The organism is Paenibacillus sp. J5, assembly GCF_054955055.1.
This window is the reverse complement of the sequence record NZ_JBUEDD010000010.1, coordinates 173,015-230,685: the sequence shown is the minus strand read 5'-3', so window position 1 is coordinate 230,685 and position 57,671 is coordinate 173,015. Positions and strand designations below refer to the sequence as shown.

47 protein-coding genes (2 of these 47 running past the window's edge) are annotated in these 57,671 nt (G+C 57.0%); 41 read left to right on the top strand and 6 right to left on the bottom strand.

All coding sequences use genetic code 11. The annotated features are described in order from the left end of the window. On the bottom strand, positions 1–282 hold the 5' end (the start) of the coding sequence (rpsD, locus tag ACY1JZ_RS19210; protein WP_270172063.1) for a 30S ribosomal protein S4. It extends 318 nt beyond the left edge of the window; only the first 282 of its 600 coding nucleotides appear in the window; it begins with the start codon at positions 280–282; its stop codon lies beyond the left edge, outside the window. 447 nt (positions 283–729) lie between these two features. On the opposite strand from rpsD, the gene ACY1JZ_RS19205 reads away from it, so the two are divergent. The 4 genes from ACY1JZ_RS19205 (at position 730) to ACY1JZ_RS19190 (ending at position 4,679) form a co-directional block, all read left to right on the top strand. Beyond that, entirely contained in the window at positions 730–2,676 is a 1,947-nt protein-coding gene (locus tag ACY1JZ_RS19205) for a sensor domain-containing diguanylate cyclase (protein WP_462630521.1), read from the top strand. Between the two features lie 114 nt (positions 2,677–2,790). Continuing rightward, positions 2,791–3,906, top strand: a complete 1,116-nt coding sequence (locus ACY1JZ_RS19200) for an aminopeptidase (RefSeq protein WP_270172061.1) — start codon at positions 2,791–2,793, stop codon at positions 3,904–3,906. Positions 3,907–4,003: 97 nt separating this feature from the next. After that, the gene (locus ACY1JZ_RS19195; protein ID WP_270172060.1) at positions 4,004–4,246 is read left to right on the top strand and encodes an HPr family phosphocarrier protein; all 243 of its coding nucleotides are present in this window, start codon (positions 4,004–4,006) and stop codon (positions 4,244–4,246) included. A gap of 139 nt (positions 4,247–4,385) precedes the next feature. After that, positions 4,386–4,679: an Fpa/YlaN family protein gene (locus tag ACY1JZ_RS19190; RefSeq protein ID WP_270172059.1), complete on the top strand. Its 294-nt coding sequence runs from the start codon at positions 4,386–4,388 to the stop codon at positions 4,677–4,679. A 152-nt stretch (positions 4,680–4,831) separates the two neighbouring features. On the opposite strand, the gene cax is transcribed toward ACY1JZ_RS19190, so the two are convergent. Continuing rightward, positions 4,832–5,890: a calcium/proton exchanger gene (gene cax / locus ACY1JZ_RS19185; protein WP_462630519.1), complete on the bottom strand. Its 1,059-nt coding sequence runs from the start codon at positions 5,888–5,890 to the stop codon at positions 4,832–4,834. A 143-nt stretch (positions 5,891–6,033) separates the two neighbouring features. Between cax and ACY1JZ_RS19180 the strand changes: the two genes are divergently transcribed. Then, positions 6,034–6,420 carry an Asp23/Gls24 family envelope stress response protein gene (locus ACY1JZ_RS19180; protein ID WP_270172055.1) on the top strand — a complete coding sequence of 129 codons (387 nt, stop codon included), beginning with the start codon at positions 6,034–6,036 and terminating at the stop codon, positions 6,418–6,420. 110 nt (positions 6,421–6,530) lie between these two features. Here the strand turns inward: ACY1JZ_RS19180 and ftsW are convergent, their stop codons facing one another. Both ftsW and ACY1JZ_RS19170 read right to left on the bottom strand, forming a co-directional pair. Continuing rightward, positions 6,531–7,697 carry a putative lipid II flippase FtsW gene (ftsW, locus tag ACY1JZ_RS19175; protein ID WP_462630518.1) on the bottom strand — a complete coding sequence of 389 codons (1,167 nt, stop codon included), beginning with the start codon at positions 7,695–7,697 and terminating at the stop codon, positions 6,531–6,533. A gap of 16 nt (positions 7,698–7,713) precedes the next feature. Then, positions 7,714–8,058 (bottom strand): YugN family protein, encoded by a 345-nt coding sequence (locus ACY1JZ_RS19170; protein WP_270172051.1) that lies wholly within the window; start codon positions 8,056–8,058, stop codon positions 7,714–7,716. 244 nt (positions 8,059–8,302) lie between these two features. On the opposite strand from ACY1JZ_RS19170, the gene ACY1JZ_RS19165 reads away from it, so the two are divergent. The 13 genes from ACY1JZ_RS19165 to ACY1JZ_RS19105 all read left to right on the top strand — a co-directional run bounded on the left by ACY1JZ_RS19165 (position 8,303) and on the right by ACY1JZ_RS19105 (position 22,542). Continuing rightward, positions 8,303–9,493 (top strand): amidohydrolase, encoded by a 1,191-nt coding sequence (locus ACY1JZ_RS19165; RefSeq protein WP_462630517.1) that lies wholly within the window; start codon positions 8,303–8,305, stop codon positions 9,491–9,493. 137 nt (positions 9,494–9,630) lie between these two features. After that, complete coding sequence (locus ACY1JZ_RS19160; RefSeq protein ID WP_462630516.1) at positions 9,631–10,065, top strand: CBS domain-containing protein; 435 nt, start codon at positions 9,631–9,633, stop codon at positions 10,063–10,065. A gap of 236 nt (positions 10,066–10,301) precedes the next feature. Next, positions 10,302–11,972: a DNA repair helicase XPB gene (locus ACY1JZ_RS19155; RefSeq protein ID WP_462630515.1), complete on the top strand. Its 1,671-nt coding sequence runs from the start codon at positions 10,302–10,304 to the stop codon at positions 11,970–11,972. Next, positions 11,969–13,972: a helicase-associated domain-containing protein gene (locus ACY1JZ_RS19150; protein ID WP_462630513.1), complete on the top strand. Its 2,004-nt coding sequence runs from the start codon at positions 11,969–11,971 to the stop codon at positions 13,970–13,972. Before ACY1JZ_RS19155 ends, ACY1JZ_RS19150 begins: the two co-directional genes overlap by 4 nt. Before the next feature lie 79 nt (positions 13,973–14,051). Then, positions 14,052–14,546: a YlbF/YmcA family competence regulator gene (locus ACY1JZ_RS19145; RefSeq protein WP_462630512.1), complete on the top strand. Its 495-nt coding sequence runs from the start codon at positions 14,052–14,054 to the stop codon at positions 14,544–14,546. Between the two features lie 108 nt (positions 14,547–14,654). After that, entirely contained in the window at positions 14,655–14,918 is a 264-nt protein-coding gene (locus tag ACY1JZ_RS19140) for a YlbG family protein (protein WP_462630511.1), read from the top strand. A gap of 270 nt (positions 14,919–15,188) precedes the next feature. Continuing rightward, entirely contained in the window at positions 15,189–15,626 is a 438-nt protein-coding gene (locus ACY1JZ_RS19135) for a hypothetical protein (protein WP_270172036.1), read from the top strand. A 264-nt stretch (positions 15,627–15,890) separates the two neighbouring features. Continuing rightward, positions 15,891–16,802 (top strand): selenium metabolism-associated LysR family transcriptional regulator, encoded by a 912-nt coding sequence (locus ACY1JZ_RS19130; RefSeq protein ID WP_462630510.1) that lies wholly within the window; start codon positions 15,891–15,893, stop codon positions 16,800–16,802. Next, entirely contained in the window at positions 16,793–17,731 is a 939-nt protein-coding gene (locus ACY1JZ_RS19125; protein WP_462630508.1) for a PHP domain-containing protein, read from the top strand. The genes ACY1JZ_RS19130 and ACY1JZ_RS19125 overlap by 10 nt, the downstream gene beginning before the upstream one ends. 59 nt (positions 17,732–17,790) lie before the next feature. Next, entirely contained in the window at positions 17,791–18,834 is a 1,044-nt protein-coding gene (locus ACY1JZ_RS19120; RefSeq protein WP_462630507.1) for a LacI family DNA-binding transcriptional regulator, read from the top strand. A gap of 262 nt (positions 18,835–19,096) precedes the next feature. Continuing rightward, on the top strand, positions 19,097–19,954 hold the full coding sequence (locus ACY1JZ_RS19115; RefSeq protein WP_462630506.1) for a sugar phosphate isomerase/epimerase family protein: 858 nt from the start codon (positions 19,097–19,099) through the stop codon (positions 19,952–19,954). A gap of 28 nt (positions 19,955–19,982) precedes the next feature. Further along, positions 19,983–21,083, top strand: coding sequence for a Gfo/Idh/MocA family protein (locus ACY1JZ_RS19110; RefSeq protein WP_462630505.1), 1,101 nt, complete (start codon positions 19,983–19,985; stop codon positions 21,081–21,083). An 85-nt stretch (positions 21,084–21,168) separates the two neighbouring features. Beyond that, positions 21,169–22,542, top strand: coding sequence for a glycoside-pentoside-hexuronide (GPH):cation symporter (locus ACY1JZ_RS19105; RefSeq protein ID WP_270172024.1), 1,374 nt, complete (start codon positions 21,169–21,171; stop codon positions 22,540–22,542). Between the two features lie 91 nt (positions 22,543–22,633). Here ACY1JZ_RS19105 and ACY1JZ_RS19100 read toward each other — a convergent pair whose 3' ends face one another. Then, on the bottom strand, positions 22,634–24,469 hold the full coding sequence (locus tag ACY1JZ_RS19100) for an Rqc2 family fibronectin-binding protein (protein WP_462630545.1): 1,836 nt from the start codon (positions 24,467–24,469) through the stop codon (positions 22,634–22,636). Between the two features lie 314 nt (positions 24,470–24,783). Here ACY1JZ_RS19100 and ACY1JZ_RS19095 point away from each other — a divergent pair, with 314 nt between their 5' ends. The 19 genes from ACY1JZ_RS19095 (at position 24,784) to spoVM (ending at position 46,666) form a co-directional block, all read left to right on the top strand. Further along, positions 24,784–27,564, top strand: coding sequence for a calcium-translocating P-type ATPase, SERCA-type (locus tag ACY1JZ_RS19095; protein WP_462630503.1), 2,781 nt, complete (start codon positions 24,784–24,786; stop codon positions 27,562–27,564). A 340-nt stretch (positions 27,565–27,904) separates the two neighbouring features. Next, positions 27,905–28,735, top strand: a complete 831-nt coding sequence (gene dapF / locus ACY1JZ_RS19090) for a diaminopimelate epimerase (RefSeq protein ID WP_270172020.1) — start codon at positions 27,905–27,907, stop codon at positions 28,733–28,735. Positions 28,736–28,995: 260 nt separating this feature from the next. Continuing rightward, positions 28,996–30,882, top strand: a complete 1,887-nt coding sequence (locus ACY1JZ_RS19085; RefSeq protein ID WP_462630502.1) for a bifunctional homocysteine S-methyltransferase/methylenetetrahydrofolate reductase — start codon at positions 28,996–28,998, stop codon at positions 30,880–30,882. A 322-nt stretch (positions 30,883–31,204) separates the two neighbouring features. Next, positions 31,205–31,465 (top strand): extracellular matrix/biofilm regulator RemA, encoded by a 261-nt coding sequence (remA, locus tag ACY1JZ_RS19080; protein ID WP_005548256.1) that lies wholly within the window; start codon positions 31,205–31,207, stop codon positions 31,463–31,465. Between the two features lie 12 nt (positions 31,466–31,477). After that, on the top strand, positions 31,478–32,095 hold the full coding sequence (gmk, locus tag ACY1JZ_RS19075) for a guanylate kinase (protein ID WP_270172001.1): 618 nt from the start codon (positions 31,478–31,480) through the stop codon (positions 32,093–32,095). A gap of 15 nt (positions 32,096–32,110) precedes the next feature. Then, positions 32,111–32,320 carry a DNA-directed RNA polymerase subunit omega gene (rpoZ, locus tag ACY1JZ_RS19070; protein ID WP_270171999.1) on the top strand — a complete coding sequence of 70 codons (210 nt, stop codon included), beginning with the start codon at positions 32,111–32,113 and terminating at the stop codon, positions 32,318–32,320. 418 nt (positions 32,321–32,738) lie between these two features. After that, positions 32,739–33,041 (top strand): hypothetical protein, encoded by a 303-nt coding sequence (locus ACY1JZ_RS19065; RefSeq protein WP_462630501.1) that lies wholly within the window; start codon positions 32,739–32,741, stop codon positions 33,039–33,041. Between the two features lie 153 nt (positions 33,042–33,194). Continuing rightward, on the top strand, positions 33,195–34,412 hold the full coding sequence (gene coaBC / locus ACY1JZ_RS19060) for a bifunctional phosphopantothenoylcysteine decarboxylase/phosphopantothenate--cysteine ligase CoaBC (protein ID WP_462630499.1): 1,218 nt from the start codon (positions 33,195–33,197) through the stop codon (positions 34,410–34,412). Beyond that, positions 34,409–37,201 (top strand): replication restart helicase PriA, encoded by a 2,793-nt coding sequence (gene priA / locus ACY1JZ_RS19055; protein ID WP_462630498.1) that lies wholly within the window; start codon positions 34,409–34,411, stop codon positions 37,199–37,201. Before coaBC ends, priA begins: the two co-directional genes overlap by 4 nt. A gap of 331 nt (positions 37,202–37,532) precedes the next feature. Beyond that, positions 37,533–38,018 (top strand): peptide deformylase, encoded by a 486-nt coding sequence (def, locus tag ACY1JZ_RS19050; protein WP_270171991.1) that lies wholly within the window; start codon positions 37,533–37,535, stop codon positions 38,016–38,018. Between the two features lie 4 nt (positions 38,019–38,022). Continuing rightward, a complete protein-coding gene (gene fmt, locus ACY1JZ_RS19045; protein WP_462630497.1) occupies positions 38,023–38,985 on the top strand; it encodes a methionyl-tRNA formyltransferase in 963 nt (320 codons plus the stop codon). Next, positions 38,982–40,388, top strand: coding sequence for a 16S rRNA (cytosine(967)-C(5))-methyltransferase RsmB (rsmB, locus tag ACY1JZ_RS19040; RefSeq protein ID WP_270171988.1), 1,407 nt, complete (start codon positions 38,982–38,984; stop codon positions 40,386–40,388). The genes fmt and rsmB overlap by 4 nt, the downstream gene beginning before the upstream one ends. Positions 40,389–40,631: 243 nt before the next feature. Next, positions 40,632–41,678, top strand: a complete 1,047-nt coding sequence (gene rlmN / locus ACY1JZ_RS19035; RefSeq protein WP_270171986.1) for a dual-specificity RNA methyltransferase RlmN — start codon at positions 40,632–40,634, stop codon at positions 41,676–41,678. A gap of 7 nt (positions 41,679–41,685) precedes the next feature. Next, positions 41,686–42,447 carry a Stp1/IreP family PP2C-type Ser/Thr phosphatase gene (locus ACY1JZ_RS19030; RefSeq protein ID WP_462630495.1) on the top strand — a complete coding sequence of 254 codons (762 nt, stop codon included), beginning with the start codon at positions 41,686–41,688 and terminating at the stop codon, positions 42,445–42,447. A gap of 7 nt (positions 42,448–42,454) precedes the next feature. Continuing rightward, complete coding sequence (pknB, locus tag ACY1JZ_RS19025; RefSeq protein WP_462630494.1) at positions 42,455–44,587, top strand: Stk1 family PASTA domain-containing Ser/Thr kinase; 2,133 nt, start codon at positions 42,455–42,457, stop codon at positions 44,585–44,587. Further along, a complete protein-coding gene (gene rsgA, locus ACY1JZ_RS19020) occupies positions 44,571–45,512 on the top strand; it encodes a ribosome small subunit-dependent GTPase A (RefSeq protein ID WP_462630493.1) in 942 nt (313 codons plus the stop codon). The genes pknB and rsgA overlap by 17 nt, the downstream gene beginning before the upstream one ends. A 3-nt stretch (positions 45,513–45,515) precedes the next feature. Next, on the top strand, positions 45,516–46,172 hold the full coding sequence (rpe, locus tag ACY1JZ_RS19015; RefSeq protein WP_270171978.1) for a ribulose-phosphate 3-epimerase: 657 nt from the start codon (positions 45,516–45,518) through the stop codon (positions 46,170–46,172). Continuing rightward, the gene (locus ACY1JZ_RS19010; RefSeq protein WP_270171977.1) at positions 46,172–46,468 is read left to right on the top strand and encodes a hypothetical protein; all 297 of its coding nucleotides are present in this window, start codon (positions 46,172–46,174) and stop codon (positions 46,466–46,468) included. Before rpe ends, ACY1JZ_RS19010 begins: the two co-directional genes overlap by 1 nt. A 117-nt stretch (positions 46,469–46,585) precedes the next feature. Then, positions 46,586–46,666 carry a stage V sporulation protein SpoVM gene (spoVM, locus tag ACY1JZ_RS19005; protein ID WP_036709866.1) on the top strand — a complete coding sequence of 27 codons (81 nt, stop codon included), beginning with the start codon at positions 46,586–46,588 and terminating at the stop codon, positions 46,664–46,666. A gap of 470 nt (positions 46,667–47,136) precedes the next feature. Here spoVM and rpmB read toward each other — a convergent pair whose 3' ends face one another. Next, positions 47,137–47,325: a 50S ribosomal protein L28 gene (gene rpmB / locus ACY1JZ_RS19000; protein ID WP_270171975.1), complete on the bottom strand. Its 189-nt coding sequence runs from the start codon at positions 47,323–47,325 to the stop codon at positions 47,137–47,139. Positions 47,326–47,725: 400 nt separating this feature from the next. Between rpmB and ACY1JZ_RS18995 the strand changes: the two genes are divergently transcribed. The 4 genes in view from ACY1JZ_RS18995 to ACY1JZ_RS18980 are tightly spaced (at most 54 nt apart) and all read left to right on the top strand, a layout consistent with a single transcriptional unit that may run on beyond the window. Further along, positions 47,726–50,077, top strand: a complete 2,352-nt coding sequence (locus ACY1JZ_RS18995; RefSeq protein ID WP_462630544.1) for a preprotein translocase subunit SecA — start codon at positions 47,726–47,728, stop codon at positions 50,075–50,077. 49 nt (positions 50,078–50,126) lie between these two features. Next, positions 50,127–50,801, top strand: coding sequence for a hypothetical protein (locus ACY1JZ_RS18990; protein ID WP_462630492.1), 675 nt, complete (start codon positions 50,127–50,129; stop codon positions 50,799–50,801). A 33-nt stretch (positions 50,802–50,834) separates the two neighbouring features. Then, positions 50,835–51,230, top strand: coding sequence for a hypothetical protein (locus ACY1JZ_RS18985; RefSeq protein WP_462630491.1), 396 nt, complete (start codon positions 50,835–50,837; stop codon positions 51,228–51,230). A gap of 54 nt (positions 51,231–51,284) precedes the next feature. After that, positions 51,285–57,671 carry the 5' portion of an immunoglobulin-like domain-containing protein gene (locus ACY1JZ_RS18980; protein WP_462630489.1) on the top strand. The gene runs 1,134 nt beyond the window's last position, so only the first 6,387 of its 7,521 coding nucleotides appear in the window; it begins with the start codon at positions 51,285–51,287; its stop codon lies off the right edge, out of view.

The following is a 57,671-nucleotide window of genomic DNA, read 5'->3' as shown; positions in this document are numbered from 1 at the left end:
GTCCAGACGGCTTTCCAGCAAGAACATGAAGTTTTCACCGGCAATACCTTTCAGCTTAGCAGCTTTGTCGAACAGGTTGCGGAATTGCTTCTCGTTCAAACCGTACATGTGACGCAGTTTTTGTTTCTCTTGCAATTGAACGCCATAGCCGCTCAGCTTCTTGCGTTGTCCTGGGCCATGCTGACCTGGAGGGAACGGGCGCTTCAATTCTTTGCCGGAGCCGCTCAGGGAAATGCCCAGACGACGGCTTAATTTAAACTTAGGTCCTGTATAACGTGCCATACTCGTAAAAACTCCTTCTTCAAATGGAATGTTTGAAAAGGGGCTCTGTTTCGCCGGTTGGATTGGTGATGGGAAGCTCCCCTGCAAGCAGGAACAGACAACACCATACAGTTCACAGAACTCTGACAGACACATCAGCCGCAGGTCTATCAGCAAAACAACCATGAGGGTGACACAAAACTCTATACCCTTTATCCAACTATAAATTCTATAGGAAAACAGGTATGCATGTCAAGGGAAACCGCCTGCCGCAGAAGTTTCCTTTCTATTCGATAATTTTCGACATTCACTTTTCCCCAATTGTAAACAATGCATCAAAAGTCCTTTATTTCCCTACTAGATTAGTGCATTCTTCATGAAAATGAAGTATGATTAATAATATTATATCGTAATCTCTATAACTATTTTTCATTTAATGGAGAAGACGAAAGGAACAGGGTGCTGCGTATGGCTGAAGAGATACGCCCGCATGATGGCGAGACCTTCGTGTTGAACAGCCCGTTGCATGATTCATGCTCATACGCGGGTCTGGATGATCGGTCAGAGGCTTTGGGCCCAGATCTTCTGAAGGAGAGCTTCCAGCAATGGAGCACAGAAATCCCGGGGTTGGGCGGAAACTATGTAACGGTGCTGTTTGATGGCAACGGTGCTGAAGTGTCGCAATTGAATGGGGAGGATACTGAAGCCTCCTATTATGGTGAGGCATTAAAGGAGCAGCTTCGGGCTATCGTCCAGGAGGCGCAGGACTCAGGCACTCTCCAGCAGCAATGGCAGCCCTTCGAGCTAGGGGTAATCATCGTCAACACCTGCTTGAGAGCGGTTCCTATTCGGCTACGCAGTACGGGGCGCTCAATCGCTGTGCTGGGGATGATTCAGTGGGGGAGCAAGGTGCTGCGGGCAGAGGAGCTTGTAGCTGTGGCCAGACACTTTCGCTCCTGCCTGTTCCATCGTCTGGAGCATATGTATATACAGCAGCTCATGCTTGAGCAGCAGCAATCGATGAAGGAAGCACAGCGAAGAGAGGCGCTATTGCTGGCGACCAAGCGGCTTCACGATCAGATTAATGTAACCTCTGTATTAAATGAAATTATGCACTCGCTAGAGCTGCTCTATCCAAGCTCGCATGTGGATCTCTTCTTGTCTCAGGATTACGCCAATGTGCATGTACGTGTGCAGCTTCTAAGCTTTAAGCATCATAGCAATGACATATGCGCTCGCTCGTTTCTGGGCGGGAAGCCGATGAAGCTTGATCAGGAGAATGGTGATCTCCTGATTGCCGTGCCCATGGCGGGCAAGCAGGCGATCTATGGCGTGATTCGTCTTACTATTGCCAAAGAGAGCTGGGAGGAGGCTGCTTTGCCGGATGTCGTCATGCTGGCGGAGACGGCTGGCTCAGCCTTCGAGAATGCGAAGCTGTATGAGCAGTCCAATGTATTGATCCATGAGCTGCAATTAATTAATGAACTGACTAAGCGCCTCAATCAGTCGCTGCAGTTGAAGGAAATCATCCAGTTTGCTACAGCGGAGCTGCTGCAGATCTTTCATGCGGACTATTGCTGTGTGCTGCAGTACGACAAGGTAAGCAACGAATTTGTCGTGCTGTCTACCAATAAGGAAGAGCTGCTAAATCAGCGATTTGCCGGAGACTACGGCTTTTGCGGCAAAATATTAAAGACGAAGGAAGCGCTCATCGTCTCGGATTATTCGGATCGAACAGCTATATCGTCCAAGCTCATGCATCTGACCGACTCGCAGTCGCTGATTGCGACGCCGATGCTGGTCAATGCAGAGGTGCTTGGAGCTATTTTGCTGACCCATCGCAGGCCGCACTTTTTCTCCTATGACAATTACAAGCTGCTGCAGGTGCTGGCTACTCATATTGGCTTGGCCATTACGAATGCATCTCTGCATTCAGAGGTGAGGCGAATGGTCATCACCGACCATCTGACCGGCCTTCATGCACGGCATTATTTGGATGAGCAGATCCAGGCCAGGCAACGCCAGGATGAGCTGGGGGCGCTGGTGCTGGTGGATATTGACCATTTCAAGCAAGTGAACGACACCTATGGGCATCAGGTGGGCGACGAAATTTTAACACAAGTAAGCGGCATTATCCGCTCTGTCATCCGGGACAGCGACATTGCAGCGCGCTGGGGCGGGGAGGAGCTCGCAGTCTATCTGCCCAAGGTGACGACAGAGCAGGCCTCTAGAGTAGCCGAACGTATCCGGGCGAGAGTGTGCGGTCAGACGACACCTACGGTCACGGTCTCCTGCGGCGTATCAGAGTGGCGGGGACAGGATGATAAGATTAGCGTTGAATCGCTGTTCTATCGTGCCGATATGGCATTGTACGAGGCGAAGAAGACGGGACGAAACCGGGTGTTTGTCGGTTAAGCGGCAGCCAGCGGACTTGGGGACTGAATCGTTGCCAAAGTCGCGCTGGCTGTTTGCAGCTTGTCATGATATGATGAGAAAGAAAACGATACCAAAATAAAGAGAGGCGTGTAGATGAGAGATCCCAGACTGCAAAAGCTGGCTGAGAATCTGGTTGGCTACTCTATCGATGTTCAGCCCGGCGATAATGTGCTCATCGAAATGTTCGGTTCAGAGAGCGAGCTGGTGAAATGTCTGATCGAGGAGGTTGCTAGGCGCGGCGGTCGGCCGTTTGTGGAGACGACGGATCTGTCTGTAATGCGCTCGCTCCTTACACATTCTACCCGCGAGCAGTTGGAGCTGTGGACTCAGCTTGATCTGAACCGGATGAAGCAGATGCAGGGCTATATTGCGATCCGCGCTGGAGATAATGCCAGCGAGCTCTCCGATGTGCCCAAGGACAAGCTGCGTCTGTATGAGCAGTTGTATCGTCACCCCGTTCATCTGGAGCAGCGGGTGAAGCATACGAAGTGGGTCATCCTGCGCTACCCGAATAGCTCGATGGCACAGCTAGCCAACCAAAGCACCGAGGCGTTCGAGGATTTTTATTTTAAGGTGTGCAACCTGGATTATGCTCGCATGGAGAAGGCCATGGAGCCGCTCAAGGCTCTAATGGAGCGAACGGACAAGGTACGGATCGTCTCACCAGGCACAGACCTGTCGTTCTCGATTCGCGGGATTGGCGCCAAGCTATGCTCCGGGCATCGCAATATCCCGGATGGCGAGGTTTTTAGTGCGCCAATCAGGGATTCAGTCGAAGGCGTGATTACATACAATACGCCTACGGTATATTCAGGCATTACCTTCGAGAATATTGCGTTTACCTTCGAGAAGGGGCGGATTGTACAGGCGACGAGCAGCAACAGCGAACGGCTGAACGAGATTCTGGACACTGACGAGGGTGCTCGTTACATCGGGGAATTCAGCCTTGGCTTTAACCCGCATATTTTGCATCCGATGAAGGATACGCTCTTCGATGAGAAGATCGCGGGAAGCCTGCACTTCACGCCGGGTCAGGCCTATGAGCAGACGGATAACGGTAATCGTTCATCGATTCATTGGGATCTGGTGCTCATCCAGCGACCGGAGTACGGCGGCGGCGAGGTGTACTTTGACGATGTGCTGATCCGCAAGGATGGGCGGTTCGTCATTCCTGAGCTAGAGCAGCTCAATCCAGAGCATTTGACATAAGCTCCAATCATTTTTGGTCAAATTGCCATTGAACGTAATGTCAAATCAAGGTATTATGAGTAGAGATTCATACAGATTAATTTTGGAGGGGATTTTTATGTCCAATAACGCAGCAATCGTAGACATTTCCCAAACCGCTAACCGTTTTAGGTCTTCCATCGTTCTCCAGGCGGAGAATAAGTACATCGATGTGAAAAGCATCCTAGGACTGTTCACGACGCTGGTTAGCGGGCATTCCTACGAGCTTCATGTCCACGGCGCGGATGCGGAAGAAGCCAAGGCTGCCATGGCTGAAGTTTTTGCGAAGCATAGCCTGAACATTAAAGTTGTCAACGAATAGCACTTGAGCTTACGCAATGAGAGGCCCCGACCGCATGATGCGGTTTGGAGGCTTTTCTTGTTTTGTCCTTGTGTATTGTGTCAATATCGTCTAATATAAAAGATAGAAGACGGCGAGAATGCGCACAGGGGGGAGTACCATGTCTTCATCGGATGTAATGGTGCATATGCATCAAAGGGCGCTACAGCTTCTCCAGGAGGATGCCAACAAAATCGAACTGTTGATTGAGGTTCAGATGGAGAATCTTGCTACCCGCAAATGCCCGCTCTATGAGGAAGTGCTGGATACGCAGATGTATGGCTTTTCTCGCGAGGTTGATTTTGCGGTGCGCGCCGGCTTGATCGATGAATACGCAGGCAAGCAGATTTTAAGCAAGCTGGAAAGAAATTTAGCGCAGTTGTATGAAGCGTTGGATCTTAAAGAAAAAGAGTAGTCTCTCTCCACAGAGACTACTCTTTTTGTATCTTGAGCGCGAGAGCCGATATAAAAGAACAACCTCACCCTGGAGGGTGGGTTGTTCAGTAGCCGCAATAAGGTTCAATGAGCCTCCTGAAGCAGGTGTGGTCAGAATAGCCTTGGCTTACGCTATACGAGATAAAACGCGATGCCGAGGATGACATAGACCATCAGCAGCAATACCCCTTCATACCAGTTCGTTGAGCCGTCCTTGGAGATGGACTTGGCGATGAAGACAGATACCGCAATCGCTGTCAGCTCGATCGGAGTGAACAGGATGTCCATCGTCTGACCAAACAATGCGCTCACCAGGATGAGCACGGGCGCAACAAACAGGGCAATCTGCAGGCTGCTCCCGATTGCGATCTCCACCGCAGCGCCAATCTTGTTCTTCATGGCAAGCATGACTGCCGCGCTATGCTCGGCAGCATTGCCGATGATGGCAATGACGAAGGCGCCGATGAACAGCTCCGATAGTCCAAAGCGCTCCGAGAACGAGTCCAGTGTCCCTACGAGCCATTCACTGACCAGTGCTACCATGACCGTAGCCAGGACAAGGAACAGGATCGATACGCCCTTCGACCAGGCGGGCTCCTCCCCATGGTCTGAAGCGTTCTCCTCATCGGCGAGCAGATCCTTGTGCGTAATCATCGAGAAGATCAGCCAGAGAATGTAAGAGACGATCAGAATGCCAGCGATGGAGAGGCTGAGCAGATGATCCTTCTCAATGGAGAAATGCTCAGCCTTGACGAATACCGCCGGGATGAACAGTCCAATCACCGCCATGATCATGAGCGTGGAGTTGTGTCCGGCAACGTGCACATTGAAATGCTGCTGCTTGTACTTCAGGCCGCCAAGCAGCACGCTCAGGCCAAGCACAAGCAGGAGATTGCCGATGATGGCGCCAGTGAGACTGGCCTTGACCATATCGAACAGACCTTCCTTAACGAGAAAGATGGCGATGATCAGCTCGGCGGCATTGCCGAAGGTTGCATTCAGAAAGCCGCCGAGCCGTTGTCCAGCGTAATGCGCAACGCTCTCCGTTGCTTTCCCCAGGAAGCCCGCTACAAATAGAATGGCGAGCGCAGAGAATCCAAACTGCAGCAGCATGCTCCAGTTGGCATAGTGAGCGATGCCGCTCAGCAGAAAGCTGGCCACAAGGGCGATATAAAATCCATATTTTCTCAAGATGTCCACCTCGGCTTAGAGTATAGGATATTATAACCTGTCGAGCTGATTTTTAACAAGAATCTGTTTTTGCAGGGTTGATTTGCTTCCTCTCAGTTCATCCAGTACAATAAAAATATATGGAAGATGAGGAGTGAGGCCGAATGACCGAAGATATTAATACAGGTGTTATTAGAATTTCTGATGATGTTGTTTCTACTATCGCTGGGCTTGCAGCACTGGAAACGCCAGGCGTTGCAGCCATGTCAGGCGGCATCTCGGAGGGCTTGGCCAAACGTCTGAGCGGCAGAAACGTTCAGAAGGGCGTATCGGTAGAGGTCGGCCAGTTGGAGGCTGCTATTGATCTGAGGATTATCGTACAGTATGGCATCCCCATTCAGGAGGTATGTCGTGTTCTCCAAGGGAATGTGCGCGAGGCCGTTGAGAATATGACAGGCTTGAATGTCGTCGAGGTGAATGTGAAGGTAGAGGGTGTCATCTTCAAGGATGAGGAGCAGCAGTCGGAGGAATTACCTCATCGGGTCAAATAAACAAAATTAAGAGGGAGCAAGTGCGGATCATGCACTGCTCCCTTTCTTTGTGCTCATCGCACTGTTAAGCGGTGTTAGGTAAATTCGATGAACCTAGCGTTCTGCGGGGGTTACCGCGTGCGAGGATTCGTCGTCTCCTTGGGGTGGGATATGCGTGATATGCTCAGCAATATGCCCACGCTCGCCAATGTGACCAGCAGCGATGAGCCCCCATAGCTGATTAACGGCAGCGGTACGCCCGTAATCGGCATGATGCCGGTTACCCCGCCGATATTGATAATGGCCTGAATGGCGATCAAACTAATGACGCCCGTACCGACCACCGTACCATAGAGGTCAGGGCAGCGCAGCGCAATAATGAGACCTCTCCATATGAACAGCAAATAGCAGGCCAGGAACAGCAGACTACCGATAAAGCCGAGCTCCTCGGCGATGACAGCAAAGATGAAGTCATTATAAGGATAAGGCAAATAGTGCAGCTTCTGTACCCCCGCCCCGAAGCCAGCACCGGAAAAGCCGCCGTGACCTAGGGCGAACAGGGAGTGAGACAAATGATAGCCGCTCGTCTTATAATTTTCTAGCGGATGCAAAAACGATGTGAAGCGGTCGATCCGATATCCCCATTTCTCAGGGGCGACGGTTATAGAGATGCTGACGGCCAGCGCCACCACCAGGCTGATCATAATGCCCGAATAAAAGACCTGCTTCAGGTTGGAGCCGCCCGCGATAATCATAATACCGGCGCACATCGCCAGGATGAGGCAGGAGCCGAGGTCGGGCTGGAGCATGATGAGGGAGCAGACTAATCCGACGATGACATAGACGGGGAGAAGTCCGCGCTTGAAATCGCGAAACTTCTCGCCCTTCTTCGTAATGAGTCGACCCAGATACAAGATGATGGCCAGCTTGGCGAATTCTGTCGGCTGAATGCCGAAGGTGCCGATGCCTAGCCAGCTCTTGGCCCCGTTGCGCTCCACCCCGACAATCGGAACGAGGATGAGCAGGATGATCACGAAAATAAAATAGAGAAAAAACAGCTTTTTGTAGCGTTCATACGAAATGTTCATCAACAGGAACAGCCCGATGGTGCCTACGCCAGCAAAGAGAAGCTGCCTTTTCACAAAATAAAATGCGTCGCGTCCAAACCTATCCGATACAACAGCAATATTGGAGCTGGCGCTGAAGACCATGACCAGGCCGAAGCCGACCAGTAAAAGCGTCAAGATCAACAGCAAAAAATCCGGCCTGCCCCGAGCCTGCTCCTGCTTTTTCTTCATCGGGTTAACCCCCAGGTTATGCAAGAAGCTTCTTGAGTTCCTGCAAGCGTTGTGTTGCTGTATTCAAAATTTGCTGTGGCACTGGAGACTCATAATCCAGGCCATGCGGGAACGTAGCCCGTCCGATATAGGCAGCTTCGACCTTCAGGACGGCGTAAGGCTGCTCCAGCTTGCCTTCTACAGCACGGGTGCTGACGCGCAGGAAATATTCATTTTGGTTGGCACGGTCCTCCAGCTTCAGATCGTATGTAGCACGGTAATAATCCCATTGCCACCGCACAAAGCCGAGCTTCTCAGCAGATTCATCGAGATGAGCCAGCTCGCTGGTCAAGCCGTTAAGACCGGTATTTTCAATAATCAAGGTAAAATCCCCCTCCAATTGTAGCAAAACGTTTTCTTTTATCATGATAGTATGTTTCCACGGCCAGTGCAAGCCTGCAGCGTCCGAATAAGGGGAGTCATTTTTCCTGTGGGTGGGTGCGGCTCCCCATTTGTTTCCGATTGCTCTTCTGCTAAAATAAGAACATGGGCGCTTGCACGCCTCTTTAGGACGGGAAGCCAAGCGGCATCATGATATTCAATATTTTCAAGGAGGACTTGCGGTGATGACCATACAGCTACAGGATGTCAGAAACATGCAAAGCCTCTATGCGGACATGATTGATTGGCGCAGATATTTGCACCGCCATCCAGAGGTTTCTTTTGAGGAGAAGCATACCTCAGGCTATATAGCCCGCCAGTTGGAGGAGATGGGCGCGGAGGTAACAGAGGGCATCGGCGGACATGGTGTAGTTGCGTTGATTCGCGGGAGCTTGCCTGGACCGATTGTGGCGCTGCGGGCGGATATTGATGCCCTGCCGATCCAGGATCGCAAGCAGACGGAATATGCTTCGACGGTACCCGGTGTCATGCATGCCTGCGGGCATGATGCGCATACCGCCACCTTGCTGGGCATTGCCAGATATTACATGAGCACCAGGAGCACGCTGGCCGGGGCGCGCAAGCTGATCTTTCAGCCGGCAGAGGAGGTTTGTCCAGGCGGGGCGTCAGCGATGATCGCTGAAGGTGTGCTGAACGACGTGGAGGCGATCTACGGTGTTCATCTATGGACGCCGATGGCAGCAGGCATCATAGCAACGAAGGCCGGGCCGCTCATGGCGGCGCCGGACGAGTTCACGATCGACATCAAAGGACGCGGCGGACATGGTGGGCTGCCTCATGAGACGGTGGATGCGATCGTGATCGGCAGCGCGCTGGTCGGAGCGCTGCAAACGGTGATCAGCCGCAGCGTCAATCCGCTGGAGCCGGCTGTGCTGTCAATTGGCTCGTTCCAGGCTGGAAGCACAGGCAATGTGATTGCAGAGCAAGCGCAGTTGCGCGGTACCGTGCGCACCTTCTCCCCGCAGACAAGAACGCTGATCCGCCAGCGGATGGAAGAACTGATCGCAAGTGTGTGCGCGATGCACGGCGGTGAAGGGACACTTGATTACAGAGAGGGCTATCCGCCGGTCGTCAATGACGAGCGCGAGGTGGAGCGATTCTTCAAGGTAGGAGCTGGCCTGTTGCCACTGGAGCAGGTACAGGAGTCGGGGCTGATCATGGCTGGAGAGGATTTTTCCTATTATTTGCAGCAACGCCGGGGCTGCTTCATGTTCGTAGGGGCGGGCAATCCGGACAAGGGGGCGCTCTATCCGCATCATCACCCGATGTTCGATATTGACGAGGATGCGATGCTGGTCGCTGCTAATCTGCTTATCGGTATGGCGGAGGATTACACTCATAGCAAGGATGTATAATCTCATGCTGGTCTACGCAGGTCGGGCGCGGCAAGGGAGAGTGCTGCATGCAAAGAGAGTATGATTCCGGCTTCATTAGGTCACTCTAACCGTTGGGCGGTAATGCCTAATAGAGTGAGGTTAGAGGAGCTGTGCGAATGAAGACGGTCAAGGAAATCATGACAACCGATTGTATTACTGCCACGCCGCAGGATAATCTGTATGAGCTTGCTGTCATGATGAAAAACAATGACATCGGCTTTGTGCCGATCGTCGAAGGCAAAAAACTGATGGGTGTCGTCACGGACCGCGATCTGGTCATTCGGGGCTTGGCAGAGAAGCATGCCGGATCGACAGAGGTGGCCAAGGTCATCTCCAGCGAGGTTCAGACGATTGCCCCTACGGCATCGGTGGATGAGGCGTCGGAGGTTATGGCGCGCCATCAGATTCGGCGTCTGCCGGTCGTAGAGAACGGCGATCTGCTGGGTATTGTCGCTATCGGCGACATGGCTGTTCGCGACATCTTCGCTGATGAGGCGGGGGAGGCGCTCAGTCGCATCTCGGAGCAGGATCAGCCCTCGTCGTACCACTGATACACCTGCTTCCAAGGGGCGTGGGACGCTGTGCCTCGACGGACATGGATATACGCAGGACAAGCAGCCATTCTCGGGCATTGACCCGTGAATGGCTATTTGTCGTTGTGCGCAGCACAGCGAAGCTGCTATCCAGCACGGATAAGCGGAAGGATGACGGGGAAATGGAATAAAGCGGGCGCAAATCAATCAAACTAGTTGTATAAGTAGGAGAGAGAAAGGATGGGTGGAAACTGATGCAAGCAGGCCCCATGATCGTACAGCCGGATTTTACCGTGCTGCTGGACAGGCGTCATCCACGTGCTGATGAGGCTGCGGAGCAACTGGCACGATTCGCTGATCTGATCAAGCGTCCGGGAGAGCTTCATACGTATCGGATGACGCCGCTCTCTGTATGGAATGCGGCGGCAGCCGGAATGGCGCTGGACGAGATGCTGGAGACGCTGGAGTCGCATAGCCGTTATGAGCTGCCGAGCCAGGTAGAGGAGGGCGTGGTCAATTGGGCGGGTCGATATGGCAAGCTCCGACTGCGGCGGCAGGCTGGAGGGCTGCTGCTGGAATCCACCGATCGGGCGCTGCTGGCAGAGCTTGCAGCTCGCCCGGCTGTGCGCGGCAGTCTCATCGCGCAGCAAGCCGAGGGGGCATGGGAGGTGAACCCTGCTCATCGCGGCCTGCTCAAGCAGGAGCTGATTCGCATCGGTTATCCGGTGCTCGACTATGCAGGCTACCATGCGGGCGAGCAACTGAAGGTAGACATCAGCGATGTTGAGCTGAGGGATTACCAGCGCATCTGTGTAGATCGGTTCTACCGGGAGGAGGAGGCTGGCGGCGGCAGTGGTGTGCTGGTGCTGCCATGCGGGGCAGGCAAGACAGTAGTTGGGCTGGCTTGTCTGGCGCGACTGAAATGCGCGACGCTTATTCTTACCTCTAATGCTCTGTCTGTGAAGCAGTGGAAGCGGGAGCTGCTGGACAAGACGACGCTAAAGGAGGAGGAGATTGGCGAATATGCCGGCAAAGTACGCGAGGTGCGTCCCGTAACGATCGCAACCTACCAGATTATGACCCACCGCGCGGCGGGGAGGGACGAATATGTACATATGAAGCTGTTTGGCGAGCGCAACTGGGGACTGATTATCTATGACGAGGTGCATCTGCTGCCTGCTCCGGTATTTCGGATGACCGCCGAGCTGCAGGCTACGCGCAGGCTAGGGTTGACGGCTACACTCGTCCGGGAGGATGGCAGGGAGGAGGATGTCTTCTCGCTCATCGGCCCTAAGCAGTATGACCTGCCATGGAAGACACTGGAGCAACAGGGCTGGATTGCCGGGTTGTCGTGCATGGAGCTGCGCGTGCCGCTGCTCGGAGCAGCTCTGAACCAATACAGCCAGTCGGCTCCACGGGCGCGTCAGCGTCTGGCGAGCGAGAACCCGTACAAGCTGGAGGCCGTTCGCTGGCTGTTGCGGCACCACCAAGGACAGCAGATTCTCATTATTGGCCAGTATGTGAGCCAACTGGAGCGGCTGGGCCGGGAGTTAAGCGCTCCTGTGCTTACAGGCGGCACGGCCCAAGAAGAGCGGGAGCGGTTGCTCGAAGCCTTCCGAACGGGCGTCATATCGGTGCTGATCGTTTCCAAGGTGGCGAATTTTGCGGTGAACCTGCCGGATGCAGCCGTTGCCATCCAGGTGTCGGGCAGCTTCGGCTCGCGTCAGGAGGAGGCGCAGCGGATCGGCCGTATTTTGCGCCCGAAGGCCGGGGATAATCAGGCCTGGTTCTACAGTCTGGTCACCGAAGGCACCAAGGAGGTTGAGTTTGCGTTGAAGCGGCAAATGTACATGATTGAACAAGGCTACACCTACGAATTATCCATCTGGAACGGCGGGGATCATGAAAAGGCGGCGATTCGATGAGGGCGCAAGAGATCATGCGATGGCATAATCAGGCTGCGCTGAACGACATCGTGTCGGCCGCCCCTCCGTGGGCCAAGGCGGCATCGCGTGGCCTGGACTGGCTGGGAGCGCAGCAGGATGAAGAGTCGCTGCTGGCAGCATATGAGCAGCTCTCGCGCTATGCCCGCGGTGCGCTGGAGCTTGTGCTGCGGCACTTCGGCCCCCTCCCGCTCGGCGAGGATCAGTTGCTGCGCGCTGCCGCGATCGAGGGCCGCTGGGCGGGGGCCGAGGTGCTGCTTGGGCTAGCGGAGCTTCGCCGCTTGGCGATATTGCTGGCTGCCCGCAAAACCTGGGGCGACGAAATGCTGTTCCTGCCTGCCGACGTCTTCGGGAGCTGGCAGCATATCGTCTTGCCGCTGCGGCTGCAGCCGCTCTCGCGCGAGCAGAGCCGCCTCGTGACCGCCCGCCGCGGCGCGGATAGCCAGCCGCTCAGCCTGCAGTTGCTCAAGGGGCTGCGCGCACTGGTGCCATCTTGTCTGGAGCTGACGTCGCGCGGTCTGCTGCCGCTCAAGTCGATTCGCAGACTGATGGCGCGACTGTCGATGCAGGAGGAGGAGCTGCAGAGCTGGGGCGCGGCCTTTGCCTACCGCGATGACTATCCCAAAGCAGCGGCATTTGTGCTGGATGTGGCGCTGTCGCTGGGGCTATTGAAGCCAGAAGGCAACGGCTATTGCTGGAACAGCGAGGCAGGCGAGGCGTGGCTGGCGCTCGGTGGAGCCGCGCGGGAGCATCAGCTCGCGTCCCATGTGGCAAGCCGCTACATGCTCGGCGAACCGGCGCTTGCTCGCTGCGCGGCAGCGCTGCTCCGGCTCGAGCCCGGGCGCTGGTATGCGCTGGCCGACGTGGCTGCTTGGCTGCTCGCGCCTGCCGTAAGCGGCGGCGATGCGCCAGTCGCAGAGCTAAGCGCCAGTGCAGAGGCGGCGCTCGATAGCTGCTGTGCGCTGTATGGCGCCTGCGGGTGGCTGGAGCGCGCCGAGCTGCCTGGCACCGGGCCGGTATTTCGCATGCGCCTGCCCCGAGAACGGCAGGTGGACGGGCAACTCCCGCAGCAGGCGCTATATGTGCAGCCAGACTGCGAGGTGATCGCGCCCATCGATCTGCCGTATACGCTGCGCTGGCAGTTGGAGGAGCTGGCTGGCGTGAAGACGGATGCTGCCGTCACCGTATATAAGCTCACGCAGGCAAGCATTACGCAGGCGGTTCGGTGCGGCTGGGACGAGGCGGCACTGCTGCAATGGCTGCATGCGGCGTCGCAGGGAGCGGTGCCCGGCAATGTGGCCGCCCTGGTGGGAGATTGGGCAAGGCGCGCCGGGCAGGTGAGACTGGAGCAGCAGGTGCTGCTGCGCTGTGCGGACCGCCAGACGGCCAGGCAGCTTGCCAGTGAGCGCCGGCTGAAGGGGCTGCTCGGGGAGCCGCTGGGCGAGCAGACCTTCGTGGTTGAGCTGGAGCGTCTCACAGAGCTGAGGGACATGCTGGAGCAGCTCGGCTTCCCCGCGGGTCCTGTACTCTCAGCGCCGCTGCCAGCAGAGGGAGCGAAGACGCAAGGCGGCGGCGGGAGAAGCGGGAGAGGGGCGGGGTCGGAAGCGGCAGCCGAGCTGTTCTATGATCCGCATTCCCTCAAGCACTGCTCACCTGTTGAGCCAGCGCCGCTTGCGCCTCCCCTGCCGCTTGCGCAGGCGCTGGGCAAGCTGCCCAAGCCATGGACGAGCGAGCTTCGCCGCTATCATGCTTCGACCCAGAGGGAGCTGCTGGAGCAGGCATTGCAATGGCAGACGACGGTGGAGCTTCGCACGGAGAGCTCGCTTGTGACGCTTATTCCGTCGCATATGCAAGATGGGGAGGGAGCCGATAGCTGGCGCATAGAGGGGTGGCTGAGGCAGGAAGGAGCGAGTGTGCCGGAGCGTGTCACGCTATGTCCAGGGATGTGGGAGGAGATGCGGCTTGTGCCGCCGCAGCAATGAATTCCGCTCTACATTTTATATCGTTCATGGTATGATAAGAGAGGATTGACTTTATCATACATGGAGAAGAGGTGGATAGATGCCGACTGCCGATAAGACGGCCGTTATGTCCGGCGCCGTATCCGGCTCTGGTGAACATGTTGCTTCGTTGGATATGGCAGGGTTGCTCTTGAATGCGTACCAGTTGGGAGATATGATTGTGGACTCGGCCGCTGTTGCCGATTATCTATATTGGAAAGCCGCCGTAGCGGAACATGCTGAGGTGCAGGAGCTGCAGCGGGACTTTCTGAAAGCGAAGGATCTGTTCGAGGAGTGCCAGCGCTTTGGGCGCTATCATCCTGACTATCATGCGGCCAAAGGCAAGGTGAAGGAGCTGCAGAGCCGTCTTGACCATTATGAATGCGTCAGCCGCTTCAAGGAAGCGGAGGCGGCGGTAGACAAACTGCTGTACGAGGTGTCCAGTACGATTGCCGCGGCGGTGTCGGAGACCGTGAAGGTTCCTGGCAACGAAGGCGTGTCCGGCGGCTGTGGAAGCGGTGGCTCATGCAGTTGCGGAAGCGGCGGCTGTGGCTGATCGAGGGTCGCCTGCACATGCTGCAAGGCGCTTAGGGTATGAAGTCCGTCTGCCGGTTCGAATGCAAGCTGGCAGACGGTCAATCCAGTCGACGAACGGAGGGAAGCTGTGTTTTCAGAGCGGACAGGTTATATTATTTGGGTCAGTGACCTAAAGGCGGCGCGTTCCTTGGAGAAGTACGGGAACGTTTACTATATGTCAAGAAAGATGCATTATGTTGTAATGTATATGAATGCTGACCGCGCGGAGGACACGGTGCGCAATATGCAACGGCTGCCTTTTGTGAAGCGGATCGAGCGTTCCTACCGGAATGAGATTAAAACAGAGTACAGCTCTGAGATTCAAGATAAGACCCGGTTTTACAGTCTTTAGTATGAATTTTGAACCTAAAAAGTAAATATTTTTCAATTTTATGATAAAAGTGATTTTTACTTCTATTTTCCTTCTTCTTCAATCTACAGGGAAACCGTTTGCATTTGGAAAATTCGTGATTTTTTCGTTTTAAATCTGGCTTCGACATGGTAGAATATAGAGTATCTATACGTGTATGTAAGAGGCCGGAGGAGCGTCGGTTTACTGAGAGCTTATCTAACGCAGGCATGAACAGAACGGGGCTGCTTTCCAGGGAGGAGTGGATTCGAGATGAAAGACAAAACAACCGAAAGATGGAATACTTATGAGTCATTTCATATCGTTCTTGGTGACAAAAAAGTTGCGGATGTCGTCATCACGAACCATGCGAAGATCCGGTGGGCAGACCGTGTTGAAAGTGAGAAAACAGGCTTTGAAGACATTGCTGATTTTATATGGCAGAGCTTAAAGCAAGGCCGGGTACAGCCGTATTACCGGAATGAAGAGGATGTCTATCTGATTGATGAGGATCTGGTGTTTGTTGCAGAATTTGCTACTCTCGAGGGTGAGACCGATCTCATCGGCAATCCGCTGCACAAGATGATTGTGGTAACCTTTCTCGGCAGAATGTCAGAAACGATCGAGCTGCGGGATTTGAAGTCGTATTACTCCTGGCTTCGCCATTCCAGACGGATGACGCTGATTAAGAATAGCCGCAAGAGAAAATAGCGCTGTTTCTTGTCGGAGGCGTGATGTACGGAGGGCGTGGAGCGTTCTAGCTGTGCTTCATGGCAGCAGCATCAGTTTAGCATTCAGTTCAGCATATATACTTATTTTCACAGCAGCACGTACCTAGTGGGGTACGTGCTTTTCAAATCTTGGAATGAGTGGAGCCGCAGGCGGGCGGCTACAGCGTCGGACAAGCAGCCGTAGTCGCTCATCAGCAATCTACACGGATGGCTTGAGCTGTTGGCTCTACGTAGGGGGATCGTAATGGCACTTAATTTTCATCAACTGCACATCTTTTACACGGTTGCAGAGAAAGGCAGCTTCTCGGCAGCAGCGCAATCACTGCATATGACACAGCCTGCCGTAACGATGCAAATCCAGTCGCTGGAGGACTATTTCGGAACGAAGCTGCTCCAGCGCTCGACCAAGCGGATCGAGCTGACCGAGGCAGGCCGGGCGCTCATGCCGTATGCAGGCCGGAGCATCGAGCTGATCCGGGAGACCGACGCGGCAATGTCCAAGTTCACTCGCCAGCTCAAGGGTCGCCTGCAGCTTGGCGCCAGCCTGACGATCGGCGAATATATATTGCCGCGGCTGCTGGGACCGTTCGGTCAGGAATATGCGCATATTAACATCAGCATGAAGGTGATGAACACGGCGCAGATCATGGAGGAAATATTGAATCACCAGCTTAATTTCGGCTTGATTGAGGCTCCTGTCAATCACCCGGATATGCATATGGAGGCAGTGATGAGCGATGAGCTTCATCTGATCGTGTCCGCAGGGCATCCGCTTGCAAGCAAGGACAAGGTCAAGCTCGAAGACGTCATAGCGTATCCGTTCGTACTGCGGGAGCAGGGCTCGGGTACGAGGCTGGTGATGGAGGAGGAGCTGCGCAGCAAAAATATTGATCCGGCAGCACTCAAGATCGTAATGGAGCTCGGAAGCACCGGCGCTGTCAAATCGGCCGTCGAGGCGGGGCTCGGCGTCTCCTTTGTATCGGCCTCCTCGGTCAAGCATGAGGTGGCTCTAGGTTTGATCCATGTGGTCGAGCTGGAGGATGTGCGATTCAAGCGCCAATTTTATTCCATCTATCTCAAATCGGCGCTATTGCCCATCTCGGCGGTTACTTTCCTTACTTTTCTGAGAGAGAGGGATCTGCAACAATGGCTATAGATAAATCGTTGACCGGAAGAAATGGCGAATCCATGGAGAACCTTGGAAGTCGGGCCGATCTGCATGTTCATACGACGGCTTCGGATGGAACGAATAAGCCTTACGAGGTCGTGCGCAAGGCTGCCAAGAAGGGGCTGGCTGCACTGGCTGTAACCGATCATGATACGATGGCCGGGGTAGAGGAGGCGCTGAGCGCAGGGCAGGAGCTGGGTGTGACGGTCATTCCCGGCGTCGAGATCAGCTCTTCCATGAATGGCAAGGATATTCATATTCTCGGCTATTACGCCGATCTACATAATCGGGAATGGCAGGAGCGGCTGGAGCAACTGCGCATGGGTCGCGCGCGGCGCAATGAGCAGATTATTGCCAAGCTGCAGCAACACGGCATCGCGATTACGCTGGAGGAGGTTCATGAAGCGGCTAGGCGTGCGGCGGCTGAGCAGAGCAGTAGTGGAGACAGCAACGGCGAGTCGGGGAATGGAAAAGGGAAGGGGCGCAGTGTCGGCAGGCCGCATATCGCGGCAGTGCTGGTGGAGAAGGGCGTTGTTCCCAGCATGTACGAGGCGTTCGAGCAATGGCTCGCCTCAGGCAAGCCAGGCTATGTGAGCCTGCCGCGCGTAACGCCATTTGAAGCAGTCGATTGGATTCGCGAGGCAGGAGGCATCAGTGTCATTGCCCATCCGGGGCTATATGGGGATGATGCGCTGGTGGAGGAGATTATCCGTTATGGGGCGAAGGGCATCGAGGTGGCTCACTCGGAGCATTCACCGGAGGACGAGGTGCGTTATTGTGCCCTGGCCAGACGGTACGGGTTGATCGAGACGGCTGGTTCGGATTACCATGGAGAGCGTGAGGGTGTTGTATTTCACGGGGAGCTGGGCAGCAAGACTGTAGATGTCCAGTTGATCCGTCGGCTGCGGCAGATGTAAGCGGAGCGAGGTTCCTGAAGCAGCGGCAGATGCCTTCGATTTGGGGGGGATATAGAGAGATGCAGAAGACGATGACGATACAGGAAGTAGCGAAATTGGCGGGGGTATCTGTAGCAACGGTATCCAGAGTGATGAACGGCAGTCCGCTCGTCAAGAGCAAAACAAGGGAAAAGGTGCTCAGTGTCATCGATAAATTTGAATATGAGCCTAATTTACTCGGACGCGATCTGCGCAGATCAGAGACGATGAAGGTGCTCGTTCTGACACCAAATCTGGATCGTTCCATTTTTGCTGACATCGTCAGAGGGATTGAAGCCAGAGGGCAGGAGGCCGGATATTATGTGCTTGTATGCCCGACGTCGAATGCAATGGAGCGTGAGCAAGAGCTGTTTCGGATGGTGAAGAACAGGCTGGTGGACGGGGTAATTGTGTTCAGTTCTTCGCTCTCTGGGGAGGAGCTGAGCGCACTTGGTCAGCGCTACAATATTGTGCAGTGCTGTGAGGTGAAGGAGGCCTCTCATACCTGCAACGTATCCATCGATGATGAGAAGGCTGCTTACGAAGCGACCTGTTATCTGATCAATGAAGGGCATCGGAGTATTGGCTTGATCGGGGGGTTGCCCGAGCTGCACTCCACCCAGCTTAGATTAAGCGGCTATAGAAGAGCGCTGGAGCAATATCAGCTTCCGTATGACGACGAGCGTATTCTGTTTGGTGAGGGACATCATGAGGATGGGGCAAGGCTGGCGCAGGCACTGCTTAAGCTGCCGGAGCCCCCTACCGCAATTTTTTGTCTGAGCGACCTTCTGGCCGTTGGCTGTGTCAATGCGGTACGCCAGCTTGGCAGAAGCATTCCAGAGGAGCTGTCGGTCATCGGATTCGATAATACAAGAGAGGCTACAATGGCATTGCCTGCCCTGACTACCGTGCATCAGCCCAAGTATGATCTGGGCTATAGCGCCATGGACCAATTGATTCATAATATGACGAATACGGAAAAGCGCTATGAGAATGTAATGCTGGCGCATGAGCTATTGGAACGGGAATCAACCAGGGGCGGCTTGGTCAAAGCGGATCATCCGACGGGCTCAGCACAAGGCTAGAGAATAAGGCATTCGGGAGAGGGGAGCCTTTCCTGGAATGCCAATTCCCAATGAGGCTCATGACAGCGCAGGATGTGCACCGGATGACCACTTGCAAGAAAGCATTGACGAATCGTCGTGGATTCGGTATACTCAAAACACAAAATGTAATCCGTTACATTGTGAGGCTGAGGTTATATTTAAGGAAAATTAAAACATTCTGCGATTTTAAATGTAATCCATTACATTTTGTAAAACTATGAATCTTGGGGAGGACATTCTCATGAGCTTGCAATTTGGCTTACAGCTTTACTCGGTCAGAGACGAACTGACTAAGGATTTTGAAGGAACATTGGCAAAGGTATCTGCAATCGGTTTCAAAAATGTGGAGCTCTTCTTCCATGATGCCAACAACATCGGGGGCACAGTCGGCGGTCTGAATCCTGTTGAATTGAAGCAGGCTTTCGACAAGTATGGGCTGAAGGGTGTATCCGCTCACATTGATCTTGGGTTTTTGACGGAGGAGAACGCGGAGAAGATTGTGGCTTATGCCAAAGAGGTGGGCTTTGATTCTGTCGCCATTGCAATCGCTTTCTATGCAAGCAAGCAAGAGGTGCTCGGCATGTGTACACAGCTTAATAAAGCGGGTCAATACTTCAAGCAGCATGGGCTTCAGTTGTACTACCACAATCATTTTGAGGAGTTCCAGCTCTTTGACGGACAATATGCCATGGATCTTATTGTCGAGCATACCGAGCCGGAGCTGGTGAAGTTCGAGTTTGACACGTATTGGGCCATGAGGGGCGGAATCGATCCGATCGCTTATCTGGAGAAGCTTGGCGATCGCTGTGACCTGCTGCATCAGAAGGATCTGCCGGCAAGCGCCCAGCCCGTCAATTTGTTCGAGCTGATCGGCAACGATGCCCGCATCGACATGGAGCTGATGATCAAGCTGCATCGGGTGGAATACTTCACCGAAGCCGGACAAGGCGTGATGAATATTCCGGCGATCGTGGAAGCGTTCTCGAAGAAGCCGGAGGCTCGCTATCTGTTCATCGAGCAGGACTGGACGAACCGCAATCAGTTGGACAGCGTGCAGATCAGCTACGATTATATCTCTCAACTTATTCAGCCTAATTAATATTTGAAGCGATGGAGGTCGTAAACGTATGAGACAACCCTTGAAGATTGGCATTATCGGCTGTGGCGGAATCGCTCACGCCAAGCATTTACCAGCCTTGTCCAAGCTCACCGAGCTGGCGGAGCTGACGGCATTTTGCGACATCGTAGAAGAGCGGGCGGCTATTGCAGCCAGGCAGTATGGCACGGCAGATGCCAAAATATATACCGATTACATGGAATTGCTCCGGGATCAAGCTCTTGATGTCGTACACGTCTTGACTCCGAACAGCTCCCATGCCGAGATTACCATTGCTGCGCTGGAGTCCGGCAAGCATGTGATGTGCGAGAAGCCGATGGCGATTCATTCGCTGGAAGCGCAATCCATGATTGATGCCGCCAATAAGCACGGGAAGAAGCTGACCATCGCCTATCAGAACCGGTTCAGGGAAGATGCGCTGATGCTGAAGGAAGCGTGTGAGGACGGGTATCTGGGAGACATCTATATGGCCAAGGCACATGCTGTCCGCCGCCGCGCGGTTCCGACATGGGGCGTGTTCATGGATAAGGAGAAGCAGGGCGGAGGGCCGCTGATCGATATTGGCACCCATGCGCTTGATCTCGCCTTATGGTATATGAACGATTACCGGGTGCAATCCGTCTCCGGCACCGTATTCCAGAAGCTGAAGGATCAGAATCGGGCGAATCTATTCGGACCATGGAATCCCGATGAATACGAGGTTGAAGATTCTGCTGTTGGTTATATTAAGATGGAGAACGGAGCGGTCATCTATCTTGAAGCCTCTTGGGCGCTCAATACACTGGATGTGCGTGAGGCGATGACGACGCTTAGCGGAACGAAGGGCGGCGCGGAGATGCGCCGCAGTGCAAGCGGCGGTGGGCCGGAGCTGCTGTTGAATACCGAAATCTACGGGAAGCTGGTTGAGGTTCGCCCGGAGATGAATGCATCGATTCCGTACTATGGCTCCAAGGTGGAGAATGAAGCGGATCGGGAAGCCAGACAGTGGCTAGAGGCGATTATGGAGGACAAGGAGCCACTGGTGAAGCCAGAGGAAGCGTTGGTAGTTACCCGAATTCTGGAGGCCATATACGAATCCTCCCGTACAGGCAAGGAAATTCGCTTCGTGTAGTTCTGATTCCTATGAGACCCTGCCCTCCCACGTTCTGCACGGGCGGGGTCACATCAAACACATTATGCAGGGGAGCGAATCGGCCATGGGCAATCAGGTATCTTGGAAGGAACGCATCAGCTACGGCTTGGGCGATACGGCCTCGAATATTGTCTTTCAAATGATTACAATGTATTTGATGTACTTTTATACGGATGTATACGGTTTGCAGGTCGCGGCAGTCGGAACATTATTTCTTGTCGCGCGGATCATCGATGCTTTTGATAGTCCAATTATTGGGATGCTGATTGACCGGACGAATACGAGATGGGGCAAGTCACGACCCTATTTTCTGTGGCTGGCCGCTCCCTTTGCCATCGTAGCGGTGCTGACCTTCTTGACGCCCGATTTCAGCGATACAGGCAAGCTGGCTTATGCCTATGTGACTTACATTGCGCTTGGTATTTTGTATGCCGCAATCAATTTGCCATTGACCTCGCTGCTGACTAGCATGACCCGCAACTCGCAGGAACGAACGGTTGTGAACTCGGTTCGCATGATTCTAGGTCAACTGGGCGGATTAATTGTAAGCGTTGCCGCGCTGCCGCTGGTGGCCGTGTTCGGCAAGGGCGATCAGCAGCAGGGGTTTTTCTGGACCATGGTGCTATTCGCATCGATTGCTGTCGTATTCTTCCTGACGACCTTTGCCAATACTCGCGAGCGGGTAACCTATACTGGCGGAAAGAAGACGGTGACCTTCAAGGAGAGCGTCCGGGCGCTCAAGGGCAATCGACCCTGGTTCCTGCTGCTGCTCATTAATGTATCGTTCTGGGTGGCATTTACGAGCAAGAGCCAGTCGACGGTGTTCTTTCTAAAGTATAATCTGGGGCGCGAGGATCTTGTTCCGCTCATCAATGGTTTGAATGTGCTCATGCTGCTCGGGATTGCCCTGATGCCGATGATTGCCGGACGAATCGGCAAGCGCGCCACTTCGCTGATCGGTATGTCCATCGGAGCAGGCAGTCTGCTGCTGGCTTATGCTGGAGCAGAGTGGGGCTCGGTTGCGCTGCTGGTCGGAGCCGTCATCATCGGCAATATCGGCATCGGCCTGCCGGTGGGTCTGATGTATGCGATGCTGGCGGATACGGTCGATTACGGAGAATGGAAATCAGGAGTGAGAGCCCAAGGCTTGCTGACGGCCTCCAGCTCCTTTGGCGTCAAGTTTGGAATGGGGATCGGGGGTGCGCTGGCTGCCTGGATTTTGGCGAGGGGTCATTATGTTCCGGGTGCGGAGCAAGCGGCTTCGGGCCTCGGAGCCATTCAGTTCAACTTTATATGGACACCGTTTATCTGCTTTACGATATGTGTGCTCTTGTATCTGTTCTATAATATCGATCCAATCGAGAAGCAGATGCATCGCGAACTGGAGGCAAGACGAGAGCAGGCCGAAGTCGAGCACGCTGGTCATACACCAGGCTGAGGCTTCTATATGCGACAGACAACAACAGGAGTGCGCCCGCTTTCCCGTCAAGGACGGCATAGCGGGCGCACTCCTGTTGATTATGTGCTGGCTACGACTTCACCTGACAAGGCAACGCCTTGATGCGCTGCTCATCCGGTGTGACGAACACCGTCTTCTGATTGTCATAGATGACATAGCCCGGCTTCGAGCCGTTCGGCTTGCGGACATGGCGGATCATCGTGTAGTCGACCGGCACCATGCTTGAGGATTTCGCCTGGCTGTAATAGGCGGCCAGCATGGCCGCTTCCTCCAGGGTCGCGTTGCCGAAGCTGGTCTCGCGAATGACGACATGGGAGCCGGGAATGTCCTTCGTATGCAGCCATGTATCGGAAGTGCCAGCAAGCCGGTTGGTCAAATACTCGTTTTGCGTATTATTTTTGCCGACTAGAATAGCGACGCCCTCCGACGAGGTGTAATGGAGCAGAGCAGGTCGGGCTGGCTTTTTCTTCTTCGGTCCTTTGCGGTGTCTGGCCTTCAGATAGCCCTGCTCCACCAGCTCCTCGCGAATTTCCTCCAGATCGGTCAGCGCCGCGCTCTCCAACTGCTGTAGCAACGAATCGAAATAACGAATGTCCTCCTCAGCAGCAGTGATCTGCTCATTGACAGCAAGGATGCTGTTTTTGGCTTTCGTATAGCTCTTGAAATAGCGCTGCGCATTCTCCGAAGGGGTTAGCTGCGGGTCTAACGCAATGGAAACCAGCGGCTGCTCTTCCTCATAGTAATTAATGACCTCAATGCTGCTCTGGCCGCGCTCGATCTGATGCATATAAGCGGTCAGCAGCTCGCCCATCACTCTGTACTTGTCGGCCTCCTTGGCCTCCTCCAGTGTCTGGCGGAGCTTGTCGATCTTCTTGATGTTCTTGTTCTTCTCATTATGCACGAAGCGAACGAGGTCGCCCGCGCGCTGCTTCACTGTATCCCGCTCGGCCTTATCGCCATAATAGGCCTCAAGACACGCACTGACCGACGCATAAGGCTCCTGCTGGGCTTCCTGCAGATGGGTGAGCTCCGTGACGGAGAAATAAGCTTTGCCGTCCTCGTTAACCGCGATGACCGGAGTGTAGCTGTCGCTGCGCACCTGCTGCATGATCTCGTCGAAGCTGTGCCAGAGTGCGTCATGGCCTGCTTGTGCAGTGGCTGGCGCCGCTTCAGGCAGGTCGATGGCTGTCGGCTCGCTGCCAGGCCGGACATCATCTGGCTGACCCGCCAGCGAGCCGCCCTTCGCCGCGGCGCGGTAAGCGATCTCGCGCGCCAGCAGCGGGCTGATGCCGCTGAAGGCGGCGACGAGCAGCTTGTCTGCTGTACGCTGCTCCTCCTGCGCTGCCGCATCAAGCGCAGCCTGGAATGCGGCCTGGCTGCCGATCGTCACCGGGTCAGCCTTATGCTGATCCGGTGGAGCCAGGTAGGTGCTGCCGGGCATGATGACCCGATAGCTAGAGATGGTCGGGGTGACATGATGGATGCCGTCATGAATCGTCCCGGTATGCGGGTCGAGCAATATAATATTGCTGTGCCGGCCCATCAGCTCGATGACGATCGTTTTGAGAGAGACGTCGCCGAGCTCGTCGCGCCGCCGTACAGACAGGTGCAGCACCCGCTCGCGTCCGGTCTGCTCCAACTGTTCAATGACGCCGCCTTCGCAATATTTGCGCATCAGCATGCAGAACATGGGAGCCTCCAGCGGGTTGACGAAGCTCTGCTGGGTCAGATGAACGCGCGGATAGGTCGGGTTGGCCGATAACAGCAGCTTGACCTGGGTGCCGTTGCCGCGAATTTGCAGCACCAGATCCCGCGGGTTGGGCTGATGAATTTTATGAATACGCGCGCCGATGAGCGACTTCAGCTCACTGGCTATAGCGCTTGTTACGATGCCGTCAAGGGCCATGATTGTCATTTCTCCTTTTTATTCAATCCAAGCAATAATATGAGGTCGTATCTGAAAACCCGTTCAAGGGCATCTCTTACCGATCTGATCCGTTCAGCGTTTTCAGACATGTCTTAATTCGAGCCGATGCTTATGCTGACATGACCGGGCGCTCTATTGTCTATCATGCCATAGTTGGGACAAAAACTTAACCCCCAAGCTGGGATATTTTGCGGGTTGTCCGAATACATTGTAGGCAAGGGCCGGCTTGTACGGCGATGCCTGCAGGCCTTGAGGCCAGTGAAAAGGCGGCGTGAAGCGGAGGGAGACAGGGAATGGAACAGAAACAGTGGTACCAGATGGATGAGAGCGAGCTGTCCAAGGCGCTGGACTGCGCACCGGCGCAGGGGCTCGGCGAGAGCGAGGCGGCAGAGCGGCTGACCCGATTTGGCCGCAATGAGCTGTCCGAGGGCAAACGGATATCGCCGATCGTTCTGCTGCTGAACCAATTCAAGGATTTTATGGTGCTTGTGCTGGTCGGAGCCACGCTCCTATCCGGTTTGCTGGGGGAGTATCTGGATGCGTTAACGATTGTGGCCATTATTCTCATTAATGGCGTGCTCGGCTTCATTCAGGAGTTCCGGGCGGAGCGCTCGCTGCGCGCGCTCAAGGAGCTGTCTGCGCCGACAGCAAAGGTGGTGCGGGATGGACAGACCCGGCAGGTGCCTGCGGTGGAGCTGGTGCCGGGGGATCTCGTGCTGCTGGAATCAGGGGATCGACTGCCGGCAGATGTGCGTTTTCTGGAGACGAGCAGTCTGTACGCGGAGGAATCCGCTCTAACCGGTGAGTCGGTGCCGGTCGGCAAGTCCTCCGCTAGCATAGGGGATGCGGAGCTGCCGCTTGGCGACCAGCGCAACCTGGGCTTCATGGGCACGATGATTACGCGCGGAACAGGCAAAGCCATTGTCGTGCGCACCGGCATGAATACAGAGATGGGGAAAATCGCCGATCTGATCTCCCAGACCGATGCGATGGAGACCCCGCTGCAGCATCGGCTGGAGCAGCTCGGCAAAATATTGATCGGTGTCGCCGTCGCGTTAACCCTGCTGGTCGTCGTGGCAGGCATCCTGCATGGCCAGCCGGCATATGGCATGTTCCTGGCTGGAGTGAGCCTGGCGGTCGCAGCTATCCCGGAGGGGCTGCCTGCGATTGTCACGATCGCACTGGCGCTCGGCGTCCAGCGGATGATCAAGCGCAAGGCCATCGTGCGCAAGCTGCCGTCTGTAGAGACGCTCGGCTGTGCCTCGGTCATCTGCTCCGATAAGACCGGGACGCTGACGCAGAACAAGATGACGGTGACGCGCATCTGGATGGGCGGACGCTGGCTGGAGGTGAGCGGCGAGGGCTATGAGCCGGTGGGTGAGGTGACGGAGAACGGCTCGCCTGCCGATCTGAAGAATGATCAGCATCTGCGCCGTCTATTGCAGGTCGCTGCACTGTGCAATAATGCCTCGCTGGTGCGATCACAGGCAGACTCCGAGCGGAAGGGACGCCGGAGCAAGGAGGAGCTAGCCGAGGAGTGGACGCTGCAGGGCGATCCGACGGAAGGGGCGCTGGCGGTGCTGGCGGCCAAGCTGGGCGTATCGGGCAAATCGCTGGAGGGCATCTACAAGCGGATGAAGGAGCTGCCGTTCGACTCGGAGCGCAAGCGAATGTCGGTGCTGGTACACCATCAGGGCGGCCGCCTGCTCTGCACCAAGGGAGCGCCCGATCTGCTGCTGGAGCAATGCAGCTATATATTATGGGATGGCAAGGTGATGCCGCTCACAGCCAGCCTGCGGCAGCGAGTTGCTGCAGGAGCCGAGCAGATGGCAGGGGACGCGCTGCGGGTGCTGGGGCTAGCTTACCGTGATCTGCGGCCGCATGACCCGTGCGAGACCGAGCAGGAGACCGAGAGCCAACTGATCTTCGTCGGGCTGACGGGCATGATCGATCCGCCGCGGCGCGAGGTGCGGGATGCCATCGCGACCTGCCGGAGAGCAGGGATCAAGACGGTGATGATTACGGGCGATCACCGATTGACCGCCGAGGCCATCGCCGGGCAACTGGGTATTATGCCGCGCGGCGGACAGACGAGGACGGGGCGTCAGTTGTCAGCGATGTCGGATGAGGAGCTGGATGCCTGTGTCGACAATACGTATGTCTACGCCCGCGTGTCGCCGGAGCATAAGCTGCGTATTGTGAAGGCATTGCAACGCAAAGGCCATGTCGTCGCCATGACTGGCGATGGCGTCAATGATGCGCCCGCGATCAAGGCGGCCGACATCGGCATCTCGATGGGCATCACTGGGACGGATGTCTCCAAGGAGGCGTCGGCGCTGGTGCTCAGCGACGACAACTTCGCCACGATCGTCGCTGCGATCGAGGAGGGGCGCGGCATCTACGAGAATATTCGCAAGTTCATCCGGTATTTGCTCGCCTCTAATGTCGGCGAGATTCTGACGATGTTCCTGGCGATGATGGCTGGACTGCCGCTGCCGCTGGTGCCGATTCAGATTCTATGGGTGAATCTGGTGACCGATGGCCTGCCAGCCATGGCGCTGGGCGTCGATCAGTCGGAGAAGGATCTGATGCAGCAGAAGCCGCGTCCGGCGAAGGAGAATATATTTGCCAGACGGCTCGGATGGAAGATCATTAGCCGCGGCATTCTGATCGGTGTCTGTACGCTGGCAGCCTTCTGGATTACGCTGCAATCCGGGGCCGAGCTGATCGAGGCGCAGACCGTCGCATTTGCCACCTTGGTGCTTGCGCAGCTCATTCATGTCTTCGACTGTCGCAGCTCGCGCTCCATCTTTCACCGCAATCCGCTGCAGAATCGTTATCTTGTGCTGGCGGTGCTATCGTCGCTGGTGCTGATGCTAGGCGTCGTCTATATCGAAGCGCTGCAGCCGATCTTCAAGACGGTGCCGCTCGATTTCAGAGCCTGGTGTCTCGTGTTTGTCGCCGCTGGCATCCCGACATTCGTCATGGGCATCGGCAGCGTGCTGGGCATAGGGCGCGGCAAGCCGAAGAAGCGGCTTGACTTCCGCGGCGGCACCCACCCCGCGGCACGATAGTCTGGCAATAGCTGCTTACGGCCGCTTCGGATCGAGAATCCGGGGCGGCCGTTAGCTGGTGGTGGAGCTTGTCCGTTCGGGGGCGAATGCATACACATGCGAATTAGTGCAAATAATGCTACAAAATGTGAATAACGCTGCGCGCCTGTTTTCCGTTAGACTATAAGCACACAATACATTTTGCCTCATGATGACGTGAAACGAAGCTGCGCCGTCTGCAGACCTGGCAAGTCCAGGACAGAGGTAGTCATAAAGACAATAGATTCGCGGAACCCGGCTGTCGCCCGGCCCCCGGGAGGGCAGCGGTTGTTGAGGCATGATAAGACAAGGAGCGGTGCAGATGGAATTTACTAAAATGCATGGACTGGGCAACGACTTTGTCGTTATTGCAGGCGAGCAGGAGCTGCCAAAAGATGCAAGCGAGCTGGCGGTATCGCTGTGCAATCGGTATTTCGGTATAGGGGCGGATGGGCTGGTCTACATCTTGCCATCGGAGAGAGCGGACTTTCGGATGCGGATCATCAATTCGGACGGCTCGGAGGCGGAGCAGTGCGGCAACGCGATTCGCTGCGTGTCCAAGTATGTGTACGACAACGGTCTGACGGACAAGCAGCAGATTACGATTGAGACGCTGGGCGCAGGGGTGCAGCAGGTGCAACTGACCGTGGATAACGGCGAGGTGACGCTCGTGCGGGTCGACATGGGCGAGCCGGTGCTGGAGGGACTTAAGGTGCCGACGACAGTGGACGCGAACCCGGTCGTGAGTCATCCGATCGAGGTGGATGGACGTGAATTCGCGTTTACGGCAGTCTCGATGGGTAATCCGCACTGTGTCATCTATGTGGAGGACGCTGCCAACTTCGACCTGGCGGTCTGGGGGCCGAAGCTGGAGACGCATCCGATGTTCCCGCGCAAGATCAACGTGGAATTCGTCACCGTTCATTCCCGCTCACATACGGACATGCGCGTATGGGAGCGCGGCGCAGGGCCGACGCTGGCATGCGGTACCGGAGCTTGTGCGACAGTCGTATCCTCTGTGCTGAACGGCTTGACGGATCGCAAGGCAACCGTATCGCTCAAGGGCGGCGATCTGCTGATTGAATGGAGCGAAGCGGACAACCATGTGTACATGAGCGGACCGGCGGCCGTCGTCTTCAAGGGCAGCCTGTAGGTCAGTGTAGGCTGATTCTCGAAATCTCTGACAATGAAAATGACACATTTCGTCTTAAATAGAGTATAATAGCTTCATAGACTTGCAATAGTGCCGGAAACTTGCTTCCTTCTGACGTCAGAGGGGTGAGTTTCCGGTTTGAATTTGTATTTGCAGTTCTACCGCGGAGCCATCCGACGGCAGTACAGGGGCGCGCTGTCTATATGCGGCCGCCCCTGTGCGCGGGCTGTGCTTACGCCTGTGGAGGTGGAAAGCTACTAATGAAACCAAGTTTGCGCGAGGCGTTGCAGACAACCTGGCTGACCGGTGACGGGGCAATGGGAACCTTTCTCCATCAGCAGGGCTTTCCTGTTAACGTTTCTTATGAAGAGTTCAACGTGCTGCGTCCAGAACTGGTCGAGCGCGTTCATCGCCTCTACTATGAGGCAGGCGCCAAGGTCATCGAGACGAACACATTCAGCGCCAACTATGAGAATATGTACAAGTATGGCCTGGAGAGCGAAGTGGAGGCCATCAACCGCGCAGGAGTTCGCATCGCCCGCTCTGCGGTGGGCAGTGATGCGTATGTCGTGGGCGCGGTCGGCTCGATCCGTGCAGGCAAAAAGCGCAATGTCCGCACCTCCCATCTGACGAGCGCGTTCGAGCAGCAGCTTGGCGCGCTGATGGATGAGGGCGTGGACGGGATTATGCTGGAAACCTTCTATGATCTGGATGAGATGCTGCTGGCGCTGCGCCTTATTCGCAAGGCGGGAGATCTGCCGGTGATCTGCCAGTTTGCCGTAGAGGATGTCGGTAGAACTCAAGACGGCTATAGCCTGAATGAGGCATTCTCCGCGCTAGCGGGCGAGGGAGCGGACGTCGTTGGCCTGAACTGCCGCAGCGGCCCTGCAGGCATCATCCGGGCGATCGATACGATGACGGAATCGGCTGGCGTGCCGATGTCGATCTTTCCGAACGCCGGTTTTCCCGACTATGTTGATGGAAAATATACGTATGTCGCCACGCCGGAATATTTCGCCGATGCGGCGACCCGGTTCGCTGACCGCGGCGCGCGCCTGATCGGCGGCTGCTGCGGCACTACGCCGGATCATATTGCAGCGATCGCCGCTGCACTTGGCAGCTATGTGCCGTCACCGATCGAGACGGGAGCAGAGCAGACTCGCCAGGGGGCTTCTAGTGACCAGCCTGCTGCTGCGCCGGTTGCGGTAGCGGAGCGCGAGACGATCATTCCGCAGGAGCCGAGCCTGGTTGACAAGGTGAAGACGCGGCATACCGTTATCGTGGAGCTGGACCCGCCGCGCGATCTGGATATTCGCAAATTCATGGATGGCTGCGCAGCGCTGCAGCAGGAGGGTGCTGACGCGGTGACGTTGGCGGATAACTCGCTGGCTGTGACGCGGATGAGCAATCTGGCGCTGGCCGCTGTTGTGAAGGAGCGTCTCGGATTAAGGCCGCTCGTCCATATCGCCTGTCGTGACCGCAACCTAATCGGCACACAGTCGCATATGATGGGGCTGGACGCGCTGGGCATTGACCATGTGCTGGCTGTAACGGGCGACCCGGCGCGCTTTGGCGATCTGCCGGACTCCAGCTCGGTATATGATCTGACCTCCTTCGAGATGATTCGGATGATCAAGCAGCTCAATGAAGGCACCGCCTTCTCCGGCAAGCCGCTCAAGCAGAAGGCATCGTTCGTCGTCGGGGCGGCCTTCAACCCGAATGTGAAGCATCTGGACAAGGCGATCCAGCGTCTGGAGCGCAAGATTGATTCCGGGGCGGACTATATCATGACACAGCCGGTCTATGACGCCGACCTGATCAAGCGAGTCGCCGAGGGTACGAGGCATCTGTCCGTGCCGGTATTCATCGGCATCATGCCGCTGGCAAGCGGCCGCAATGCGGAATATTTGCACAATGAGGTGCCTGGCATTCAGCTATCCGATGAGGTGCGTCGCCGGATGGCGGGGCTTGAGGGTGAAGCAGGCCGCGCGGAGGGCGTGCGCATCGCGGAGGAATTGCTGGATACCGCCATGGAGCATTTCAACGGCATCTACCTGATTACGCCTTTTATGTTCTATGAAATGTCTGTCCATCTGACCCGTCATGTCTGGCAAAAAACCGGTCGGACGCAGCCTGCTGTTCAGTAACAGCGGAATCGAATTTTTACGGTGGGGGCTTTTTCTCTTGTTCCTGTCTACAAAATGAATTAGAATAGGGTCATGGATGTGTTTGCCATCGTCAACTTGAGGCGCAGGGCTGCGTCTGTCCGCCATTGGCGGGAGGACATGCAGGTGATTGTAGCCTTGAAGGGAGACGCTGGCGAAGTAACGGAACGTATGCACTTGGGATTTTTCGTCAACAATAGTGCAATCCGCTCGCTAGCTTCTGACCCGGCCATATTCTTGTGTCGATTATACATTTTGTTCTTTCGGGCGAATGCTACGAGGAAGACCGGAGGGGAAGCCTGCAATGGCTATTAAATTAATTAATATTGGCTTTGGCAACATTGTTTCGGCCAATCGGATTATCTCGATTGTCAGTCCGGAATCTGCGCCGATCAAGCGGATCATTCAGGAAGCCCGCGACCGTCATATGCTGATTGACGCAACATACGGTAGGCGTACACGCGCTGTCATCATTACAGACAGCGACCACGTCATCCTCTCGGCGGTTCAGCCCGAGACTGTGGCGCATCGCCTGTCGACGAAGGATGACGACAACGACGAATAGATGGGGAGTATCATGAGAAGAGGACTTTTGGTTGTATTATCCGGTCCTTCCGGCGTAGGCAAAGGCACCGTCTGCTCCTTGCTCCGGCAGAGAATGCCGGAGCTGGTCTATTCGGTATCCGCCACGACGCGCTCGCCCCGGACGGGCGAGCAGGACGGTGTGAACTACTTTTTTAAGACGAAGGAACAATTCAGGGACATGATCGCCCGTGATGCGCTGCTAGAGCATGCCGAGTATGTCGGCAACTACTATGGAACGCCTCGCGATTTTGTGGAGCGCACCCTGGATAGTGGCAAGGACGTCATTCTGGAGATTGAGGTGCAGGGCGCGCTGAAGGTGAAGGAGAAGTTCCCGGAGGGGATCTTCATCTTCCTGCTGCCGCCTTCGCTGGATGTGCTGAAGCAGCGGATTACCGGGCGCGGCACAGAGAGCGATGAGCTGATCCAGAGCCGGATGACGGTAGCTGCCGAGGAGATGAATCTGCTGCAGCATTATGATTATGCCGTGGTCAATGATGAGATTGAGGCGGCCTGCTACCGGATTGAGAGCATCGTCACTGCAGAGCACTGCAAGCGCGAGCGCTATGTGAACGAACTGAACCGGATGCAGCCGGCGTCCGAGAAAGCATGAACGAGGTGAAGAGCAATGTTATATCCATCGATTGATGAGATGGTCAAGAAGGTTGACAGCAAGTATTCTCTGGTGGTTGCCGCGTCCAGACGTGCCCGGATGCTGCGCGACGGGGAGAAATCCGAGCTGAGAGCTCCGAAGTCGCACAAGTTTGTCGGTGTGGCGCTGGAGGAGATCTATAACGATTACATCCAGGTAGAATCGGATCCTGATATTAAGAACTAGGATGTTTCTTCACACGCCGAAGACACGCACTGCCGTTCAACGGGTCCGTATTGCAGCGGATCTGTTGAGCTGAAGCAGGACGGGGCTTGGGCGCAGCATGGTGCATTGCACTGGTTATGCCCGGGGGCTTAGATAGGAGCTGCTCCCGTTATTGCAACACAATTGAATGTTTGCCTCACAAGTGACAACCCCTGTGGTTGTTATTTTTTTCAAAATCAAGCCGGCATCGTGCAATGGTGGCTATGTATAAGATAGGCATCTGCCGTACAGGCCGGAGGGGAGACAGCCGCGCCAAGGTCCAAGGCTGGCCATCCGGTTGAGCTGCCGGTTGCGCCAGCTGCGGGCCTATTTGGGCTTGTTGGCTTGCACCTGCTGCCTGAGGCTTTCAAAGAGCGAGAAGTGTGAGGAGGTGGGCTGTGTGGCATTTGGAGTGAGCAAGGAAGAGCTGGCACGGTGGAAGGCCGCTGTAGCCCGGCAAGAGATCGCCTTCCTGACCCATTACTGGTATGATCCGCGGTTTCCAGAATACAACAGTGTTACCAAAGCCGGCTGCTCCGACCTGGAGCGTCTGGAGCATTGGTGTGCATCGCATGGGCTGAATCCACGCTACATTCACCGCCGACAGCCGTATCCTCATTTTGACCTGATCGGCTCCAAGCAGCGTGAGGTGCTGCGCAAGGAGCAGCAATGGGAGCAATTAACACGCTTTAAGCTGTTGTAGGCTGTTGCAAGCTGTTATAGGCTGGAGGATATTGAGGCTTGGGCGCCTGGAGGAATCTGATCGCGTAACATACAGGGCGTAGCGCCGACGGCATCGGCGAAATCGTCATGGACGCTTGCAAGAGACAGGATACGAGGAAGGGAGAGGCTAAGGTTGCTGAAGGGAAAAACGATTGTGCTTGGCGTATCAGGCGGCATTGCCGCCTACAAAGCGGCCGCCTTATGCAGCAAGCTGACGCAGCAGGGGGCGTCTGTGCGGGTCATCATGACCGATTCCGCGGCAAAGTTTATTGCGCCGTTGACGCTGCAGGTGCTGTCCAAGCACCCGGTCTATACAGATACGTTCGATGAGAAGGACCCGTCTGTCGTGGCTCATATCGATCTGGCGGATCATGCCGATCTCATCATAGTGGCGCCCGCGACGGCCAATGTTATAGCCAAGATGGCGCACGGGCTGGCAGATGATATGCTCAGCACAACGCTGCTGGCGGCGACGGCGCCTGTGCTGGTGGCTCCGGCGATGAATGTGCATATGTATGCCCATCCTGCTGTACAGCATAACATGGAGCTGCTGGCGGCGCGCGGCGTCCGATTCATCGAGCCGGGCGAAGGCTTGCTGGCCTGCGGCTATGTGGGCAAGGGCAGGCTGGCGGAGCCGGAGGACATCGTGGAGGCTGTGCGCCAATACTTCGGACGCACCGAGCTGCTAAAGGGCAGGCGGGTGCTTGTGACGGCCGGAGGCACGATGGAGCGGATCGATCCGGTACGCTACTTGACCAATGATTCCTCCGGCAAGATGGGCTTTGCGATTGCCGCGGCCGCTGCCGAGCATGGCGCAGAGGTTGTTGTGGTCGCTGCTCGTACATCGGCACCGCCGCCAGCAGGAGTGGAGCTGGTGCGGGTGGAGTCGGCACAGCAGATGCTGGAGGCGGTGCTGGAACGATTCGATCAATACGATATAGTGGTGAAGGCAGCGGCGGTGGCGGACTATCGTCCCATTCACATGCATGGGGAGAAGCTGAAGAAGCAGGGTGCGGGGCTTGTGCTGGAGCTGGAGAAGACACCGGATATATTGGAGACGCTGGGCGCCCGCAAGCGCCACCAATTGCTGATCGGCTTCGCCGCGGAGACCTCCCAGGTGGAGCATTATGCGATGGACAAGCTGCACCGCAAAAACTGTGATCTGATCGTAGCCAACGATGTATCACAGGAAGGCGCGGGCTTCCATGGCGATACAAATATTGTGCAGCTATTCGACGCAGCAGGGCTGGTCGATGCCTGGCCGATGCTCTCCAAGCGCGAGGTTGCCGAGCGTCTCGTTCGTCTGGCCGCCGAGCGTCTGCAGCGGCGCTTGGGGGCGGAGCAGTCATGATCGCTCGCGTCATCGTCGATGTCCCGAGCAGGCAGACCGACCGCCCCTTCGATTACGCTGTGCCTGCTGAGCTGGAGAGCTGGATTGAGGTCGGCAGTCGGGTCGGCGTGCCGTTTGGCGGACGCACGCTGCAAGGGTTCGTCGTCGAGCTGACGCAGCAGTCGGAGGTGTCCGGCTCCCGGCTGAAGCCTCTTGCAGAGCTGCTTGACCCGGTGCCGCCGTTATCGCCGGATCTGGTCGAGCTGGCGCATTGGATTAGTGTCAAATATTGCTGCACCTGGACGGCTGCTCTACAGGCGATGATTCCGGCCGCGCTCAAGGGCAAGGCCGAGCGCTATATCGGGCTTGGCGAAGGCTGGCCGCAAGCAACAGTCGGTCAGCAGGCTGAGAGAGCTGAGCGAGGCGAGGCTGCGCGATCCGATGCGGCAGAGCCTGGTGACTCGCTGCTGCCGCAGGAGCTGCGCGACTATATCGCCCGCCAGGGGCTGGTGCGTCTGGAGTCGCTGCAAGCGAGGTTTCCGCAGTGGGAGCTGCTGATGGCAGCCGCGCTTCGCAGTGGGGAGCTGACCGAGCGAGTGGCGGTGAAGGATCGGCTGGCGGTCAAGAAGGTGCTGACCGTCTTCCCGCTGCTGACAGAGGATGAGCTGCGCGAGGAGCTGGGCAAGCTGTCCAGCCGGGCTGCGAGGCAGCGCGAGCTGCTGGAGACGGTGGCGCGCTGTCCTGGCGGCATCGCGTTGCAGCAGCTACTGACGGAGGCTGGCGGCTCAGCCTCCAGTGTGCGCTCGCTCGCGGCCAAGGGGCTGGTCGAGCTGCGCGAGGTGGAGCAGGATCGCGATCCATATGCCGGACGCGAGTTCGGTGTATCCGAGCCGCTGCAGCTTACAGAAGGGCAAGCCAGCGTGTACCGAACCATTACCGGGTCGGTGCTGGCGCGTGAAGCCAAGGTGTATCTGCTGCAGGGCGTGACCGGGAGCGGCAAGACCGAGGTCTACCTGCAGTCGATTGCACTGTGCATCGCCCAAGGCCGCCAGGCTATCGTGCTGGTGCCGGAGATTTCATTAACGCCGCAGATGGTCGAACGGTTCAAATCCCGCTTCGGCGATGCGGTGGCTGTACTGCATAGCCGTCTGTCTAACGGGGAGCGCTATGATGAGTGGCGCAAAATCAAGCAGCGGCGCGTGCAGGTGGCGATTGGGGCGCGCTCGGCGATCTTCGCTCCATTCGATTCGGTCGGACTGATTATTATTGATGAGGAGCATGAGTCCTCCTACAAGCAGGAGGAGACGCCCAAGTACCATGCGCGCGATGTGGCGATCAAGCGGGCGCGCCAGCATGACGCGGTTGTCGTGCTCGGCTCGGCGACGCCATCGCTGGAGAGCTATATGGCCGCCCGGCGCGCGGCGCCGCCAGCCAAGCGGCCTGCTGACGCGCTACTGCTCGATCATGCAACTGCAACTGGAGCTGTAGCGGTCAGTGGGCATCCTCGCCACGTCGCAACCGGGGGCGTACCAGCTCCAGGCGCGCAGGCGCGAGCGATACAGGAAGAAGCTCGGCCGGGTATCGGCTACGGGGAAGACATCGACGGGAGGCAGGCTGCTGCCGCTGGGCAAGGCGCCATGACGCCGCCCGCTGGCGAGAGCCAAGAGCCGCCAGCCTCTGTCGGCGCCCTGCTGCCGCTGCCGGAGCGGGCGCTGGGTCGGCCGCTTCCTCCGGTCGAGATCGTCGACATGCGCGAGGAGCTGAAGGCGGGCAATCGCTCGATGTTCAGCCGCCCACTGCACAGTGCGCTGCAGCAGTGTCTGGAGCGGGGAGAGCAGGCGGTGCTGCTGCTGAACAGGCGGGGCTATTCGACCTTTGTCATGTGCCGTTCATGCGGCTATACGGCTGGCTGCCCGCATTGCGACATCACGCTCACCTATCACCAGAATACGCGTATGCTGCGCTGCCATTACTGCGGGTTCGCCCAGCGCTCGCCCGAATCCTGCCCGGATTGCGGCAGCGAGCATATCCGCTTCTTCGGCACCGGAACGCAGCGGGTGGAGGAGGAGCTGGCGAAGCTGTTTCCCGGCATTCGGGTCATACGAATGGATGTGGATACGACGACGGAGAAGGGCTCCCATGAGAAATGGCTGACCGCATTCGGGCGGCAGCAGGCAGATGTGCTGCTCGGTACACAGATGGTCGCCAAAGGGCTGGACTTTCCAATGGTGACGCTCGTAGGGGTCATCGCTGCCGACTCGGGCTTGCATATGCCGGATTTCCGCGCGGCGGAGAAGACGTTCCAACTGCTCACGCAAGTAGCTGGACGGGCAGGCCGCCATCATCTTCCGGGGCGCGTCGTCATACAATCTTATATGCCGGAGCATTACGCGATTCAGACAGCTAAGCGGCATGATTATGATGCGTTTTTGGAATATGAGCTGAAGGCGCGTCGGCTGCTGTCCTATCCGCCATTTTGCCGACTTGTGCTGGTTACCATGTCCCATGAGCAGCTACCGCTTCTGATTGCGCAGGGTGAGCAGTTCGCTGAGCAGCTTCGGCAGTTGGCGGCGTCAGCGGGAGTCCTCGGCGATCTGAGCGGGTTGCAGGAGCGAGTGCTCAGTCTGCTGGGGCCGGTAGCCTCGCCGATCCCGCGCCTCAAGGATCGCTACAGGTTTCAATGTATGGTAAAATATCGGGGAAGCGTCGATGCGGTCGGACTGATCCGGCAAGCCCTGGCCTCGCTGCAGGAAGGGCAGCAGAGCAAGGTGCTGTTCAGTGTCGATGTCGACCCGCAAGTCATTATGTAATTGAAACAACGTTAGAATGCTGCTCCTTCAACTGCAGGGGCAAGCTGAAGATCATTCGGAGCGAATCGTCATGGCTGCAGGCTAAGGTGGCTCGTGCCGGGCTGCGCCGCCTTCGAGGCGCAGCCGGTGATAGTGAAATGTAACGAAACTCAGGCACGCTATTTCCGTCTATAGTCATGTTTATATTAGTACGATAACGTGCTGTAGTTTCGTTAGATTTGGACAGCCGCTCCGTTGGCTGATCATGCTGTTCTCGTACCGCTTGGAATGCTGTATCAAGCGGTATGCTTCATAGAATTGACTATATTATTGGTAAAGGCAGGGATACGCTGTGTCCATTCGTATTATAGTGAAAGATCCTGATCCCGTTCTGCGCGAGCGGGCGAAAGAAGTAACCAAGTTCAATGCCAATCTGCACAAGCTGCTGCGCGATATGGCGGAGACGATGTATGATGCCGAGGGAGTGGGACTGGCTGCGCCGCAGATCGGCATCCTGAAGCGGGTCATCGTGGTTGATGTGGGAGATGAGCATGGCTTGATCGAGATGGTCAATCCAGAGATTATCGCCCGCAGCGGCGAGCAGTTGGGCCCTGAGGGCTGCCTGAGCATCCCGAATTTGAATGGCGATGTGCTGCGCGCCAAGGATATTACGGTGAAAGGCCAGGATCGCGACGGCAAGGAATTTACGATTGAAGCGTCCGATTATCTGGCGCGTGCATTTCAGCATGAGGTGGACCATCTGAACGGGGTGCTGTTCACTGATCTGGCGGAGAGTGTATACGATATTACCGCAAGGCCGCGCAAGAATGGGGAGTGACGGCATGCGTATCGTATTTATGGGAACGCCGGAGTTTGCCGTTCCTTCGCTGGAGCTGCTGCTGGGCAGCGAGCATGAGGTGGTGGCTGTCGTCACGCAGCCGGATCGTCCGAAGGGACGCAAGCGGGAGCTGACGCCGCCGCCGGTCAAGGAGGTGGCGCTGCGGCATGGACTGCCTGTGCTGCAGCCCGAGCGGATGCGCAGCCCGGAGGCGGTAGCGGAGCTGGCTGCGTATGAGCCGGATCTGATCGTTACGGCGGCCTACGGCCAGATTCTGCCAGAGGGGGTATTGAAGCTGCCGCGGCTGGGCTGTATTAACGTGCATGGCTCGCTGCTGCCGAAATATCGTGGCGGCGCTCCGATCCAGCGTGCGATCATCAATGGCGAGACGGTGACCGGGGTGACGATCATGTACATGGCGAAGGGACTGGATACCGGCGACATGATCAGTCGTGTTGAGGTGCCCATTACCGAGGAGGATACCTCCGGCACGCTGTTTCACAAGCTGAGCTTGGCGGGAGCAGAGCTGCTCGGACGCACGCTGCCGGATCTGATTGACGGCAGCGTGCGCGCTGTGCCGCAGGAGGACTCGGAGGCGACCTATGCGCCGAATCTGACGCGCGAGGATGAACGGATTGACTGGGGACGTACAGCGCGGCAAATCTACGACCAGGTAAGAGGGCTGTCGCCGATGGCAGGCGGCTTCACCTTCCTGCAGGGCGAGACCTTCAAGGTGCGTGAATGCAGCGTGCTGACAGCCCCGTCCGCAGCGGAGCATCGCGCCCTCAGCGGCAAGCCGCCGGGTGCGCTTGCTGTGCATGAGGGACGATTGCTGGTGCAAACTGGACAAGGCGTGCTGGAGCTGCTGCTGATTCAGCCTGCTGGCAAGAAGGCGATGACGGCAGCGGATTGGCTCAAGGGCGCAAGGCTGGAGGATTCTACTGTGCTTGGCGGTGAAGGGCAATGACGGAGCAGCGCAAGCGTCCCTCAGCAAGCCGACCGCTCCGACCGCTCTCCGCACGCGAGATTGCGCTGGACACACTATGCCGTGTCGAAGCGGATCAGGCCTACAGCAATCTTCAGCTTAATCAGGCGCTGCAAGCAGCCAAGCTCTCAAGAGCTGACGCTTCGCTCGCCACCGAGCTGGTATATGGGACGCTGCAGCGGCAAGGAACGCTCGACTATTGGTTGTCCCGCTTCGTCGCCAAGGGAGTGCGCAAGCTGGAGCCGTGGGTGCGCCAGTTGCTGCGGATGAGCGTCTACCAGCTCGTCTATCTGGATCGCATCCCGCCGCACGCGGCGGTGAATGAAGCGGTGCAGATCGCCAAGCGCCGCGGTCATGCCGGCATCGCAGGCATGGTGAACGGGGTGCTGCGCAATATGCTGCGCCGCCGCGGCGAGCTGGAGATTCCGGCAGGGTTGCCTGCCGCCGAGCGGATCGCGCTTGCTCATTCACACCCGCAATGGCTGGTTGAGCGGTGGATTGCCGCCTATGGGGAGCAGACGGCCGAAGCGATGTGCGCGGCGAGCAATGAACCGCCAAGCTCCAGCGTGCGCATCAACGCCCGCCGCGCATCGCGTGAGCAGGTGCTGGAGCAACTGAGCGGACAGGGTGCGGCAGCGAGGGCTTCGGAGCTGGCGCCGCAAGGGATTATCGTGGATCGCGGCGGCAATCTGGCGGACACCGCCTTCTTCCGCGACGGCTGGTGGACGGTGCAGGACGAGAGCTCCATGCTGGTGGCAGAGGTCGCCAATCCGCAGCCAGGCATGCAGGTGGTGGATTGCTGCGCAGCTCCGGGAGGCAAGACGACGCATCTGGCGGAGAAGATGGACGACCAAGGGCAGGTGTTCGCCAATGATCTGCATCCGCATAAGCTGAAGCTGATTGAGCAGCAGGCGGCGCGGCTGGGACTGTCCAGCATCCGCACGATGAGCGGCGACGCAAGAGCGCTGGCGGAGAAGCTGGAGCCGGGTGCGTTCGACGTCGTGTTATTGGATGCACCCTGCTCGGGCCTTGGCGTCATTCGCCGCAAGCCGGAGCTGAAGTGGAACAAGACGCCGGAGGACATCGAGGGTGTCGCCCAGGTGCAGCGCAGGCTGCTTGATGCGTGCTCGGCACTGGTCAAGCCAGGCGGCACGCTCGTCTATAGCACCTGTACGGTGGAGCGCCGCGAGAACGAGGAGCAGGTGGAGCGCTTTGTGCGCGAGCATGAGGAGTTCGAGCTGGACCCGGATTGGCCGCAGCCGCTGCTGGCGGCGCTGCGGGAGAAGGGGGCAATCGGAGCAGCGTTCGACGGGATGGCGCAGTTGCTGCCGCATCATGCGGGAAGTGACGGATTCTTCATCGCCAGGCTGCGTCGGCGCAGCTAGTCAGCCAGGTTGACAGGTCCTTCTGTCCACAGTCAATCCCATGCTTCGTCTATAATTTCAAATGTAAGGAAGATTAAAAATTCCACATCTATCGGCAAGCTTGGGCGCAATGCTGCGCCCAGCCTTGGCTCTGGCGACCGTTGACGGCTTCCTGCGCTTGGTAGTCTGCATAGGGCGGAATGTGGTAAAATAGGCGAGTGGTCAGATGACCAACGCACGCTAACAGAAACAGGTGTTGATAAAATGAAACCGTTCATATATGACTATACGCTGGAGCAGCTTCAGCAATGGATGAAGGATAATGGCGAGCCGGCTTTCCGCGCCGCTCAACTGTTTGACTGGCTGTACGTCAAGCGGGTGACCGGATTTGAGGAGATGAGCAATCTCCCGAAGCCGCTGCGCGCCAAGCTCGACGACCAATTTGCCTTTGTGACGCTGGGTGAAATTACGAGGTTTGAATCGAAGGATGGAACGGTCAAGTTCCTGTTCGGTCTGCATGACAATCATGCGATCGAGACGGTCGTCATGCGCCACAACTATGGCAATAGCATCTGTGTGACCACTCAGGTGGGCTGCCGGATCGGCTGCACCTTCTGCGCCTCGACCCTCGGCGGCCTGAAGCGCAATCTGACGGCGGGCGAGATCGTTGCTCAGGTGGTGACAGCACAGCAGATGCTGGATGCGACCGATGAGCGCATCTCCAGCATCGTGATCATGGGCTCGGGCGAGCCGTTCGAGAACTATGAGGCAACGATGGACTTTCTGCGCATCATGATCCATGAGAAGGGGCTGAATATCGGCCAGCGCCATATTACGGTGTCCACGAGCGGCATCGTGCCGAGCATGTACAAGTTTGCCGAGGAGAATACACAGATTAACCTGGCGATTTCGATCCATGCGCCCAATGATGAGCTGCGGTCGAAGCTGATGCCGGTCAACCGCCGCTTTCCGTTCGATGAGGTGATGGAGGCTTGCCGCTATTATATAGCCAAGACCGGGCGTCGCATTACCTTTGAATATGCGCTTATCGGCGGTGTAAACGACCGACCAGAGCATGCGGAGGAGCTGGCAAGTGTGCTGCAGGGGCTACTCTGCCATGTCAATCTGATTCCGGTCAACCATGTGCCGGAGCGCAAATATGTGCGCACGCCGCGCGAGGATATATTTGAATTCCAGCGTATACTGGAACGCAACAAGATCAATGCAACCATCCGCAGGGAGCAAGGGCATGATATTGCAGCCGCTTGCGGCCAACTGCGAGCCAAACATATGGAGTCTCAGGCGAGGTGATGCGAATTTGATTACAGCAAAACGAAGTGATATTGGGCGGATTCGGCTGGTCAATGAGGATCAGGCATGGGTCAGTCTGTATAACGACCAGTTGGCGATTGCCATCGTAGCCGACGGCATGGGCGGCCATCAGGCCGGGGATGTTGCCAGCCAGCTTGCCGTGCAGACCTTCCGCGAATCGTTGCCAGCCGAGCAGTTGGATCTGGCTGGCGGCCAGGTGCAAGAGCTGATAGCGGGCGCTATCCATCAGGCTAATGCGGTCGTCTATGATGTTGCTGCGCAAAATGAGCAGTACCACAATATGGGGACGACCGTTGTGGCGGCTGTTGCGGATGGGCAGCAGGCGGTCATTGCGCATATTGGCGACAGCAGAGCTTATAAGGTCAGCGAGCAATCCATTACCCAGCTCACAGATGACCATACGTTGGTGAATGAGCTGGCGAAGAGTGGTCAGATCAGCGCTCAGGAGGCTGCCAACCATCCACACCGCAATGTGCTGATTCGCGCGCTGGGCACCGATGCGCAGGTTGAGGTGGATGTCCAGACGTTGGAGTGGGCGCCCGGTGAGCTGCTGCTGCTATGCAGCGATGGACTCAGCAATATGGTCAGCGAGCAGCAGATACAGAGGACGCTCCTGGGCGGCGAGGGGAATCTGGAGGACAAGGCGCAGCAACTGGTGGAGCTGGCGCTTCAAGCTGGAGGCGACGACAATATTACGGTCGTGCTGCTGTATAATGAAGCCGTTACGGGCATGGAGCAAGAGGGGTGAGGATGTCATGATCGGACATGAATTAGGCGGCCGTTATGAAATTCTCGCACGGATCGGCGAGGGCGGCATGGCGCTGGTCTACAAGGCGCATGATATATTGCTTGGACGGAATGTGGCAGTGAAGGTGCTGCGTCAGCAATTCGTCCATGACGAGGAATTCGTGCGACGCTTCCGCCGCGAGGCTCAGTCTGCAGCCGCGCTCTCCCATCCGAACGTAGTCAGCATCTATGATGTCGGGCAGGAGGACGAGACGCACTATATTGTCATGGAGTATGTCGAGGGCAGCAATCTCAATGAGATTATTGCTGAGCGCGCGCCGTTGCAGACCGAGGAGGCTGTGCGCATTGCGATGCAGATATGCGACGCATTGGAGCATGCTCATTATAACCAGATTATTCATCGTGATATTAAACCGCATAATATATTGATTGGCAAAAATGGCAGAGTGAAGGTGACGGACTTTGGCATTGCCCGCGCGGTTACCTCCTCGACGATTACCCAGGCTGGTTCGGTAGTCGGCTCGGTGCATTATTTTTCTCCGGAGCATGCCAAAGGGGTTAGCACAGGCGAGAAATCGGACTTGTACTCTCTGGGCATCGTGCTGTATCAGATGCTGACCGGCAAGCTGCCGTTTCTGGGGGAAAGTCCGATCAGTGTGGCGCTCAAGCATCTGCAGGAGCGGTTCGAGGAGCCGCGGGTGGTCAATCCGCATATTCCGCAAAGCCTGGAAAATATTATTCTCCGCTCGATGCGCAAAAATCCTGGGGAGCGTTACGGATCAGCCGCCGACATGCTGCGTGATCTGGAGAGCTGCCTGGATGCCGGGCGCTTGAATGAGACGAAGCTCCATTTTCATGAGGATATGGAGGACACGCGCGTCATGCCTGCGATTCGGGGCGGAGCTGTGTACGACGCTCCGGCGGAACGGACGGCTGTCGAGCAGGAGAGCTATGCTTCCCGGCAACCGCAGGAGGGTCAAGCTAGAACACAAGGCAAGAGATGGATCAAGCCTGTTGTCATGATTGGCGGCACGCTGCTTGTGCTCGGGCTGCTGTTCTTCGGCCTGCGCATGTTCCTGAATGATCTGGATACGAGCGAGGTGGATGTTCCTTACGTGGTCGGCAAGACGCTGACACAGGCCAGGAGCGAGCTGGAGGCGGCGGGGCTGAAGGTTGAAGACCCGATCATCTATGAGGCTTCGGAGAAGCCGAAGGAGGAGGTCATCCAGCAATCGAAGCAAAATATGATCGTCAAGACCGGAACGTATCTGCGGCTCTATGTCAGCAGCGGCCCGCAGATGGAGGAAATGCAGAACTATGTCGATCAGAAATACAGCGATGTGCGCGACAATCTGCTCACGCTTGGGCTGACAGCCGATCAGATCAAGTCGGAGGAAGTGTTCTCGGATAAGCCGGCAGGCACGATTCTGTCCCAGTCGCCTGTGGCAGGCGAGCAATTCCGCATCGAGCAGGTCGCCATCCGCTTCGAGGTCAGCAAAGGTCTGGAGATGGTCGCCATGCCGAATCTGGTCGGTCGCACACAGAAGGAAGCGATCAATCTGATCCGCGACAATGAGCTGCGGCTTGGGCCAGGCAACGGTATCGTGGAAGAGCCGAGCTTTGAGCCTGCGGGCACTGTGCTGGAGCAATTCCCGCATGAGGCAGGAACAGAGGTGGCCAAGGGCGCGGAAGTTTCGATCACCGTCAGCTCTGGACTGCCTGCAGACGCCCGCCAATTCACGTTCAATATCAATGTCTCGCCGGCTCAGGCTGGCGGAACGAGTGAAGTGAAGGTGGTCTATTCGGATGCTACGGGGCAGAACATCGAGTGCTGCAAGCAGACGATCTCCGATTGGACGACGATTCCGGTCAAGGTTACGCTGGGGCCGGGCAAGGAAGCTCAGGTGATGGTCTATCGCGATGGCGAATTAGCCGATGTGTTCACCCGCACCTATGATCAGGTTCAAGCGGGCGCTTCCCAGGGAGAGAGCGTTCCGGGCATGGCGCCGCAGGAGCCGGAACCGCCGGTGGAGCAACCGGCCGAGCCGCAGGAGCCAGAGCAGGGAGCTGCGACGGAGAATGGCGGCGCCAATCAGGGAGAAAGCCACAATTCCGGAGGAAACCATGACGAGCAAGGCTAGATCGGGCGAAGGACGCATTGTTAAGGCATTAAGCGGTTATTATTATGTCATGCCGGATGAATCGACGGCTTCATCCGATCTGATTCAGTGCCGGGCGCGCGGCATCTTCAAGAAGAAGGGGCTGTCGCCGCTGGTTGGCGACCGTGTCATCTATACATTGACGGAGAACGGGGAGGGCATGGTGGATGAGCTGCTTCCCCGCATCTCGGAGCTGATCCGCCCGCCGGTAGCCAATATCGAGCTGGCGGTGCTGGTGTTCTCTGTGTCCGAGCCGGCGCTCAATCTCCAACTGCTGGACAAGTTTCTTGTACATATCGAGCATGCGGGCATTCAGGCGCTGCTCTGTCTAAGCAAGGGCGACCTGACGGATGGAGAACAGTCCGATGAGAATGCGGTCGAGGCGGCTGAGGCAGCCGAGGCGGTGCGGCGCATCTATGCTCCTCTAGGCTATGAGATCTATACGACCAGCTCACGGCGCAAGGAAGGGATTGAGGCGCTCAAGGCGCGGCTGGAGGGTCATCTCAGTGTATTCTCCGGCCAATCGGGTGTCGGCAAGTCGTCGCTGCTGAATGCGCTGGTTCCCGGTCTAGGGCTGGAGACGGCGGCCATTAGCAATCGGCTTGGACGAGGCAAGCATACGACCCGCCATGTGGAGCTGATCGAGATTGGCGGTGGCGGTTATGTGGCGGATACACCGGGCTTTAGCCAGCTTGATTTTACGGAGCTGGGCATCGACCAGCTCGGTTATTGCTTTCGGGAGATGAGAGAGCTGGCGTCCTCCTGCAAATTCCGTGGCTGCAGCCATATTCAAGAGCCTGGCTGCGCGGTTCTGGAGGCGTTGGAGGAAGGGCGGATCGAGCCGAGCCGACATCGCAACTACAGCCTGTTTTTGGATGAGATGAACGATAGAAAGCGGAGGTACTAATTCATGTCCATTATTGCACCATCGATATTGTCAGCAGACTTCGCCAAACTGGCGGCAGAAATTGCCGATGTGGAGAGCAAGGGAGCGGATTGGATTCACATCGACGTGATGGATGGTCATTTTGTGCCGAACCTGACCTTTGGAGCGCCGATTGTCGGCGCTGTGCGGCCACACTCCAAGCTGACATTTGACGTTCATTTGATGATCTCCAATCCCGAGCAGTTGATTGCAGATTTCGTACAGGCTGGCGCAGACCGCATTACCGTACATGCGGAGGCTTGCCTGCATCTGCACCGTGTGCTGCACATGATCAAGGAGCACGGACTGCCAGCAGGTGTGGCACTGAACCCGGCCACGCCGTTATCGGCGGTGGAGGAGGTGCTGGATGATGTCGATCTGGTGCTCATCATGACCGTCAATCCTGGCTTTGGCGGCCAGCAGTTCATCCCGGCCTCGCTGTCCAAGATTGCCCGCTTGAAGGAGCAACTGGAGCGTCGCGGCAGAGGAGATGTGCTGATCCAGGTGGATGGGGGCATCAATGCACAGACGGCAGCTCAGGTGCGTGAAGCGGGTGCCACCGTGCTGGTAGCTGGCAACGCGGTGTTCAATGCGCCTGACCGTGCTGCGGCGATCGCAGCGCTGCGTCCGGGTAGGGGCTGATGGGCGAGCGCTCCAGAGTGTTTCTGGCGGTCGTGCTGTATAGTCTGGCCTGCGGCATCCTGCTCAGCCTGTTCTCGGTATTCACCAATCTGGGCTTTATCCGCTATGTATTCTCGCTGGGGGTACTGCTGCTGGGCATTCGTTTTTTTAAACAGTATGAGTCGCTGGGCGGGCGTATTGCCTTTGTTGTGATGTCCATCGTATTTTACCTGTTGACGGTGCTCATTATTGTGGCCTATCTGTATATGGCCGGGGTGAATCTGCTGCCGCCCGAGATGAATCCGGCGCTGGAATAGGACGACTTGATCACGCATAGGATGGTTACATGGGGAACGGTTTCTCATGTAACCTTTTTTGTGTCGTGGTGAATATAATAAAGTGAATTCGATAGCGTGGCTGAGGAGGGATGGAACATGAAATTTTACACGATCAAGTTGCCGAAGTTTTTGGGTGGGTTTGTAAAAGCAGTCCTGAACACCTTCCAAAAAAACTAGCTCCGATGCATCCGCTGTCGAACGATTATAAACGACGGATAGAGCGCCTGTAACGGGCGGGGCCGCTGCAAGAGCGGTGTGAACAGCAAGCTGCTGCTCGCCTTGGGCCCCTAGCATGCCGAGAATTGCTGGCGCCTGTACTTTGCAAGCATGGCGGAAGGCTGGCTTGGCGAGCCGGCTGTGCCGCCGCCGTCGCTGGACTGCAGGCCGGCATTTGCCGCCGATAAGGGGACAAATCGCGGAATGCTGTACAGGGAAGACGAGCTTCGTTGGAGCCACAGCGGCTTGACTGCAGTCGGCGGCGTATGCAAGCGGGGGCGAAAAGGCAGGGGTAGCGATTCTTAGGCGCTCTACACTTAAGGTGAACAGCACTTATACACGCTAAAATGAAAAAAAAGCACCTGAGCGAGCTCAGGTGCTTTTTACATGCGGCATGTGTTGTCCAGGACAACACATGCCGTTATGCTCGATTAAACGCGGGTAATTTTGCCGGATTTCAGCGCACGAGCGCTGACATATACGCGCTTCGGCTTGCCGTCAACCATGATGCGAACCTTTTGAACGTTGGCGCCCCAGGTGCGTTTGTTTTTGTTATTGGCATGGGATACATGGTTGCCAGTGCTTGGGCCTTTGCCTGTAATAAAGCATTTGCGAGACATTGAGATACACCTCCTTCAAATACTGCTGCTACAACACCGCTGCAAATAAACACTAAAATAGCATATCACAAATTGGTATTGAAATCTAGTCCTGCCCCTCTTCATTTCACATTATTTTGTGTAGCGGAGTCGAGGGGGACGATGTCCATCGTACAATGAACTATAACACTTCGGAATAGTTCATTGAATTATGATTCTTTATGACTATAATCGATTAAATTCGACATAAAAATATAGGGTGTTGGGATAGGAAATTATACAATAACGCAAAAAATAGTACTAAAGTTATTGATTTATTATACCGATATTTATAGTTGTACTATTTTTATCATTTATATAGTCTGGGGTAATAGGACAAAGGTTGCAATGGGGCCGCCTTGGCCGGGGAGAGTGATCACGTATAGGTCGGTATGGGAGGGAAAGGCGCCTCGGGTGGTTTGGAGGCTATAGGAAGGCGCGCAGAGACAGGCTTGCACTCATTAATTCCAAGTTCGAGCTGATGCGCTGTTTGTCCGATCAAGAGCTTATCGGTCACAAGGATCAGCTTGCGAAGCTGCTCCAATCCGGGAAAGCCGCTGAGCATGACCTCTGTGTGGCGGCTGCGCTCGTCAAGGAGTCGATCAGGCGCTCTACTGGCTACTTGCTGCATAACGAGCAACTGGAGGGCGGCTGCGAGATGATCAGCGGCAAGGTTGCCGAGATGAGGACAGGAGAAGGGAAGACGCTTGCTTCACTTATTCCGCTCTTCTGGTTTGCCGCTCAGGGAAGAGGCGTACATATGATCACCGCCAATCCGTATCTGGCGGAGCGTGATTATCTTCAGGCCGCCAAGGTTATGCAGTTGCTGGGCATTACGGTGGGCTTGAACCGGGCGGAGCTTACGGCAGACGAGAAGCAGGCTGCTTATAGCTGTGATGTGACCTATGGCACGTGGTCGGAGTTTGGCTTCGACTATTTGCGGGATCATCTGGTGGATGAGCCGGACAAGCGGGTGCAGCGCGGGCTTGCCTGTGCAATCATCGATGAAATCGACAGCATCCTGATCGACGAAGCGCGCACGCCGATTGTCATTGCTTCCAAATCAAGGAGCGCTCCTGATTTATGGCATATTTGCAATCGTTTTGTTCGAGGGCTTCGGGAAGGAACGGACTACGAATGCGATTATGAGACGAACCAGGTTTCGTTCTCGGATCGCTGTATCAGCAGAGTGGAGGCTATCTTCCAGATTGACAATCTGTTTGACCCGGAGCATGTATCCTTTTATCATGCTCTGCTCCAATGCTTGCGAGCGCATGTCCTCATGAGGGCAGACAGAGACTATCTGATTGCTGAGGGCAAGGTAGGCATTATTGATGCCTATACAGGCCGGGTGCTGGAGGGCCGGGAATTCGGCGATGGTCTGCAGCAAGCGATTGAGATGAAGGAAGGGCTGGAGCTGAGCGAGGAAACGCTGACCCATGCGTCGATTTCGGTACAGAAGTATTTCAGCTTGTATGCACAGCTCAGCGGTATGTCCGGCACGCTGCAGGATGCCAAGGAGGAGCTGCTTCACATCTACGGCCTGGAGGTTGCTCCGATTCGGACGCATAAGCCGGTTATGAGGGTGGATGCTCCTGATCTGGTGTTCGCAACTAGGGAGGCGAAGCTGAGCCGTCTTGTTCAGGACATCGCTGCCTTGCAGGACAAGGGGGTGCCGGTGCTGATCGGTACGGTGACGGTGCAGCAGTCCGAGCAGTTGGCTGAGCGACTGTCGCGCGCAGGTCTGTCGTTCCAACTGCTGAATGCCCGAACGGAGCAGGAGGAAGTGGATATTATTAGCGGAGCTGGCGAGCTGTCCAAGATCACCATTGCCACGAATATGGCGGGTCGCGGCGCGGATATTCGTCTTGCGGATGGCGTAGCGCAACGCGGCGGGCTGCATGTCATCGGACTGGAGAGGAACGAGAGCCGCAGAATCGATCTGCAGCTATGCGGGCGGTCAGGCAGGCAAGGCGATCCGGGTCGGTCGCAATTTTATATCTCGCTGGAGGATGAGCTGTTCCAGCGTTTTGCCCGCGATGAGGCAGAGCGTTGGCAGAGCAACTGGCGCTGGGGCGAGGATGGGGTGTCGTCCAAGGAGCTGCTGGAATTCGCCGACCGGGTGCAGCAGCGGGCGGAGCAGCATATGTATGCCATCCGTTCGCTATTATTCCGTCTGGACAGTGTGACGCACCGTCAGCGGGAGTGGTTCTATGCCAGCCGGGACGAGCTGCTGCTGACCGACCGGATCGAGTCGGCTCTGCAGCGCTCGGTTGAGCAATGGATGGATCAGTGCACACTGCGGCTATGCCCTCCCGAGCGAATGGTTGAGGAATGGAAGCTGCGCCAGCTTGGCCAGGAATTCCGTCTGGAAGGGCTGCATGCCGATCCTGAGATGACGACGGGCAAGATGGCAGAGCAGCTCAGACTGCTGTGGGAGCCTGGATGGGCCCGCTTTGTGGAGCAGCAGGAGCTGCAGACATGGCGCCGTGGATGGCGTCTGCGCTGCTTGCGTCAGCTCGATCAGTACTGGATGGAGCATATGGAGCAGCTTGCTATGATCAGGCAAGGGATTCATTTTCGGGCGCTGGAATCCCGGGATCTCGTGCAGGTGTACGAGGAGGAGGCTTATCGGCTCCATACCCTCTTTGTTCGCAGATACCATCGCTTTATAGCCAAGGCCGTCATTCGAGAGCAGGAAAGCCGGGCAGCGCTGCTGCAGGGAACAGCGTAGTGCTGATCCGGGAATTCGATAGATCTATAGAAGAAAGAGGCGATCACCTGTGACCAAAAGATACGAGAGCAAATCCAATACACACGCCGCAAAAGGCAAGCGCGCAGCCAAGGCGCTGACGTTGACGCTGGCGGCTGCAGTTGCGGCGCCGCTGCTGTCCTCTGGCATTACAACAGCGGAGGTGTCAGCGAACGGACTGTCGCCCGCAGATTCGGGAGAACAGACCGAAAGCGTCTTCAATGCCTTGCCGCAGACTACCTCGCCCGTTGTGCAGGCGCTGGACAAGCTGAATAGCGCTTCGACCGCATCCGAGCTGCAGAGCACGCTTGAGGCAGCGGAGCTGGCTCTGAATCTGACGGCCTATAACGCCTTGTCGGAGCAAGATCGGGCGGCAGCAGCAGAGGCGCTGCTCAGCAGCGGCGTTCCGCTGGCGGATTCGGCGGCTGTGCAGGAGGCCTTGAACCGGGCGGTGGCAGCTCAGCGCGATGCGGCGGTGCTGCGTGATGCGCTTGTGGCAGTCAATTCCTCGGGCGATTCGACTCAACTCCAGCATGCACTGGAATCCCCGTATTTGGGGCTTGTTATGCTGCATTACCGGAAATTGACCCCCGAGCAGAAGCAAGCTGTCGCTGAGTCGGTGCGGGCTGCGGCTCCTGCGGGAGGATTCACGAGCCGTGCGGCGCTGCAGCAGGCGCTCAATACCGCGATCGTATCGCTCGCCTAACCATTCAGGGCTGAAGTGAGGGGAGGGAGCGGCATGATCCACCGGTTATCGTCATGGCTCATGTCAGAGAGAAGCGCCGCAGCATCGGAGCCTGTCACCCAGCGGTGCGAGGGCGCTTCGGAGGAAGCGCAGCAGGAGGAAGTGATTCAGACCATAGATAAGCTGGAGCTGGGAGAGCAACTGCGAATTATACGAACGGCTGCCCGCTATCTGGACGAATACGGCGCCCCTGGCTCTGGCAGACGCCCCGGATTGAAGCGCGGGTATGCTCTGCAGTCCGAGATGGTTGTCACCTGCGGTGAGGAGCCGATCTTTCGTGTCTATCTTGATGTGTTCGAGCAGCATTCTTCGGGGAAGCGGAGCGTAGAGCAGACAGTGTGTCTCGTGCGCTTCGGCACAGACGAATGGCATGTATTGCAGGTGAATTAAATTGTGTTTGTCATCGAACGGGATTTTATATGCCAAAAAAGAGAGGTCTAACCCATGTCCAATAAGAAAAGTGATGAGCACAAGCCTTTAACTAAAAATGTGGCTGCGATGATGTCGGCTGCCATTGCGGTCTCCTCGGTCGTCTCGCTGATTCCGGCACCTGTGGCCAGTGCAGATGAGCTGGCTGCGATAGCGGATGTGAACAATGCGGCAACCGCCGCTGAGATGCAGACGGCGCTCGCCCGCCCCGATCTGGCACTTAACCTGACGAGCTACGGCACGCTGAGCGCTCAAGGGCAAGTCATTGTAGCGCAAAGTATGATCGATAGTCGTCCCGGCGGCGGTTATGCCACTCAGCAGGACATTCAGGAGCAGTTGAATACGTATGTATCCGATCGGCAAAATATCGAGCTGCTGGCCAATGCGATCGCGGCGGTGAACAATGCGGCCACCGCCTCCGAGATGAGAACCGCACTGGAAAGCACGGCGCTCGGGCTGATTTTGACCACGTACAACAATCTGAGCACACCGGATGGCAAGCTGAATGCGGCAGCACTGATGCTTCAGCATCGCTCCAATCAAGGGGGCAGCTTTACTAGCCAGACGGACATCCAGAATTGGCTCAACGATGCTGTACAAGAGGCGCTTGATGCGGAAGCACTGGCAACGGCTGTAGCGGGAGTCAATCAGGCCGCCGATGCCAATGCGCTGGCAACAGCACTGGGCGACCCTTACCTCGGACTTATTTTGACCTCCTACCAAAATCTGAATGCCACCGATCGCTTGGCGGTCGCGCAGCAAATGTACGATGAAAAGCAGAGCAACGGCGCATTCGCGGATAAAAATGCGATTCAGACAAAGCTCAACGAGCTGGTCACGCTCAAGGCAATGGAGGCGGCCTATGCTGCCGCTGTGGCGGTCGTGAACGGCGCTGTTGACGCTGCAGAGATGAAGTCGGCGCTCGAGGCAGCCGGGCTTGGTCTGGATCTTGTCGAGTACTACAAGCTGAATGCGGCGCACAGGCTGGCGGCGGCACAAGCGATGCTGAATCAAAGGACAGCGGATGGCAGCTTTGCCAATCAGCCGGCTATTCAGGCAGCGCTGAGTGTGCATGTAGCAGCGGAGCAGATCAGCCAGGCGGTGGATGTGGTCAACGCGGCGGCGGATCGGGGCAGCATCAAGAGCGCGTTGACGGCTGTCGTGCTGGGACTCTCTCTGGACACGTATAACGGCCTGCTGCTTAATGATAAAAACACGGTAGCGGATGCGGTGCTTGCTGCTCGCCCAGGCGGAGGGTTTGCTGACAAGGCTGCGGTTCAAGCGGCGCTCGATGCAGCGCTTGCCGCCAATGCGCCGCTGGCAGCGGTCAACCTGGCAGGCGACACAGCCGCGATGCGCGCAGCGCTGGAAGCTGCTCTGCTGGGCTTGACGCCAGGCGTGTATTCGACCTGGCTGACGGCTGACCGCAATGCGGTCGCTGATGCGGTGCAGAGCGCCCGCTCTGGAGACGGCTATATCGATCAGGCCGCTGTACAGACGGCATTTGACACGGCTGTAACGAACCGAACGCCTGTTGCAGCGGTCAATCTGTCTGCTGACGCGGCAGCGATGCTGACAGCGCTGGCGGGAATTAATCTGCTGCCGCCTGCAGCATGGGATAATGTCGATAAACTGGCGGTTGCCCAGGAGGTGCTGGGTGCTCGTCCATCCGATGGATATGTGAGCGGCCCGGCTGCCGAGCTGGTGTTCGACGCGGCGGAGCTGAACAGAGCACCGCTGGCGAGTGTCAACCTGGCGGCAGATGCAGCGGCGATGCAGTTGGCACTTGAGGATGCCGATCTGGCGCTCCCTGCCAATGCGCTCTATACCAGCTATACGAAATCTGCAGATCGGACAGCGGTAGCGAGCAGTGTACTTCAGCATCGTACCTCTAATGGAGCTTTTGCTACCAAGGCGGCGCTCGTGACGGTATTTGATAGTGCGGTTGATGCGCGCGCATCGGTAGCGGCTGTGAACCTTGCGGTCGATGAAGCCGCGATGCAGGCTGCGCTGGAGGATAACGATCTGGCCTTGAATCTCGGGACGCACTGGAGCGGCTGGAAGAGTGCAGACAAGGCAGCGGTGTCGGCTCATGTCCTTGCGAATGTTCCAACGATCGGATATGCGGATCAAGCCGCAGTGCAGGCCGCGTTCAATACGGCGGTTAGTGATGTGATGCCGCTGGCGTCGGTCAATGCTGCGACGAATGCAACAGAGATGGATGCTGCGTTGACTGACGCGGCGCTGAATCTCACCCTTGGCGCACTATATGCTACGTATGGCACGCAGATTGCAGCTATTGTTGCCGATAATCGTCCGCTGGACGGCTTTGAGAACAAGGCTGCGGTCCAAGCGGCGCTGGATCTGGCGAATGCCATTCAGGCGGTCAATATCGCTGCTGACGAAGCATCGATGGAGACGGCGCTGGAGGCAGTCGATCTTGGGCTGGTTCAGGGCATCTATGAGAACTGGAAGCCTGCGGATCAGACGGCTGCGGCTGCGATCGTAATCTCGATCCGTGGTGGAGGCTCCTGGACGATGCTGGCTAATGTGCAGACGGCCTTCAATGTAGCGGTTAACAATCGCGAGCCGGAGGCGGCCGTCAACAGCGCCGCTACAGAAGCAGAGCTGAGGCTTGCGCTGGAGGGGGCCACGCTCAATCTGAACGTTTCCGGCTACTCGGGCTGGCTTGCCGTGGACGTCGATGCGGTGCTTGCCGGACTGCTGGCAGATCAAGCAGCGGATACGACTGGCTATGCGGACAAGGCTGCAATACAGGCGGCACTGAATGCGAAGGTAACGGCCAGGCAGCCGATTGCTGAATTGAATCTGGCGACGACGGGGGCCGCGGCGAAGACGGCTGTCGAAGCGATTACAGGGCTTGACCGTACCGCTTATGACGCACTCCCTTCCGATGCGAACCGGCTGCTCGTGTCTGCTTATCTGGTCGATGAGCGTCCTGCGTCCGGCTATGCCGATGTCGCAGCGGTGCAGAGCGCACTGGCGGCGGCGATTGCTGCGGATGCTCCGATGGCGGCGGTCAATGCGGCGGCCAGTGCTGCTCAGATGAAGACAGCGATCGAGGATGCAACGCTTGCGCTGACGCTGGACGAGTACGCAGGCTGGCTCGATGTGGACAAGCTGGCGGTAGCTGAATATGTTCGGACTAACCGGGGCACTGGCTATGCAACCAAGGCAGCGGTGCAGACCGCGCTGGAAGATGGAATCGACGCACGCAAGCCGATCGTTGCGGTGAACGCTGCGGCAGATGAGGAAGCGATGCTGGCCTCGCTGAAGTCGAATGCGCTTGGTCTGGTACGGTACAATTTTGACAATTGGAGCACAGAGGATCAGCTCTACGTGGCAGGCGTTGTGCTGGCGGACGTAGGCACGGGCTATGCTACGTTGTCTGATATTCAGTTGAAGTTTAATGACGCGCTAGTGGCCCGAACACCGCTGGCAGCGGTCAACCTGGCTGAGGATGAGGATGAGATGGATCTCGCTCTGAACGCCTACGAGACTGAATTGACGCTCGATCTGACCGTGTATGGCGGCTGGGTGGCTATTGACCAGGCTGCTGTGTCGGCTGCGCTCGTAGCGGCCCGCCCGGCGGACGGCTATGCAGATACGGGCGCACTGGCGGCGGCATTCTCGGCTAAGATGACCGAGCGTCAGCCGATTGCCGCGCTGAACCTGGCTGCTTCTGGCGCAGACATCCTGACGGTGCTCGCTACAGAGCCGGAGGGGCTAGATCAGGGCGTGTTCACGAGCTGGCTCACCAATGACCGCGAGGCTGTTGCTGCTGCGGTGCATGCTGCGCGTCCTGGCGGGGGGTATCCGGGCTTCGCGGACTGGGCAGCGGTGCAGAGTGCCTTCGATTCCGCTGTAACGGCTCGTCAGCCGATTGCGGCGGTCAACCTGGCAACGAGCGCCTTGGCTATGGGTACAGCGCTGGGCGATATGAGCCTTGGTCTTAATCTCAGCCCTGCAAACCAGTGGAAGATGGCGGACCAGCTCGCGATTTCGGCGGATGTATTGGCAGGGATTCCGGCAGGCGCAGGCTATGCTGATCAGAATGCGATTCAAGCGGCCTTTGATCAGGCGGTGCTCGATCGTCAGCCAGTTGCAGCGGTTAATATTGCCGCAACCGATTCCGCAGCTCTTGCCGCACTGACAGATGTCAGCCTTGGGCTGGATCTGACCGACTTCAACCTGCTCAGCGCTGCGGACAAGCTGGAGGCAGCCAATCAGGTGCGTCTGGCCGCGCCGGTTACGAACGGCTATGCGGACAAGGCCAGCATCCAGGACGCGCTGGACGCGGCGATCGATCAGGGGACGCTGGCGCGTGACGCCAATGCGCTGCAGATCGGTTTCGCCAGTGGCGATTCGCCAAGCGAGGTGCTGGATCATCTGACGCTGCCGGTGAGTGGCGCGGGCGGTTCGGTCATTACCTGGGAATCGAGCAAGTCGTATGTCAATGTCGATTCGGGTGCAGGCGCTCTTGGCGAAGTCACCCGCCCTGCGTACCTGGATGGGGATGCAGCCGTTACCTTGAAGGCGACGCTGAGCTACCAGGGCCAGACGAGAACGAAGCAATTCGTCATTATCGTCGTCAAAAACGACATCACCGATGCGGAAGCGGTTGGCGCTGATGCATCTGCCTTGAATATCGGTTATTCCGGCAGCAATTCGGCAGCGTCGGTGACAGGCGATCTGACCTTGCCAGTCGCAGGCGATTATGGCACGACGATTACATGGGCCTCCGCGGATGAGGATGTCGTGTCGACTACAGGCGAGGTGAGCCGCCCTGCACGCAAGGCAGGCAATGCGATTGTCAAGCTGACGGCGACGATTGTCAAGGGCGCCTCAACGCAGACGAAGGAATTTACGCTGAATGTTCTGCGGCTGGATCAGTATAATGATGCGGAAGCAGTGGAGGAGGATGCGGCTGCGCTTCGCCTGACCTATAACGGAGCAGATACGGCGGCAGGAGTGGTTAACCCTCTGGGCTTGCCGACAGCAGGAGCGAATGGCTCGGTCGTCACCTGGACATCTAGTGATACGACGGTTGTTGCGGCTGATGGCACGGTCACCCGTCCGGCCTTCACTGCGGGAGACAAGACGGTCACCTTGACGGCAACGATTACGAAGGGCGGAGAGACCGAGACGAAGCTATTCACAGTGACGGTGCTCAAGCAGCTCACACTGAATGATGTGGAGTCGGCAGCAGCGGACAAGGCGGCGCTTGCACTCGGCTTCTCCGGTACAGATACAGAGTCTGCCGTAAGCGGCAATCTGACCCTGCCGACGGCTGGAGCGAACGGCACGACGATTGCCTGGCTGTCCAGCGATGCGAATGTCATCTCGCTAAATGGCACAGTGACCCGACCCGCGCATACGGCTGGCGATAAGGCGATCACGTTGTCGGCGACGATCACCAAGGGCAATGTGACGGAGACGAAGCAATTCATCGTGAACGTGTTGAAGCAATCGGCGCTGAACGATAGCGAGTCGGTAGCAGCCGACAAGACGGCGCTGGCGATCGGCTTCACAGGCAACGAGACAGCCTCGGCGGTGACGGGCAATCTGACGCTGCCGCTCAGCGGAGCGAGTGGCACAACGATCGCCTGGGCAACGAGCGATGCGAATGTGATCGCGGCAAGCGGCGTGGTGACGCGCCCGGCGAATGCGTCCAGCGATAAGGCCGTGACGCTGACAGCGACGATTACGAAGGGCAATGTGACGGAGACGAAGCAGTTCATCGTGAACGTGGTGAAGCAATCGGCGCTGAACGATAGCGAGTCGGTAGCAGCCGACAAGACGGCGCTGGCGATCGGCTTCACAGGCAACGAGATAGCCTCGGCGGTGACGGGCAATCTGACGCTGCCGCTCAGCGGAGCGAGTGGCACAACGATCGCCTGGGCAACGAGCGATGCGAATGTGATTGCGGCGAGCGGCACGGTGACGCGCCCGGCGAATACGTCCAGCGACAAGGCGGTGACGCTGACAGCGACGATCACCAAGGGCAATGTGACGGAGACGAAGCAATTCATCGTGAACGTGTTGAAGCAATCGGCGCTGAACGATAGCGAATCGGTAGCAGCCGACAAGACGGCGCTGGCGATCGGCTTCACAGGCAATGAGACAGCCTCGGCGGTGACGGGCAATCTGACGCTGCCGCTCAGCGGAGCGAGTGGCACAACGATCGCCTGGGCAACGAGCGATGCGAATGTGATCGCGGCAAGCGGCGTGGTGAAGCGCCCGGCGAATGCGTCCAGCGATAAGGCCGTGACGCTGACAGCGACGATTACGAAGGGCAATGTGACGGAGACGAAGCAGTTCATCGTGAACGTGTTGAAGCAATCGGCGCTGAACGATAGCGAGTCGGTAGCGGCTGACAAG

Excerpts from the sequence above, each read along its gene's own strand:
- ACY1JZ_RS19205 (WP_462630521.1), top strand. The coding sequence starts at position 730 with ATGGCTGAAGAGATACGCCCGCATGATGGCGAGACCTTCGTGTTGAAC.
- ACY1JZ_RS19200 (WP_270172061.1), top strand. The coding sequence starts at position 2,791 with ATGAGAGATCCCAGACTGCAAAAGCTGGCTGAGAATCTGGTTGGCTAC.
- ACY1JZ_RS19195 (WP_270172060.1), top strand. The coding sequence starts at position 4,004 with ATGTCCAATAACGCAGCAATCGTAGACATTTCCCAAACCGCTAACCGT.
- ACY1JZ_RS19190 (WP_270172059.1), top strand. The coding sequence starts at position 4,386 with ATGTCTTCATCGGATGTAATGGTGCATATGCATCAAAGGGCGCTACAG.
- ACY1JZ_RS19180 (WP_270172055.1), top strand. The coding sequence starts at position 6,034 with ATGACCGAAGATATTAATACAGGTGTTATTAGAATTTCTGATGATGTT.
- ftsW (WP_462630518.1), bottom strand. The coding sequence starts at position 7,697 with ATGAAGAAAAAGCAGGAGCAGGCTCGGGGCAGGCCGGATTTTTTGCTG.
- ACY1JZ_RS19165 (WP_462630517.1), top strand. The coding sequence starts at position 8,303 with ATGACCATACAGCTACAGGATGTCAGAAACATGCAAAGCCTCTATGCG.
- ACY1JZ_RS19160 (WP_462630516.1), top strand. The coding sequence starts at position 9,631 with ATGAAGACGGTCAAGGAAATCATGACAACCGATTGTATTACTGCCACG.
- ACY1JZ_RS19155 (WP_462630515.1), top strand. The coding sequence starts at position 10,302 with ATGCAAGCAGGCCCCATGATCGTACAGCCGGATTTTACCGTGCTGCTG.
- ACY1JZ_RS19150 (WP_462630513.1), top strand. The coding sequence starts at position 11,969 with ATGAGGGCGCAAGAGATCATGCGATGGCATAATCAGGCTGCGCTGAAC.
- ACY1JZ_RS19145 (WP_462630512.1), top strand. The coding sequence starts at position 14,052 with ATGCCGACTGCCGATAAGACGGCCGTTATGTCCGGCGCCGTATCCGGC.
- ACY1JZ_RS19135 (WP_270172036.1), top strand. The coding sequence starts at position 15,189 with ATGAAAGACAAAACAACCGAAAGATGGAATACTTATGAGTCATTTCAT.
- ACY1JZ_RS19130 (WP_462630510.1), top strand. The coding sequence starts at position 15,891 with ATGGCACTTAATTTTCATCAACTGCACATCTTTTACACGGTTGCAGAG.
- ACY1JZ_RS19125 (WP_462630508.1), top strand. The coding sequence starts at position 16,793 with ATGGCTATAGATAAATCGTTGACCGGAAGAAATGGCGAATCCATGGAG.
- ACY1JZ_RS19120 (WP_462630507.1), top strand. The coding sequence starts at position 17,791 with ATGCAGAAGACGATGACGATACAGGAAGTAGCGAAATTGGCGGGGGTA.
- ACY1JZ_RS19115 (WP_462630506.1), top strand. The coding sequence starts at position 19,097 with ATGAGCTTGCAATTTGGCTTACAGCTTTACTCGGTCAGAGACGAACTG.
- ACY1JZ_RS19110 (WP_462630505.1), top strand. The coding sequence starts at position 19,983 with ATGAGACAACCCTTGAAGATTGGCATTATCGGCTGTGGCGGAATCGCT.
- ACY1JZ_RS19105 (WP_270172024.1), top strand. The coding sequence starts at position 21,169 with ATGGGCAATCAGGTATCTTGGAAGGAACGCATCAGCTACGGCTTGGGC.
- ACY1JZ_RS19100 (WP_462630545.1), bottom strand. The coding sequence starts at position 24,469 with ATGGCCCTTGACGGCATCGTAACAAGCGCTATAGCCAGTGAGCTGAAG.
- ACY1JZ_RS19095 (WP_462630503.1), top strand. The coding sequence starts at position 24,784 with ATGGAACAGAAACAGTGGTACCAGATGGATGAGAGCGAGCTGTCCAAG.
- dapF (WP_270172020.1), top strand. The coding sequence starts at position 27,905 with ATGGAATTTACTAAAATGCATGGACTGGGCAACGACTTTGTCGTTATT.
- ACY1JZ_RS19085 (WP_462630502.1), top strand. The coding sequence starts at position 28,996 with ATGAAACCAAGTTTGCGCGAGGCGTTGCAGACAACCTGGCTGACCGGT.
- remA (WP_005548256.1), top strand. The coding sequence starts at position 31,205 with ATGGCTATTAAATTAATTAATATTGGCTTTGGCAACATTGTTTCGGCC.
- gmk (WP_270172001.1), top strand. The coding sequence starts at position 31,478 with ATGAGAAGAGGACTTTTGGTTGTATTATCCGGTCCTTCCGGCGTAGGC.
- rpoZ (WP_270171999.1), top strand. The coding sequence starts at position 32,111 with ATGTTATATCCATCGATTGATGAGATGGTCAAGAAGGTTGACAGCAAG.
- priA (WP_462630498.1), top strand. The coding sequence starts at position 34,409 with ATGATCGCTCGCGTCATCGTCGATGTCCCGAGCAGGCAGACCGACCGC.
- fmt (WP_462630497.1), top strand. The coding sequence starts at position 38,023 with ATGCGTATCGTATTTATGGGAACGCCGGAGTTTGCCGTTCCTTCGCTG.
- rsmB (WP_270171988.1), top strand. The coding sequence starts at position 38,982 with ATGACGGAGCAGCGCAAGCGTCCCTCAGCAAGCCGACCGCTCCGACCG.
- rlmN (WP_270171986.1), top strand. The coding sequence starts at position 40,632 with ATGAAACCGTTCATATATGACTATACGCTGGAGCAGCTTCAGCAATGG.
- pknB (WP_462630494.1), top strand. The coding sequence starts at position 42,455 with ATGATCGGACATGAATTAGGCGGCCGTTATGAAATTCTCGCACGGATC.
- rsgA (WP_462630493.1), top strand. The coding sequence starts at position 44,571 with ATGACGAGCAAGGCTAGATCGGGCGAAGGACGCATTGTTAAGGCATTA.
- rpe (WP_270171978.1), top strand. The coding sequence starts at position 45,516 with ATGTCCATTATTGCACCATCGATATTGTCAGCAGACTTCGCCAAACTG.
- ACY1JZ_RS19010 (WP_270171977.1), top strand. The coding sequence starts at position 46,172 with ATGGGCGAGCGCTCCAGAGTGTTTCTGGCGGTCGTGCTGTATAGTCTG.
- spoVM (WP_036709866.1), top strand. The coding sequence starts at position 46,586 with ATGAAATTTTACACGATCAAGTTGCCGAAGTTTTTGGGTGGGTTTGTA.
- rpmB (WP_270171975.1), bottom strand. The coding sequence starts at position 47,325 with ATGTCTCGCAAATGCTTTATTACAGGCAAAGGCCCAAGCACTGGCAAC.
- ACY1JZ_RS18985 (WP_462630491.1), top strand. The coding sequence starts at position 50,835 with ATGATCCACCGGTTATCGTCATGGCTCATGTCAGAGAGAAGCGCCGCA.